At 56.7% G+C, this 57,671-nt stretch carries 50 protein-coding genes (2 of these 50 cut by a window edge); 32 read left to right on the forward strand and 18 right to left on the reverse strand.

Annotated elements, in window-relative coordinates; all coding sequences use genetic code 11:
- From arfB to N7220_RS17405, 3 genes are all read left to right on the forward strand, one after another.
- Nucleotides 1-229, forward strand: partial view of an alternative ribosome rescue aminoacyl-tRNA hydrolase ArfB gene (gene arfB, locus N7220_RS17395; protein WP_283148788.1) — the 3' portion only. The gene continues 197 nt to the left of window position 1, outside the view; only the last 229 of its 426 coding nucleotides appear in the window; its start codon lies beyond the left edge, outside the window; the stop codon is at nt 227-229.
- Nucleotides 230-439: 210 nt separating this feature from the next.
- Nucleotides 440-643, forward strand: coding sequence for a hypothetical protein (locus N7220_RS17400; protein ID WP_283148789.1), 204 nt, complete (start codon nt 440-442; stop codon nt 641-643).
- Nucleotides 644-802: 159 nt separating this feature from the next.
- Nucleotides 803-1,639: a DMT family transporter gene (locus tag N7220_RS17405; protein WP_283148790.1), complete on the forward strand. Its 837-nt coding sequence runs from the start codon at nt 803-805 to the stop codon at nt 1,637-1,639.
- A 99-nt stretch (nt 1,640-1,738) separates the two neighbouring features.
- Here the strand turns inward: N7220_RS17405 and N7220_RS17410 are convergent, their stop codons facing one another.
- Together N7220_RS17410 and pdxR are read right to left on the reverse strand one after the other, a co-directional pair.
- Nucleotides 1,739-3,817, reverse strand: coding sequence for a methyl-accepting chemotaxis protein (locus tag N7220_RS17410; RefSeq protein ID WP_283148791.1), 2,079 nt, complete (start codon nt 3,815-3,817; stop codon nt 1,739-1,741).
- A 205-nt stretch (nt 3,818-4,022) separates the two neighbouring features.
- On the reverse strand, nt 4,023-5,510 hold the full coding sequence (gene pdxR / locus N7220_RS17415; RefSeq protein ID WP_283148792.1) for a MocR-like pyridoxine biosynthesis transcription factor PdxR: 1,488 nt from the start codon (nt 5,508-5,510) through the stop codon (nt 4,023-4,025).
- Nucleotides 5,511-5,649: 139 nt separating this feature from the next.
- Here pdxR and N7220_RS17420 point away from each other — a divergent pair, with 139 nt between their 5' ends.
- The 17 genes from N7220_RS17420 to N7220_RS17500 all read left to right on the forward strand — a co-directional run bounded on the left by N7220_RS17420 (nt 5,650) and on the right by N7220_RS17500 (nt 30,644).
- The gene (locus N7220_RS17420) at nt 5,650-6,918 is read left to right on the forward strand and encodes a 4-aminobutyrate--2-oxoglutarate transaminase (RefSeq protein ID WP_283148793.1); all 1,269 of its coding nucleotides are present in this window, start codon (nt 5,650-5,652) and stop codon (nt 6,916-6,918) included.
- Nucleotides 6,919-7,558: 640 nt separating this feature from the next.
- On the forward strand, nt 7,559-9,010 hold the full coding sequence (gene gabD / locus N7220_RS17425) for an NADP-dependent succinate-semialdehyde dehydrogenase (protein WP_283148794.1): 1,452 nt from the start codon (nt 7,559-7,561) through the stop codon (nt 9,008-9,010).
- 856 nt (nt 9,011-9,866) lie between these two features.
- Entirely contained in the window at nt 9,867-10,961 is a 1,095-nt protein-coding gene (locus tag N7220_RS17430) for an AraC family transcriptional regulator (protein WP_283148795.1), read from the forward strand.
- 437 nt (nt 10,962-11,398) lie between these two features.
- The gene (locus N7220_RS17435; protein WP_283148796.1) at nt 11,399-12,193 is read left to right on the forward strand and encodes a gamma-glutamyl-gamma-aminobutyrate hydrolase family protein; all 795 of its coding nucleotides are present in this window, start codon (nt 11,399-11,401) and stop codon (nt 12,191-12,193) included.
- A 296-nt stretch (nt 12,194-12,489) separates the two neighbouring features.
- On the forward strand, nt 12,490-13,824 hold the full coding sequence (locus tag N7220_RS17440; protein ID WP_283148797.1) for a glutamine synthetase family protein: 1,335 nt from the start codon (nt 12,490-12,492) through the stop codon (nt 13,822-13,824).
- A gap of 141 nt (nt 13,825-13,965) precedes the next feature.
- Complete coding sequence (locus tag N7220_RS17445) at nt 13,966-15,345, forward strand: aspartate aminotransferase family protein (RefSeq protein WP_283151452.1); 1,380 nt, start codon at nt 13,966-13,968, stop codon at nt 15,343-15,345.
- A 324-nt stretch (nt 15,346-15,669) separates the two neighbouring features.
- A complete protein-coding gene (locus N7220_RS17450; RefSeq protein WP_283148798.1) occupies nt 15,670-16,770 on the forward strand; it encodes a polyamine ABC transporter substrate-binding protein in 1,101 nt (366 codons plus the stop codon).
- Nucleotides 16,771-17,074: 304 nt separating this feature from the next.
- Nucleotides 17,075-18,205 carry an ABC transporter ATP-binding protein gene (locus tag N7220_RS17455; RefSeq protein ID WP_283148799.1) on the forward strand — a complete coding sequence of 377 codons (1,131 nt, stop codon included), beginning with the start codon at nt 17,075-17,077 and terminating at the stop codon, nt 18,203-18,205.
- Nucleotides 18,206-18,215: 10 nt separating this feature from the next.
- Nucleotides 18,216-19,124: an ABC transporter permease subunit gene (locus N7220_RS17460; protein WP_283148800.1), complete on the forward strand. Its 909-nt coding sequence runs from the start codon at nt 18,216-18,218 to the stop codon at nt 19,122-19,124.
- A 1-nt stretch (nt 19,125) separates the two neighbouring features.
- Nucleotides 19,126-19,947 (forward strand): ABC transporter permease subunit, encoded by an 822-nt coding sequence (locus tag N7220_RS17465; protein ID WP_283148801.1) that lies wholly within the window; start codon nt 19,126-19,128, stop codon nt 19,945-19,947.
- Between the two features lie 173 nt (nt 19,948-20,120).
- Complete coding sequence (locus N7220_RS17470) at nt 20,121-21,644, forward strand: DUF3138 family protein (RefSeq protein ID WP_283148802.1); 1,524 nt, start codon at nt 20,121-20,123, stop codon at nt 21,642-21,644.
- 508 nt (nt 21,645-22,152) lie between these two features.
- Nucleotides 22,153-23,445, forward strand: a complete 1,293-nt coding sequence (locus N7220_RS17475) for an NAD(P)/FAD-dependent oxidoreductase (protein WP_283148803.1) — start codon at nt 22,153-22,155, stop codon at nt 23,443-23,445.
- Nucleotides 23,446-23,540: 95 nt separating this feature from the next.
- Nucleotides 23,541-25,037, forward strand: a complete 1,497-nt coding sequence (locus tag N7220_RS17480) for an aldehyde dehydrogenase (RefSeq protein ID WP_283148804.1) — start codon at nt 23,541-23,543, stop codon at nt 25,035-25,037.
- A gap of 1,045 nt (nt 25,038-26,082) precedes the next feature.
- Nucleotides 26,083-27,450 carry an aspartate aminotransferase family protein gene (locus N7220_RS17485; RefSeq protein WP_283148805.1) on the forward strand — a complete coding sequence of 456 codons (1,368 nt, stop codon included), beginning with the start codon at nt 26,083-26,085 and terminating at the stop codon, nt 27,448-27,450.
- A gap of 1 nt (nt 27,451) precedes the next feature.
- Nucleotides 27,452-28,201, forward strand: a complete 750-nt coding sequence (locus N7220_RS17490) for a type 1 glutamine amidotransferase (protein ID WP_283148806.1) — start codon at nt 27,452-27,454, stop codon at nt 28,199-28,201.
- A 147-nt stretch (nt 28,202-28,348) separates the two neighbouring features.
- Entirely contained in the window at nt 28,349-29,290 is a 942-nt protein-coding gene (gene speB, locus N7220_RS17495) for an agmatinase (RefSeq protein WP_283148807.1), read from the forward strand.
- Between the two features lie 67 nt (nt 29,291-29,357).
- The gene (locus tag N7220_RS17500; RefSeq protein ID WP_283148808.1) at nt 29,358-30,644 is read left to right on the forward strand and encodes an NAD(P)/FAD-dependent oxidoreductase; all 1,287 of its coding nucleotides are present in this window, start codon (nt 29,358-29,360) and stop codon (nt 30,642-30,644) included.
- A 43-nt stretch (nt 30,645-30,687) separates the two neighbouring features.
- Here the strand turns inward: N7220_RS17500 and N7220_RS17505 are convergent, their stop codons facing one another.
- The 5 genes from N7220_RS17505 to N7220_RS17525 form a co-directional block, all read right to left on the reverse strand.
- On the reverse strand, nt 30,688-31,677 hold the full coding sequence (locus N7220_RS17505; RefSeq protein ID WP_283148809.1) for an L-threonylcarbamoyladenylate synthase: 990 nt from the start codon (nt 31,675-31,677) through the stop codon (nt 30,688-30,690).
- 44 nt (nt 31,678-31,721) lie between these two features.
- Nucleotides 31,722-32,192 carry a DoxX family protein gene (locus N7220_RS17510; protein WP_283148810.1) on the reverse strand — a complete coding sequence of 157 codons (471 nt, stop codon included), beginning with the start codon at nt 32,190-32,192 and terminating at the stop codon, nt 31,722-31,724.
- 12 nt (nt 32,193-32,204) lie between these two features.
- Nucleotides 32,205-32,942: an HvfC/BufC N-terminal domain-containing protein gene (locus N7220_RS17515; RefSeq protein ID WP_283148811.1), complete on the reverse strand. Its 738-nt coding sequence runs from the start codon at nt 32,940-32,942 to the stop codon at nt 32,205-32,207.
- A complete protein-coding gene (bufB, locus tag N7220_RS17520) occupies nt 32,939-33,790 on the reverse strand; it encodes an MNIO family bufferin maturase (RefSeq protein WP_283148812.1) in 852 nt (283 codons plus the stop codon). The genes N7220_RS17515 and bufB overlap by 4 nt, the downstream gene beginning before the upstream one ends.
- A gap of 67 nt (nt 33,791-33,857) precedes the next feature.
- Nucleotides 33,858-34,124, reverse strand: a complete 267-nt coding sequence (locus N7220_RS17525; protein ID WP_283148813.1) for a BufA1 family periplasmic bufferin-type metallophore — start codon at nt 34,122-34,124, stop codon at nt 33,858-33,860.
- Nucleotides 34,125-34,331: 207 nt separating this feature from the next.
- On the opposite strand from N7220_RS17525, the gene N7220_RS17530 reads away from it, so the two are divergent.
- From N7220_RS17530 to N7220_RS17550, 5 genes are all read left to right on the forward strand, one after another.
- Nucleotides 34,332-34,901 carry a TetR/AcrR family transcriptional regulator gene (locus N7220_RS17530; RefSeq protein ID WP_283148814.1) on the forward strand — a complete coding sequence of 190 codons (570 nt, stop codon included), beginning with the start codon at nt 34,332-34,334 and terminating at the stop codon, nt 34,899-34,901.
- 18 nt (nt 34,902-34,919) lie between these two features.
- Complete coding sequence (locus tag N7220_RS17535) at nt 34,920-35,429, forward strand: DUF1993 domain-containing protein (protein WP_283148815.1); 510 nt, start codon at nt 34,920-34,922, stop codon at nt 35,427-35,429.
- A 177-nt stretch (nt 35,430-35,606) separates the two neighbouring features.
- Nucleotides 35,607-36,242: a glutathione S-transferase family protein gene (locus N7220_RS17540; protein ID WP_283148816.1), complete on the forward strand. Its 636-nt coding sequence runs from the start codon at nt 35,607-35,609 to the stop codon at nt 36,240-36,242.
- Nucleotides 36,243-36,282: 40 nt separating this feature from the next.
- On the forward strand, nt 36,283-37,245 hold the full coding sequence (locus tag N7220_RS17545) for a pyridoxamine 5'-phosphate oxidase family protein (protein WP_283148817.1): 963 nt from the start codon (nt 36,283-36,285) through the stop codon (nt 37,243-37,245).
- Nucleotides 37,246-37,314: 69 nt separating this feature from the next.
- Nucleotides 37,315-38,328 (forward strand): nucleoid-associated protein, encoded by a 1,014-nt coding sequence (locus tag N7220_RS17550; RefSeq protein ID WP_283148818.1) that lies wholly within the window; start codon nt 37,315-37,317, stop codon nt 38,326-38,328.
- Between the two features lie 72 nt (nt 38,329-38,400).
- On the opposite strand, the gene N7220_RS17555 is transcribed toward N7220_RS17550, so the two are convergent.
- Nucleotides 38,401-38,868 (reverse strand): Dps family protein, encoded by a 468-nt coding sequence (locus tag N7220_RS17555; RefSeq protein WP_283148819.1) that lies wholly within the window; start codon nt 38,866-38,868, stop codon nt 38,401-38,403.
- Nucleotides 38,869-39,108: 240 nt separating this feature from the next.
- Here N7220_RS17555 and N7220_RS17560 point away from each other — a divergent pair, with 240 nt between their 5' ends.
- Nucleotides 39,109-39,372 carry a hypothetical protein gene (locus N7220_RS17560; RefSeq protein WP_283148820.1) on the forward strand — a complete coding sequence of 88 codons (264 nt, stop codon included), beginning with the start codon at nt 39,109-39,111 and terminating at the stop codon, nt 39,370-39,372.
- A gap of 48 nt (nt 39,373-39,420) precedes the next feature.
- Here the strand turns inward: N7220_RS17560 and N7220_RS17565 are convergent, their stop codons facing one another.
- Nucleotides 39,421-40,044 carry a TetR/AcrR family transcriptional regulator gene (locus tag N7220_RS17565; protein WP_283148821.1) on the reverse strand — a complete coding sequence of 208 codons (624 nt, stop codon included), beginning with the start codon at nt 40,042-40,044 and terminating at the stop codon, nt 39,421-39,423.
- A 178-nt stretch (nt 40,045-40,222) separates the two neighbouring features.
- Here N7220_RS17565 and N7220_RS17570 point away from each other — a divergent pair, with 178 nt between their 5' ends.
- The gene (locus tag N7220_RS17570) at nt 40,223-41,779 is read left to right on the forward strand and encodes an MFS transporter (protein WP_283148822.1); all 1,557 of its coding nucleotides are present in this window, start codon (nt 40,223-40,225) and stop codon (nt 41,777-41,779) included.
- A 65-nt stretch (nt 41,780-41,844) separates the two neighbouring features.
- Here the strand turns inward: N7220_RS17570 and N7220_RS17575 are convergent, their stop codons facing one another.
- The gene (locus tag N7220_RS17575; RefSeq protein WP_283148823.1) at nt 41,845-42,492 is read right to left on the reverse strand and encodes a VTT domain-containing protein; all 648 of its coding nucleotides are present in this window, start codon (nt 42,490-42,492) and stop codon (nt 41,845-41,847) included.
- 117 nt (nt 42,493-42,609) lie between these two features.
- Here N7220_RS17575 and N7220_RS17580 point away from each other — a divergent pair, with 117 nt between their 5' ends.
- On the forward strand, nt 42,610-43,194 hold the full coding sequence (locus tag N7220_RS17580; protein ID WP_283148824.1) for an RBBP9/YdeN family alpha/beta hydrolase: 585 nt from the start codon (nt 42,610-42,612) through the stop codon (nt 43,192-43,194).
- Nucleotides 43,195-43,271: 77 nt separating this feature from the next.
- Here the strand turns inward: N7220_RS17580 and citG are convergent, their stop codons facing one another.
- From citG to N7220_RS17615, 7 genes are all read right to left on the reverse strand, one after another.
- Nucleotides 43,272-44,177: a triphosphoribosyl-dephospho-CoA synthase CitG gene (gene citG / locus N7220_RS17585; protein WP_308446560.1), complete on the reverse strand. Its 906-nt coding sequence runs from the start codon at nt 44,175-44,177 to the stop codon at nt 43,272-43,274.
- Nucleotides 44,128-44,682, reverse strand: coding sequence for a citrate lyase holo-[acyl-carrier protein] synthase (gene citX / locus N7220_RS17590; RefSeq protein WP_283148825.1), 555 nt, complete (start codon nt 44,680-44,682; stop codon nt 44,128-44,130). Before citX ends, citG begins: the two co-directional genes overlap by 50 nt.
- Nucleotides 44,679-46,205, reverse strand: a complete 1,527-nt coding sequence (citF, locus tag N7220_RS17595; RefSeq protein ID WP_283148826.1) for a citrate lyase subunit alpha — start codon at nt 46,203-46,205, stop codon at nt 44,679-44,681. Before citF ends, citX begins: the two co-directional genes overlap by 4 nt.
- Nucleotides 46,206-46,222: 17 nt before the next feature.
- The gene (citE, locus tag N7220_RS17600; RefSeq protein WP_283148827.1) at nt 46,223-47,095 is read right to left on the reverse strand and encodes a citrate (pro-3S)-lyase subunit beta; all 873 of its coding nucleotides are present in this window, start codon (nt 47,093-47,095) and stop codon (nt 46,223-46,225) included.
- Complete coding sequence (gene citD, locus N7220_RS17605) at nt 47,092-47,388, reverse strand: citrate lyase acyl carrier protein (RefSeq protein ID WP_283148828.1); 297 nt, start codon at nt 47,386-47,388, stop codon at nt 47,092-47,094. Before citD ends, citE begins: the two co-directional genes overlap by 4 nt.
- 84 nt (nt 47,389-47,472) lie before the next feature.
- Nucleotides 47,473-48,522 carry a [citrate (pro-3S)-lyase] ligase gene (gene citC, locus N7220_RS17610; protein WP_283148829.1) on the reverse strand — a complete coding sequence of 350 codons (1,050 nt, stop codon included), beginning with the start codon at nt 48,520-48,522 and terminating at the stop codon, nt 47,473-47,475.
- 166 nt (nt 48,523-48,688) lie between these two features.
- Nucleotides 48,689-49,675, reverse strand: a complete 987-nt coding sequence (locus N7220_RS17615) for an AEC family transporter (protein ID WP_283148830.1) — start codon at nt 49,673-49,675, stop codon at nt 48,689-48,691.
- 468 nt (nt 49,676-50,143) lie between these two features.
- Here N7220_RS17615 and N7220_RS17620 point away from each other — a divergent pair, with 468 nt between their 5' ends.
- The 3 genes from N7220_RS17620 to N7220_RS17630 all read left to right on the forward strand — a co-directional run bounded on the left by N7220_RS17620 (nt 50,144) and on the right by N7220_RS17630 (nt 54,298).
- Entirely contained in the window at nt 50,144-51,898 is a 1,755-nt protein-coding gene (locus N7220_RS17620) for an NAD-dependent malic enzyme (protein WP_283148831.1), read from the forward strand.
- Between the two features lie 107 nt (nt 51,899-52,005).
- Nucleotides 52,006-53,622 carry an ATP-binding protein gene (locus N7220_RS17625; RefSeq protein ID WP_283148832.1) on the forward strand — a complete coding sequence of 539 codons (1,617 nt, stop codon included), beginning with the start codon at nt 52,006-52,008 and terminating at the stop codon, nt 53,620-53,622.
- Entirely contained in the window at nt 53,609-54,298 is a 690-nt protein-coding gene (locus tag N7220_RS17630; protein WP_283148833.1) for a response regulator, read from the forward strand. Before N7220_RS17625 ends, N7220_RS17630 begins: the two co-directional genes overlap by 14 nt.
- 67 nt (nt 54,299-54,365) lie before the next feature.
- Here the strand turns inward: N7220_RS17630 and N7220_RS17635 are convergent, their stop codons facing one another.
- Nucleotides 54,366-55,616: a porin gene (locus N7220_RS17635; RefSeq protein WP_283148834.1), complete on the reverse strand. Its 1,251-nt coding sequence runs from the start codon at nt 55,614-55,616 to the stop codon at nt 54,366-54,368.
- 960 nt (nt 55,617-56,576) lie between these two features.
- On the opposite strand from N7220_RS17635, the gene N7220_RS17640 reads away from it, so the two are divergent.
- Nucleotides 56,577-57,671, forward strand: the 5' portion of a protein-coding gene (locus tag N7220_RS17640; RefSeq protein WP_283148835.1) for a porin. It continues 378 nt past the right edge of the window; the window shows 1,095 of its 1,473 coding nt (coding positions 1-1,095); it begins with the start codon at nt 56,577-56,579; its stop codon lies beyond the right edge, outside the window.

Consider the following 57,671-nt stretch of genomic DNA (forward strand, 5'->3'; position numbering starts at 1 on the left):
TCTGATTACCCAGGAAGGCGTGGTGATCATCAAGGCGCAGGAACATCGCAGCCAGGAAATGAATCGTGTGTCCGCCATTGCCCGGCTGCAAAGCCTGATTCATGACGCCGGTGTGGTGCAAAAAGCCCGTTTTGCCACCAAGCCCAGCCGCAGCGCCAAACGTAAACGTACCGATCAAAAAGTACAGCGCGGGCAAATCAAAGCCATGCGCGGCAAAGTGGATTTCTAGACCCTCACGTGCCTGAATGCCGCTATCTGGCCGTCAGACGGCTGCTGCTGGTGTCGTCATGACATCGGGGTAATATCGACGCAAAGTCAACCGTAGATCAAAACCAGACGTTTCATCCAAGACCTGTCGGATTTTTGTCAAAAAACTGACGGACATTATCAATTTGTCATTTATTCGTTGAGTCGCTTACCGACTAAGAGGAATTTGATCATGGGTATTCTGGATACGATTGGTGAAATCGCCGGTGCGGTGGCTGCAGTTGAAGCTACTGAAAAAGTGGACCCGGATGCGGGTTTGCTGACCAAAGGCATTGCTGCAGTTGCCGGCTTCAAAGGCGCCGGTGCGCTGGAAGAAATGCTGGAAAAAAAGAAAGACGAAGCGCAAGACCAGGACGATAGCAGCACACCCGCCTGAGATTCTCTCGCGCGGCACCAGCCAGCCCGGCCCCAAAGCCCGGCTGGCTTTTTTGTCGGCGTAATCCACCCATCTGCGCTTATCCACTTGTTCAGGCTGCGATGGCAACCGCATACTCACTATCCCGCCAGCCCTCAGCCCATGATTCATAGAAAAAAAATGGAAAACCTGTTTGTTGCCCTGGTCTTGTTCTCGGCCATTTTGCATGCCAGCTGGAACGCCCTACTGCATCTAAGCGCAGACCGGCTGTGGCAATGGGGCATGATGGCGGTGCCCTATGCAGTGATTTCCGGCATTGCCGTTACGGTGCTGCCACTGCCTGCGCAGGCGAGTTGGCCGTATATAGCGGCTTCCACCTTGCTCCAATTTGCCTACGCCTTTGCCTTGATCAAGGCCTACCGCTCAGGTGATTTCGGGCAGATTTATCCGATTGCCCGGGGCCTTTCACCGTTGCTGATCGCTGGCGGAGCGTTTCTTTTCGCGGGCGAATCGTTGCACCCGCTGGCGCTGGGCGGCATCGGCCTGGTGTCGGTCGGCATCATTTCGTTATCTTTCAAAAACGGCTTGCGCTTTTCTGCCCAGAGCGTGCCCGCTGCATTACTGACCGGCGTGTTCATTGCCGGTTACACCGTGGTCGATGGCATGGGCGTGCGCCTGGCTGGCAATGCGTTTAGCTATATCGCATGGGTGTACTTGCTGTGGAGCATTCCGTTACTGCTGACGGTATACCGCTTGCGCGGTGGCTGGAATGGCCTGTTCGGGCAGCGAGTCATGGCGGCCAAAGGCATGGCCGCGGGATTGGTATCACTAACGGCCTACGGCATTGTGATTAACGCGCTGCAATACCTGCCAATGGGCATGGTGTCAGCGCTGCGCGAACTCAGTTCGATTTTTGCCGTGGCGATGGGCTGGCTGTTCATGCAGGAAAAACTCACCATGCGACGCCTGCTGGCGTGCGCGCTGGTGAGTATCGGTGCGGTGTTGATCCGGATCTGAACCGGCAAATACGTCGTAGGGCGGGCGCAGGGTGAATTTGCGTTGCAATCCACCCTGGCGAACCACTTCTCTGCCTTCTCCCGATGCATCGGGCTCGCTTCACAACCGGAAATTGCCTACCAGCCGTTCCAGATTGGCCGCCAGCGTATTCAGTTGCTGCACGGCGGCCGCCATTTCGCCCACCACATGGCCGTTGCTTTGCGCCATGGTGCTGATGCGTTCCACATTGCGGGCGATATCCAGACTGGCCGACGACTGCTCGCGCGTGGCGGCAGCGATATCCACCATACGGGTAACCAGTTCGCCGGTATGGCTGCGGACCTGGCCCATGGTGCTGTTGGCTTCGTCCGTCACACTCACACTGCCCACTACCTGATCCCGCGTGTGGGCGACGTCGGTAATGGCGTCTTGGGTATCCTGGCGAATGGCGTGCACGATGCGTGTGATCTCATGCGTAGCCTCGCCAGTACGGGCGGCCAGTTTGCGGACTTCATCGGCCACCACCGCAAACCCACGACCCATTTCGCCAGCGCGGGCGGCCTCAATGGCTGCGTTCAGGGCCAGCAAATTGGTCTGCTCGGCGATGTCGGTAATCACTTTGACGATGGTGCTGACTTCTTGTGAGCGTGCGCCCAACTGACTCATACGCTCGGTCAGCGCATGCATGGTCTGCGTTACCCCGGCAATACTGGTCGCCACTTGCTGGACGGTTTGCGTGCTGTTTTCGGTGAGCTGGCCGGTTTCGCGCGCCAGGTCTTCCGCCTGATTGGCGGTGTCGGCAATGTGCTGAATGCTGACCGTGACTTGTTCCACTCCGGCGGCAGTTGCACTGGAGGCTTCGGACTGTTGCTGGGACGAACCTTTGACCGACTCGGCAGAACTGGCCAACTGGCTGGCTGATTGCGTTACCGCCTGGCTTTGCTGGCGCACTTCGACAAACATGCTGTGCAAACTGGCGATAAAGCGGTTGAACGCATCGGCGGTCTGGCCAATTTCATCGCGGTTGGTAATGGCAATGCGCGCGGTCAAATCGCCTTTACCCGAGGCCAGCCCTTCCATGGTGCCAGCCAGCCGGATCAATGGACGGGTGAGGGCGCTGACCACGGCGTAAATCACCAGCAAAATCACCACCAGCGACACCACGGCGATGGCAATTGCAATATTGCGCAAACGCACGGCAGGCGCGGTGATCGCCGCAGTTGGCACGCTCACGCCCAACGACCAATACTGGCCGGTGTCGCCAATTTTGATGGCGTGAAAGAAATGGGTGTATTCCTTGCCTTCCAGTTGAAAGTCTTCTCCGCTTTTGATCTTGCCCACAGCGTCGGCCAGTGGCGTGCCGCTTGCCACCGGTTTGCCTAACAGGCTGGCGTCTTTGGCCGCCACATACAGGCCGCCTTCAGATAACAGCGTGACGTAGCCGGTGTCATACGGATGCAGCGTGGATAACTGCTTTTGCAGATCATCCAGCGTCAAATCTGCCGCAGCAACGCCGAGGAACTTGCCGCTGTCGTCCTTGATGACCGATACCAGCGAGCTTTCCAGCACTTTGGCGTTGGCCACTTCATAAGGGAATGGCTCGGTAATGGTGTCGCGCTGGCGTTGTTTGGGGACGTAATAGAAATCACCCCAGCCTGGTTTTTCGTAATCCGGGACGTAGGTTTCCGGGTGATCGTGATATTTGGGGAAGTCCTTGATGCGCGAGGATTCCATCATGGTGTCGACCGTGGCTTTGCCATCTTTGCCACGGGTCATGTAGGGCGTGTAACGGCCGCTCGGGTCTTGCTTGGGCCAGTCCAGCCGGAAGGCATCATCATTGCCGTCAAACGCGTTGGGCTCCCACACCATCCACAAACCGGTTACGCCGGGTGCGTCGTCCAGCATGCGCAAAATGACGGTGTCGACCAGTTTGCGGTCGGTTTTGCCGATGGCCTTGATGCCACTCACCGCGCGCGCCAGATGGCGTGGCAACAAGAAGGTGCGGTCGAGCTGGTTTTGTACGGTTTGGGCGTAACTGACGGCTTGCTCTCGCGCCAGTTCAAAACCTGCTTCTTCGGCGCGGTCGTAACTCATTTTGACCAGCAACCCGACCATGACGGCAAAGCCGATAAAAATGGCTGCTCCGGCAACCAGGACGATGCGTGTGCGTAAGTGGCCCCACTGCGTTTTCTGGCTCATGTTGTATCCCTTTGGCTCGCGTGCAAGCGGATTCCTGCCCCTGGCGGGCGCTATCCGTGTTATTGGCCGTTTTTACGGTCAGACCCGCGTTCTTGCCGGCCTGCCGCTGCAGTTGTTCGCGGCTCTGGCTGATTTTGTGTTGATGCTGGTTATAACTATGCAATGAAGCTGGTTAACGAATGCATCGACCAGCGTGCTTATTACTTTAGCGATGAATTTGCAGATGTTCTTCTATTACCCGTGCCAGCGTGGCGAAGTGTCTGGCAATGTCATCGTCCTGAACACAGGCGTAGCCCAACAGCAAACCGCGCTCGGGCGCATTGGCCTGGTTGTAGTAACTGGAGAGCGGGCGAGTGGCGATACCGGCGGCGAGGGCATCTTGTGCAATCTGCCGATCATCCACGTGGCCGGGCAGGGTAGCGACCAGATGCAGGCCCGCTTCATCGCCACGCACGCTGACGGCATCGCCAAAGTGCCGCGAAATCTCTTGCATCAGTATTTCGCGGCGCGAGCCGTAGACATTGCGCATGCGGCGAATATGCGAGCTGAAATGGCCCTCGGCGATAAAGTCCGACAACACCGCTTGTTGCAGCAACTGGCCTTCGCGATACAACTCGGCCAGCGCCACGGCGAAAGGTTCGGCCAGCGCCGGCGGCACCACCAGATAACCAATGCGCAAACCGGGGTAAAGAATCTTGCCGAAGCTGCCAACGTAGATCACCCGGTCGGCATCATCCATGCCTTGTAGCGACATCAGCGGGCGGTTGGCGTAACGGAACTCGCTGTCGTAATCGTCTTCGATAATCCAGCAGTCACGCTGGCGGGCGAACTCCAGCAGCATGCGTCGCCGCGCCAGGCTCATCACCATACCTAACGGATACTGATGCGACGGTGTCACCAGCATCATGCGCGGCGGTGTGGCCAGGTCTTCAGGCGAAGGGTTGATGCCCTCGGCATCGACCGCGATGGGTTTCAATTGCAGACCAGAAGCCTGCATCACACTGCGCACGCCCCAGTAACACGGGTCTTCGGTCCACACCGCATCACCCGGATCGCACAGCAAACGTACGGCCAGATCAACCGACTGGTGAATACCGGTGGTGATGATGATTTGTTCGGGCTCGCAGCGCACCGAGCGGGCATTACGCAGGTAATCGGCCAGCGCCTCGCGCAATGGCGCGTGGCCACCGGGTGGCGCGTAACTGAGTAACTCTGGACGCGGGTTGCGCATATGCCGCGCTTGCAACCGGCTCCAGATTGCGGCCGGAAAGCGCGTCACATCCGCCACGCCCGGCACAAATGCACCCCATTGCCGCCGTGACACACCGGCTGATGCAATCAAGCGCTGGCCACGTTGCGACAGATGTTCGCCTGAGTCGCTACTCGCCGGGGCGGCTGCGGCACTGCCCAGCATTTGTTGATCGGGCGAGCTATCGGCCACAAATGTGCCACTACCGGTACCCGCCAGCAAATAACCCTCAACCGCCAGTTGTTCGTAAACCTGGATCACCGTGTTGCGGGCAATGCCCAGTTCGGTGGCCAGCATGCGTGACGACGGCAGTTTGCGCCCGGCCGGCAACTCGTGCGCCAGGATGGCTTCACGCAGCAATCGTTGTAACTGGCGATAGGAAGGCTCGACGCTGGCCTTGTCCAGGCGCTGGGCTAACCAGTCTGATAACAAGCTTGTTCGCAAAGTGGTTCCATTGTTTTGAAAAAAATGGCTCTTCTTGAGGGGGCCGAAGCTCACTATATTCGAGGCATTCCAAAGCGTCTACTCCGTTTTGCGCGGAGTAAGACTGCCAGACCAAACCACTTTTACAGGAAGCGATATCGTGTCCAATGCTGATTTGTTTGCCCGCAAGAACGCCGCCACACCACGCGGCGTGGGCGTGATGGCGCAGTTCTTTGTGGAACGCGCGCTGAACTCCGAGTTGTGGGATGTGGAAGGCAATCGCTTTATCGACTTTGCCGGTGGCATTGCCGTGCTTAACACTGGCCACTGTCACCCCAAAGTGACCGCCGCGGTGCGCGCACAACTGGATGCCTTTACCCACAGCTGTTATCAAGTGGTGCCATACGAATCCTACGTAAAACTGGCCGAACGCCTGAACGCGTTGACGCCCGGTGATTACGCCAAGAAAACCGCATTCTTTTCTACCGGTGCCGAAGCCGTGGAAAACGCCATCAAGATCGCCCGCGCCGCCACCGGCCGCCCTGGCGTGATCGCCTTCAACGGCGGTTTTCATGGCCGCACCATGATGGGCATGGCGCTGACCGGCAAAGTGGTTCCCTACAAGGTGGGCTTTGGCCCGTTCCCATCAGAAATTCACCATGCGCCGTTCCCGTGTGAGCTGCACGGCATTACCACCGCCATGTCGCTCAAAGCGCTGAACGACCTGTTCAAAGCCGATATTGATCCGAAGCGCGTGGCAGCGATCATTCTGGAACCAGTGCAAGGCGAGGGCGGTTTCTACGTGGCTCCGGCGGATTTCATGCAGGCATTGCGCAAGTTGTGCGATCAACACGGCATCTTGCTGATTGCCGACGAAATCCAGACCGGCTTTGCCCGCACCGGCAAGCTGTTTGCCATGAACCACTACGACGTGGTGCCAGATTTGATGACTATGGCCAAATCGCTGGCTGGTGGTTATCCGCTCTCCGCCGTAACCGGTCGCGCCGAAATCATGGACGCGCCGAACCCGGGCGGTTTGGGTGGCACCTATGCCGGTAACCCGCTGGCGATTGCCGCCGCGCACGCCGTGCTGGATGTGATTGGAAGCCAGAAATTGGCGGAACGTGCCAATCAACTCGGTGACAAACTCAAAGCCACCTTGAACGAACTGCGCGGTGTGGTACCCCAAATTGCCGATATTCGCGGCCCGGGCGCAATGGTTGCCGCCGAGTTTATCGACCCGAATACCGGTGAGCCGGATGCCGACTTTGCCAAACGCGTGCAGACGCTGGCGCTGGCGGACGGGCTGATCTTGTTGTCTTGCGGGGTGTACTCCAACGTATTGCGATTCTTGTTCCCGCTGACGATTGAAGATGCGGTGTTTGAGGAAGGGTTGGTGAAATTGGGGAAGGCCTTGCAGGCGGCTTGAAGAAGGATGTTGCTTGCTGTGGTTTTGTAGCCCGGAAGGAGCCGGAGGCGGGAATCCGGGGTAGCAATGTTTCAACGAAGTGCTGGGGTTTGAATGCCTGCTTTGGTTAGTGCCTTCGGCACGGGTTTTAAAGGCGTTTGATACCCGGTGGTGACCGGGAGCACGTTTCTTTCTTTTGCGTCGCCAAAAGAAAGTAACCAAAGAAAAGGCGACCCCGCTGCCGCAAGGGGGCCCAAGGTCAAAAGCCGAAGCAAACCGTCTGTTTGCCAGGAGGTCTGCGCAGGGCCTGCGTTCCCTCGGTAGCCCTGGTTTGCAGAGTTGTGGGCTGGTGACTACAGCAACGTAGCCCGGATGAAACGAAGTGGGAACCCGGGGCAGCAACATATCAACAGAACGCGGGCGCTGGATCTTGCCGATGTCGCCCCCGGATTGCTGCGCGAATCCGGGCTACAACAAACAAATCCAGGCCAGAGCAAAGCAACGTAGCCCGGATGAAACGAACTGGGAATCCGGGGTGGCAACATATGCACAGAACGCGGGCGCTGGATTTTGCCGATACCCCCCCCGGATTGCTGCGTGAATCCGGGTTGTAGCGGGCAAATCCAGACCATGGCAAAGAATGAACACGGAGAACACCGCAATGAACCTCAAAGACCCATCCCTGTTACGCCAACAGTGTTACATCGACGGCCAATGGCAAGACGCGGATAACAAAGAAACCATCCCGGTTAACAACCCGGCCACGGGCGAGATCATTGCCACCATTCCAAAAATGGGCGCAGCCGAAACCCGTCGGGCGATTGAGGCTGCCAATGCGGCGTGGCCTGCCTGGCGCAAAAAAACCGCCAAAGAGCGCTCGGTCATCCTGCGCCGCTGGAACGACTTGATGCTGGCCAAGGTCGACGATCTGGCCACTATCCTCACCGCAGAACAAGGCAAACCGCTGGCTGAGGCCAAGGGTGAAATCGCCTATGCCGCGAGTTATCTGGAATGGTTTGCCGAAGAAGCCCGGCGTATTGATGGCGAGATCATTCCGGCACCGGCCAATGACCGCCGCTTTCTGGTCATCAAACAACCGGTGGGCGTCACCGCTGCGATTACGCCGTGGAACTTCCCGTCCGCCATGATCACCCGCAAGGTTGGCCCGGCGCTGGCGGCAGGGTGTCCGATGGTGCTCAAGCCGGCTACCCAGACGCCGTTGTCCGCTTTGGCGTTGGCTGTGCTGGCAGAACGTGCTGGTGTGCCGGCGGGGATTTTTAGCGTGGTTACCGGTTCGGCCAATGCCATTGGTGGCGAACTGACCGCCAGCCCGATCGTGCGCAAGCTGTCGTTTACCGGTTCCACCGAGATTGGCCGCATGCTGATTGCCCAATCGGCCGATACCGTCAAAAAATTGTCGATGGAACTGGGCGGCAACGCGCCGTTTATTGTGTTTGACGACGCCGATCTGGATGCTGCGGTCGAGGGTGCCATTGCTTCCAAATATCGCAATGCGGGTCAGACTTGCGTTTGCGCCAACCGTTTGCTGGTGCAGGCCGGGGTTTACGACGCGTTTGCCGAAAAGCTCGCCGCCGCAGTGAGCAAACTCAAGGTCGGCAATGGCTTTGAAGCGGGTGTGACTCAAGGACCGCTGATTGATGGCAAAGCCGTGGCCAAGGTTGAAGAACACATCGCCGATGCGGTGAGCCTCGGCGCCAAAGTATTGCTGGGTGGCAAGCGCCACGCGCTCGGTCAGTCGTTCTTTGAGCCGACTATTTTGACCGGCGTAACCACCAGCATGAAGGTCGCCAAAGAAGAAACTTTTGGCCCGATGGCGCCATTGTTCAAGTTTGAAACCGAAGAAGAAGCCATATCCATGGCCAACGATACAGAGTTCGGTTTGGCCAGTTATTTCTATTCTCGCGACATTGGTCGCATTTTCCGCGTCGGTGAAGCACTGGAATACGGCATGGTGGGGATTAACGCCGGAATTATTTCATCTGAAGTGGCACCGTTTGGTGGCGTGAAACAGTCTGGTCTGGGCCGCGAAGGCTCGCATCATGGCATCGATGATTATCTGGAATTGAAGTACCTATGCCTGGCCGGCCTGTAAGCTAACTAGCCGATAGCAAAGACAAAAAGAGCGGCGCGTCCGCTCTTTTTGCGTATTTGCAAGACACCCATCGCGCGATCAAGCCGTCAGGCGTTTACAGGTTGTTTGCATGATTGTGGTGCAATTATTGAAACGGCATGCACCAGAAAGTGCTTAATTAATCAGGTATATAGCGGTTTCACCTGACATCCCGGGGCTAGCGTTCAGTGGCATGCTTCTTGCCATACATTGCTGTATGAGTTTGCTCGGTGAGGTCGCCTTTGGTCCGGTTTTGTCCGACAAAATCTGCCAGTGGCACAGAGTACTCACTTGCGCATGCCGGACTGGTTTTGTGGCGGCAGGTCGCATAAGGTTAGAACACAGAATCATTAAAAGCCGGATCGCCTTACGGTGATCAAGCAAGAGGGCTTCTACTGGCCGCCTCAGCGCACCGACTGCTCTGGTAGATCAACAGCCCCGCAATCTCAACCGCACAAGCACGACCTTGTTATTCAACGTGCCAGTAGAAAACGCAGCAAACCCGCCAAGGGGAACCTCTGAACAAGCCCTTTGGGAGTAGCGTTTAGGCCAAATTGGGATGATCTGTTGACCCGCAGTGGTGTCCCAAGGCCGGGGCCTTTGGATACCACTGCGGGGCGGCAGGCGCCCGATTTCGCCTAAACCCTTCGGGACGGTGCTTTGCGGGCGGCTCGCTGTGTTGCAGCCCTTGAACAGGCAATAAGCCTGTCCTGCGGGCTGACGTCGTGCGATCCATCCCGCAAAGCGTCGTCGCTGCCCCAAAGGTCTTGTTCAGAGGTTCCTCAGTGTTGTTGCACGGACGAGAGCAAAGTAAAGAGTAATTCACAGGAAATACAACATGAAACGCTCGGGCTCATGTGTACAGGCATCCGCCACGCTGGTGCCGTCGACGCTACAAACCATTTCAACCATTGCGCGGCTCACAGGGCGGCGCGATATTCCGCCAGACCGTGTTCTGGCCGGCTGCGGGGTCAGCGCTGCTGACCTGCAAGACACCACCATGATGGTGACCCACGCGCAGGAATTGATTGTTTCGGCCAACGCCCGTGCGCTCACCGGTGACGAATCGCTCGGCTTGCAAATTGGCAACGCCTTGCGGGTATCCAGTTTTGGTCTGCTGGGTTACGCCATGCTGGTCAGCCCAACGCTGGCCGATGCGCTGCAATGCATTTTTGATTTCCCGCTGCTGTTTGGCTCGTATTTCGACGTGACCTTGCGGGTAGATGGCTATGCCGCCGCGCTGGGCGTCGAGGGTTACCGTTATCGGCCAGATCTGGAAATCTGGAACACCGACATGTGCCTGGCCGCATTGTGGGCCGTGGTCTGTGATGTGATGGCCGACAAGATCAGTCCGGATTGCGTGGCTTTGAGTCATGGCAAACCGGAACATGCGTCGGCTTATCGCCAGGTGTTCGGCTGTTCGACCTATTTTGACCGGCAAGAAAGCGCGGTGTTTTTCCCCTCCGAATTGCTAAGCAGCCCGTTGCCGCTGGCTGATCCGTTCAGTTATGAGGTGATGCGTCAGCAATGTGCGCAATTGCAACGGACCTGGCAAAACAACGGCAACCTGGATGTGATCGCCAAGGCGCTGCGGCTGATGTCGGCTGACCCGCTCAAGTACAACCAGCTCAACAATGTGGCGAGCGAGTTGTTTATGTCGGAGCGCACTTTGCGCCGGCGGCTGGATGAGCGCGGTGTGAAATTCCAGACCTTGCTGGATCAAGTCTTGCGCGACAAAGCGCTGGAATATCTATCCCGTACTGCCATGCCGGTGGCCGATATTGCCGAGAAGCTGGGCTATAGCGAAACCGCCAGCTTTCGTCATGCTTTCCGCCGCTGGACTGGCCAATGCCCCAGTGAGTACCGCGCCACCCCGGTGGAAAAAACGGCCAGAGCACACCGTGCAAGTTGGCCCGAATTATCCCCCGGCTGACCGGTTTTTCTCTCTTACTCCCCTCATACACCCAGGCAGAATGGGTTCATCGAAATGTGAATACGCACAACGATTAACGGCAAACAAATTGACCGTTATCAATGCGAATCACTCTCGGTGGCCTGTTCTGGTTGTGGTCTGCGCCTGTAGTAAACGCTCAACCGCAAGGATCAACCGGACTGGATAAGGGCTCACTGGCGTCATGGCAATACGCGAGGCGCAGTGTCCCAGACATCACTAGAACATATGAAGATTGCAGGCGTTTGACAGTAACCGGCCAGCAGGTCGGCAAACTACAGATGTTCAGCAATACTCAAATTGATTGTGTTGATGGTGAAAGTGCAGGACTGGAACAAAGGTGGGCTTCGCCCGCCGCCAGCAAACGCGCAAGCAGCCGCAATGGCGTGGCTGCCCGCCGGAACAGACATGGTGATCCCATGAGTAAACCGAACCAGGCATCAAGTAACAAACCGGTTGTAGGCGTTATCGCCGACCTCAAAATGCTCGGCCACCACCCGTTTCACTGTGCTGGCAACAAGTATGTTGTTGCCGCTGTGGATGGTGCCGATACCTTCGCAATTTTGCTGCCCGCCATGGCTGGCCAGCAATCCATCGAACAAACGCTCGATCTGGTGGATGGTCTGATGTTCACCGGCAGCCCCTCCAATGTGGAGCCCCGTCATTACGGCGGCCCCTCCAGTGCCCAGGGCACTTTGCATGATCCCGCCCGTGATGCCACCAGCCTGCCGCTGATTCGCGCTGCCATTGCAGCGGGCGTGCCGGTGTTTGGCATCTGTCGCGGCTTTCAGGAAATCAACGTTGCGCTCGGCGGCACGCTGCATCAGAAGGTGCACGAGGTGCCCGGCATGTTGCTGCACCGCGAACGTGAAGAAGACCCGCTGGAAATCCAGTATGGCCCGGCGCATCAAATTGCAGTGGTGCCAGGCGGCAAGCTGGAAAGCTGGTACGGCAAGCCAGAGGCCACCGTTAATTCATTACACAACCAGGGCGTAGAAACACTGGCGCCCGGTGCACGGGTAGAAGCAGTTGCGCCCGATGGCCTGGTTGAAGCATTCAGCGTGAAAGATGCAAGCAGTTTTGCATTTGCAGTGCAGTGGCACCCTGAATGGCAATTTGCCGATAACCCGCTTTCAGTTGCTTTATTTGCGGCGTTTGGCGCGGCCTGCCGGGATCAACAAGCAAGAAAACAAGGGGGACAAACGCGGGGGTAGGCCGCGACTGACAACAGAGCCGGGAAGATCAGATTGTGGCAACCGCCACAGTCAAAAGAGTCGATTTCCGTGGTTTAGAGGCGTACACAAAACCGTTCTGACTGCGTTATCAGGCCTTGCCGTACTACTTGTACTGTCTGCGGCCAGATGCCTTGCCAGAACAATTTTGTGAGCGACTCTCAAGATCGTTAGCAGCGCTGTAGAAACGGCATGTTAACGGTTTCAGGCAATAGGCTGATCAACGAATCAGCGGTGCTTAACTACCGAAATGGGCCCTGCAAACGGGACTGAACCAGATGGACAAGATCGCAGAGTTTTTGAAAGAACATCGCATTACCGAAGTTGAATGTGTAGTGCCGGACATGACCGGCATTGCTCGCGGCAAGATCATTCCGCGTAGCAAGTTTGAATCCGGCGAAAACATGCGCCTGCCTGCTGCCGTGTTGTTCCAGACAGTGAACGGCGAATATCCGGATGATGAAACCATCTCCGGCGTGACCGACCCGGACATGATCTGCGTCCCTGATCCTGATGCCATCCGCCTGGTGCCCTGGGCCGTTGACCCAACCTGCCAGGTGATTCACGACTGCGTGCACTTTGATGGCTCGCCCGTCGAATACTCACCGCGTTACGTGCTCAAGCGCGTGCTCAATCTGTACAAAGAACGCGGCTGGAAGCCAGTCGTGGCGCCAGAGCTTGAATTCTATCTGGTTGACGTAAACAAGAACCCGGATATTCCGCTGCAGCCGCCCGTTGGCCGCTCTGGCCGCGCCGAAGTAGGTCACCAGGCTTACTCGATCGAAGCGGTGAACGAGTTCGATCCGCTGTTTGAAGATATCTACGATTACTGCGAAGCGCAGGATCTGGAAGTCGATACGCTGATCCACGAAGTGGGCGCGGCGCAGATGGAAATCAACTTCCTGCATGGTGATCCGCTCGATCTGGCTGACCGCGTGTTCCTGTTCAAGCGCACGGTGCGTGAAGTGGCATTGCGCCACAACATGTACGCCACTTTCATGGCCAAGCCGATGGAAAACGAACCCGGTTCGGCCATGCACATCCACCAAAGCATTGTGGATGCCAAAACCGGCGAAAACCTGTTCAGCACCGCCGATGGCAAAGAATCCGAGTTGTTCTATCACTACATCGCCGGTCTGCAGGCGTATGTGCCCGCACTGATGCCTATCTTTGCGCCGTTCGTGAACAGCTATCGTCGCCTGTCACGCTTTACCGCTGCGCCGATCAACATCCAGTGGGGTTACGACAACCGCACCGTGGGTCTGCGGGTGCCGATGTCTGGCCCGGTGGCCAAGCGCGTTGAGAACCGCATCGCCGGTGTCGACAGCAACCCCTATCTGGCTATCGCGGCCACGCTGGCTGCCGGTTATCTGGGCATGGTGCAAAAGCTCAATCCAACCGAGCCGGTCGCCACTGACGCCTACAACATGCCGTACGAACTGCCACGCAATCTGGAGTCTGCCATTGCGCTGATGCGCAGTAGCACGGCGATTCCGGAAGTGCTGGGCCAAGCATTCGTCCAGGCCTACACCAGCGTGAAAGAAACCGAATATGAAGCGTTTTTCCGCGTGATCAGCTCGTGGGAGCGTCGGCACTTGCTGCTGTACGTGTAGGGTTTGCACGCGAGGCGTGCGAACGCGTTCAGTGGCGGTGCGCATTCATGCGCACCCTACTGATGCCGGTGGATTATTTCGCGAATCCACCCTACGAAACCATCCGGAAAACGACGTGAAATACAGGATGCAAGAATCATGATGACTCAGACCCTGACTCAACGGACTACCCAGGAATGGCAACAACTGGATGCCGCCCACCACATTCATCCGTTTTCGGACATGGGCTCGCTCAACCGCGCCGGTAGCCGGGTGATTACTCACGCCAAGGGCGTGTATCTGTGGGATTCCGAAGGCAACAAAATCCTCGATGGCATGGCCGGGCTGTGGTGTGTGAATGTCGGTTATGGCCGCGAAGAACTGGCCGATGCCGCTCGCAACCAAATGCTGGAACTGCCGTACTACAACACCTTTTTCAAAACCACCCATCCACCAGTGATTGAACTGTCGCGCCAACTGGCTGAACTCACACCGGATGGTTTCAATCACTTTTTCTACTGTAATTCGGGTTCGGAAGGTAACGACACCGTACTGCGCCTGGTGCATCAGTACTGGGCCGCGCAAAGCAAGCCAGAACGCAAGATCGTGATCAGCCGTATCAATGGTTATCACGGTTCCACCATTGCCGGTGCTTCGCTTGGTGGCATGGGTTACATGCATGAACAGATGCCGTCCAAGGTCGGCAACATCGTGCACATCCACCAACCGTACTGGTACGGCGAAGCCGCCGAAGGCGTTACCGCACAGGCGTTTGGTCTGGCGCGCGCTGCCGAGCTGGAAGCCAGGATTCTTGAGGTCGGTGCTGAAAACGTCGCCGCCTTTATTGGCGAACCGTTCCAGGGCGCGGGCGGGGTGATCTTTCCGCCAGACAACTACTGGCCAGAAATCCAGCGCATCTGCGACAAGTACGACATCTTGCTGGTGGCGGACGAAGTCATTGGCGGCTTTGGTCGCACCGGCGAATGGTTTGCGCACCAGCACTTTGGTTTCAAGCCAGACATCATGACCCTGGCCAAGGGTTTGACCAGCGGTTACATCCCGATGGGCGCGGTGGCGATTCATGACCGCGTGGCTAATCCGATCATCGCGGCGGGCGATTTCAATCACGGCATGACTTATTCCGGTCACCCAGTAGCGGCGGCAGTGGCGCTGGCCAATATCGCCATTCTGCGTGATGGCGGCGTGGTGAATCAGGTCAAGACAGAAACCGGTCCGTATTTCCAGAAATCGCTGCGTGAAGCACTGACCAACAGCCCGATCGTAGGCGAAATCCACGGCGCGGGTCTGGTGGCCGGCATGCAGCTGTGTGAACAGAAATCATCACGTAAACGTTTTGAGAATGGTGGCGATGTGGGCTTGATCTGCCGTGATCATTGTTTTTCCAACAACCTGATCATGCGCGCCACTGGTGACCGGATGTTGCTGTCGCCACCGCTGGTGATTAGCCGCTCGGAAATTGACGAACTGGTCGAGAAAGCCGCGCGCTGTATTGATCTGACGGCCAAAGACCTTGGGTATTGAAACGCGTAGGGTTTGCAGGCAGCGCCTGCGAACGCGGTCAGTAAAAGTGCGCATGAATGCACACCCTACGAATCTACGAATCTACGAATCTACGGATTTACAGATTAAGCAGTGTTTTGAAGCGTAGCACCCGCAGGCGGCGCCAGATCGCTGCGGCAGTAACACCAAAGACCAATAAAAACCGACCGACACGGCCGGGCGACTCGACAGATTAGTAGTTTTGTTTCAGGCACTGCACGCAGTAATCAAGCTGTTTGTCGTAGCGACCCGGCCCGCTCTTAACGCCGGACTATTCGAGCGTCATTTTGATTGGAGAGAGATAAGATGAAGTGCAAGATTTTGAGCAGTCTGGCCCTGGCCAGTATCTGTGCAGCGGCGGCGGGTTCGGCGTTTGCGGCAGATACCGAGTTGAATGTGTACAACTGGTCCGATTACATCGCCAAAGATACGATTCCCAACTTCACCAAGGAAACCGGCATCAAGGTGAAATACGACGTCTACGACAGTGACGACACCTTGCAAGCCAAATTGCTGACCGGCAAAGCGGGTTACGACATCGTTGTGCCAACCAGCAACTTTGCTGCCAAGCAGATTCAGGCCGGCATTTACATGAAGCTGGATAAATCCAAGCTGCCGAATCTGAAAAACCTGGACCCAACCCTGATGGCGCAAGTGGCCGGTGCCGATCCTGGTAACCAGTACCTGATTCCCTGGGCCTACGGTACCGATGGTCTGGGTTACAACGTGACCAAAGTCAAAGCCATCCTCGGTAAAGATGTTGATCTGGCCAACTGGGACATCCTGATGAAGCCGGAGAACCTCTCCAAGCTCAAGGGTTGCGGTGTGTCGATGCTGGATCAGGCTAACGATGTGTTTGCCATGGCCCTGCACTATGTCGGCAAAGATCCTAACAGTACCAATCCTGCCGATTACCAACTGGCGTATGACGCCCTCAAGAAAATCCGCCCGTACATTGGTCAGTTCAACTCTTCGGGTTACATCAATGACCTGGCAGGCGGCGATATCTGTATCGCATTTGGCTGGTCGGGCGACGTAACCATTGCCAAGCAACGCGCCAAAGAAGCGGGCAAGGCCTATGAAATCCAGTATTTCATTCCGAAGGGTGGCGCTCCGGTGTGGTTTGACACCATGGCGATTCCGAAAGATGCCCCGCATCCAGAAGCTGCGCTGAAATGGATCAACTACATCGAAACCCCGCAAGTTCACGCCGAAATTACCAACCAGGTGTTCTATCCGAACGCCAACGCCGAAGCCCGCAAGTTCGTGAAGCCTGAAGTGGCCAATGATCCGGTGGTTTACCCACCGCCAGAAGTCGCCAAGACCCTGTTCTTGCTCAAGCCGCTGCCATCAGAAATTCTGCGGCTGGAAAACCGGTTGTGGGCGCAATACAAGTCGGGCCGCTGATTCCAGCCGTGTCTGATTAGTTAACCAACACAGTTAAACAACGCATTGCCAATGACGCAGGTTGGGCCGATTCAGGCTCCGCTCGGCCCCTCCTGCGTCTTGAAGTTGTCAACAAAAGCGCCCTGATTCCTGGCTTTTGCGTCGTAGGGTGCGCATTCATGCGCACCGTCAGCAATGTTCGCGTTCGCATGCCAAGGCCTGCAAACCCTACGTTCTGGTGCCTTGTATATGAGGCTGGACAAGTATTCAGAACGATTTTGTTAGCGACTCTCAACCATCCTCTTAGCAACAGGTAACCAGAATCATGAATGCCCACGAGAGTGCACAAAGCAAACCAGCCACGACGGACGAGAACTTTGTCCGCGTGATTGATGTGGTCAAAAAGTTTGATGAATCCACCGCCGTTGACGGCGTGAATCTGTCGGTCGCCAAGAATGAATTGTTTGCCTTGCTGGGTAGCTCAGGCTGTGGCAAGTCCACGCTGCTGCGCATGCTGGCGGGTTTTGAAACCGTGACCTCCGGCAAGATTTTGATTGATGGCGAAGACATGTCCAAGCTGCCGCCGTACAAGCGGCCGGTGAACATGATGTTCCAGTCTTACGCGCTGTTTCCGCACATGACGGTGGAAAGCAATATCGCGTTTGGCCTGAAGCAAGAAGGCGTAGGCAAAGGCGAGATCGCTGAACGCGTGGCCGACGTGCTGAACCTGGTGCAGATGACCAAGTATGCCAAGCGCAAGCCGTTCCAGTTGTCGGGCGGTCAGCAACAACGCGCTGCGCTGGCTCGCAGCCTGGTCAAGCGCCCGAAGGTGTTGCTGCTGGATGAACCAATGTCGGCGCTGGATAAGCAAATCCGCCAGCGCACGCAGATCGAGCTGGTCAACATTCTCTACAAGGTTGGCGTGACCTGCATCATGGTGACGCACGATCAGGAAGAGGCCATGACCATGGCCGACCGCCTGGCGGTGATGTCGGAAGGGCGCATCGTGCAGCTGGGCGCACCGAATGAAGTTTACGAATATCCCAACAGCAAGTTCGCCGCGTCTTTCATCGGTTCCACCAACCTGTTTGAGGGCGTGATCGTTGAAGACCAGCCGGACCACATCTACGTGGAAAGCGCCGACATGAAACAACGGCTGTTTATCAGCCACGGTGTGACTGGTCCGCTGGGCATGCCGGTGACAATTTCGGTCCGTCCGGAGCGTGTCTTGTTGTCTCGCGCCAAACCTGCACAAGAGGCGAATGCCTCGGTCGGCAAGGTGGTGAACATCGGTTATATGGGCAGCTACACGCTGTACCACATCAAACTCGAAAGCGGCAAAACGGTGATGGCCAACGTCTCCACGCTGGATTTCGACAATATGGAACCGCCTGCGTACGAAGAAGAAGTCTACGTGTCCTGGGGCCCAACGGCCGGTGTCGTGCTGACCAAATGAGAATGACATCATGACACTCAAAGCCAAACTCAAACGCTGGCTGCCTTCCGGGCAAAGGCTGGTGATCGCTGCGCCCTATATCTGGCTGGCGATGTTCTTCCTGGTGCCGTTTTTGCTGGTGGTGAAGATCAGCTTTGCCGATCAGGTGCTGGGTGTGCCGCCGTACACCGAACTGGCCGTCATCAAAGACAACATGGTGCAGATGGCGCTGCAACTGGGCCACTACAAGTTCTTGCTGACCGACAGCTTGTACTTCGCCACGTATCTGAGCTCACTGAAGATGGCGGCGATTTCCACCTTCTTCTGTCTGATCATCGGCTACCCCATTGCCTATTACATTGCGCGCTCCAATCCGGCCACGCGCAACGTGCTGATGATGGCGGTGATGCTGCCGTTCTGGACTTCTTTCCTGATCCGCGTTTATGCCTGGATCGGCATCTTGAAGAACAACGGTCTGCTGAACCAGTTTCTGATGTGGGCCCATCTGGTACGTGATCCGGTCGAGCTGTATCACACCAACACCGCGGTCTATATCGGCATGGTTTATTCCTACCTGCCATTCCTGGTCATGCCGCTGTACGCCCACCTGGTGAAGATGGACCTGCGCTTGCTGGAAGCCGCCTACGACCTGGGTGCCAAACCCTGGAAAGTGTTTGTGCAGATCACTTTGCCGCTGTCCAAAAACGGGATTATCGCCGGGTGTTTGCTGGTGTTCATTCCGGCGGTGGGTGAGTACGTGATTCCGGAACTACTGGGTGGTTCAGACACCTTGATGATCGGCCGCGTGATGTGGGACGAATTCTTTAATAACGCGGACTGGCCAATGGCTTCTGCAGTGACGTGCGCCATGGTGGTGTTGCTGCTGGTACCAATGGCGGTGTTCCAGCACTACCAAGCCAAAGAGCTGGAGGAGATCTGACATGATCAAACCCAATAAAAACCTGCAGGTTACGGTGCTGTCGCTGGGGTTCTTCTTTCTCTACGCACCAATTCTCAGCCTGATTATTTACTCGTTCAACGATTCGCAACTGGTGACGGTCTGGTCGAAATTCTCGTTCCGCTGGTACGGCGAACTCTTGCATGACGACGAGCTCATCAACGCTGCATGGCTGTCGCTGAAAATTGGTTTGATGACGGCGTTTGCTTCGGTGCTCATTGGTACCTGGGCGGGGTTTGTGCTGGCCCGTATGGGGCGGTTCCGCGGTTTTGCGCTGTACACCGCCATGATCAACGCGCCGCTGGTGATTCCGGAAGTGATCCAGGGTATCTCGCTGCTGCTGCTGTTTGTGGAAATGGCCAAGTACATTGGCTGGCCCGCAGAACGTGGCGTGCTGACGATCTGGATCGGTCACGTGATGCTGTGTATTTCGTACGTCGCCATCATCGTGCAATCGCGGATTCGTGAGCTGGATACCTCGCTGGAAGACGCAGCGATGGACCTTGGCGCGACACCGTTCAAAGTGTTCTTTGTGATTACGCTGCCGCTGATTTCGCAAGCGCTGATTTCGGGCTGGCTACTGTCTTTCACGCTGTCGATTGATGATCTGGTGCTGTCCGCGTTCTTGTCCGGTCCTGGTTCAACCACGCTGCCGCTGGTGGTGTTCAGCCGGGTACGTCTGGGTTTGAACCCTGAAATGAACGCGCTGGCGACGATCTTTATCACGCTGGTCACGATTGGCGTGCTGACGGCGAACCACTTCATGCAAAAGGCAGAGCGCAAACGCATGGCGCTGGCCGCGTAAACGGGCAACAAGCGGATGACTGACCATCAGTCGGGGTGGCCATCCGCAATAACAACGACAACGACCTGCAAACAAACAGTTTTGAAAGTGCATTGCGTATTAACAGCAGTAGATGTTCAAGCAAGAAACAATGTTGTTTCGGGGTGCAGATTCAATCACTTGGGATGAGGAAAATGCGCAAGAAAATCTTATGTACTTTGCTGGCCGGTCTGACCGTGTCCGGCGCGGCGCTGGCAGCGCCAAAACAAAGCGAGCTCGATGAGCTCAAGGCCGAGCTGCAGCAATTGCAGGCCGAAGTCAAACAGCTCAAAGCCCAGCAAACGACGACGCAGGCACAGGTTCAGCAACAACAGGCCGCTGTGCCTGCTGCTGCGGCTTCGACTACGCCGGCGATGACGCAGGACGATGTTGACGGCATGAAGCAATCCATCGCTTCGCTGCAACTGAAGACTGACAGCATCGATAAAACCGTGAACGAAGGCGGCATTGCCGGTCTGTCGGTCACTGGTTATCTCGATCCGGTTTACGTCTACAACTTCGGGCAAAAGTCGGGTGGCTTCCAGTTTGTAAACCACAACGGTACCTATAACTACGACGGCAGTACCTTCGGCGATGTCTATCTGGATATCAAGAAGACCTTCGGCGCCGGTGCGCTGGCGCCGAGTGCGGAAATCAGCATCATGCCTAACCGGGGTAACGGGGCGACATTGCTGGCGACCGATGATGGTTCAAACAGCTTCATGAACATCATCAACACCGCTGTCATCAACATGCCGATCGACATGAGCACCACGTTTGTCGCCGGTTTGATGTCCAGCTTTGGCGGTTATGAGTACCAGCTGTCGACGCTGATGCCGACACTGACTCACAACCTGCTGTATGACTTCTCTGATCCGGGTAGCTACGTGGGTGCGGGTATCAATTACTCCACCGGCAACTGGTCGTGGAAGTTCATGCTGGCCAACGAGCAATATCGCACCAAGGGCGCTACTACCCAGGTCGATACCAATGCGACTACCGGTCAGGCCAAGTTTGAAACCAACAACACACCGACGTTCACGACTCGCCTGGACTACACCTGGTCGAGCTCGATAGATCTTGGCTGGTCCGGCAACATTGGCCGTCAATCGCTGGCAACAGCGAGCACGTGTGCGTCTGGTTTCGGCTATCAATGCGGCTCGAACGATCCGTACAGCAATTACTACTTCACCGAAGCTGATCTGACCTATACCTGGGCAGATACCACAATCAATGCCGAAGTCGACCTTGGCAAGCAGCAGAACGCAGCCTTCAATGGCGGCAATGCGCAATGGTGGGGCGTTTCTGTGTTGGGTCTGCAGAAGTGGCATGCTGAGTCTGGCCAGTTTGGCACCGCAGCCCGGATTGACTACATGAACGACCAGAAGAACGGCGGCGGTGGTGGTGGTGTAGTGCTGAGTGATTCCGGTATTGATGGGCACAACGGCTTTGGTATCAGCCAGAACTGCCTGGCCAATTCGACCTCGGCTGGTGCTGATTGCAAAGGCGCAAACCGCGCCGACATCGCGCTGGACTTCATCTGGTACGTAACCGATCAGGCCACACTGAAGATCGAATACCGCCACGATTGGTCCTCTGAAGACACCTTCATCAAGAGCGATGGCACTTACGCCAAGAGCAACGATATGTTGGGTACGCAGTTCATCTATGCCTTCTAAGAGCCGGTTCACCATCTTTTCACGACAGCGTTCGGGGTAGTACCGGATGCGATGCAAGGCGCGAAGCACGCCGCAGTACAAGTACTGGCAGTGCTTCGCAACACAGCAGCGCGCCGGTAATGCCCCGAACCCGAAGGGCTGGGCCAATAAAGGGTCATCCACTGTGTTATGTGATTGGCTAATAACCAGTTATTAGCTGCATCCCATGTCTTGTGGCTAACCCTTTATTGGCACAGCGCTGACGAGTAAAGATGATGAACAGGCTCTAAGACATAGCCTGAAAGGGGGCGACACTGGCTAGTCTGGTGTCGCCACCCACCCGCAGAACAACAATCAAAAATACGGATTGCGTCCCAGACGGCGGAACAGGCCGGGGCTTTTTGCGCCCCTGGCGAGCCAGAATCAGGATGTAGTCAGAAGCTGTTTATGGGTACGCCAACCATTGCGAACGCATAAACAACTTCTCGGCACTTTGCCCAGACAACGAAAGCTAGCGGGATATCGCACCATGAGCATGAATATCGCCAACGCTGAACACATTGATTCGTACTACGCCGCCACGGCCAACGATCACACGCGTTATCCGCGCCTGACTGGCCGCCTGGATGCCGACGTCGTGGTCGTCGGTGGTGGGCTGACCGGCATCAGCGCCGCGCTCAATCTGGCTGAACGCGGGTTCTCGGTGGTGGTGCTGGAAGCAGGCCGCATCGGCTGGGCCGCCAGCGGGCGCAATGGCGGGCAGATGATTGCCGGTTTTGCCTGCGGCATGGACACCTTCGCCGCTGACTTGCCAGACGAAGATGTAAAACGCGTGTGGGATATGGGCATCGAGTCGATCAACATCATTCGCGAGCGCGTGGCCAAACACAATATCAAATGTGATCTGGCCGACGGTTACCTCACCGCTGCCAACAAACCCAAGCATGTGACTGAACTGAAAGCCTGGCGCGACGAAGCCGCCAGTCGTTTCGGCTTTCATGATTTTGAATACGTTGAACCGCAAGACATGCACCGGTTTATTGCGTCAGACCGCTACCTGGGCGGCCTGAATGACAAAATCAGCGGGCATTTGCATCCACTCAACTACAACCTGGGCTTGGCGCGGGCCGCCGTGACCGCCGGTGTGCGCATCTTTGAGAGCAGCTGCGCCACCAGCTTGCAACAAGGCCAGAGCAATATCGTCAAAACCGAACAGGGCGAAGTGCACGCCAAATTCGCGGTGCTGGCCTGCAATGCGTTTATCCACACGCTGTCGCCCGCGCTGGATCGCAAGATCATGCCGGTGGGCACTTATGTGATTACCACTGAGCCTATCGAACAAGAGCGTTTTGCCAAACTGATGCCCGCCAACGCGGCCATTTGCGACAGCCGCTTTGCCCTGGATTATTTCCGCCCGACCGCAGACCGGCGCATTTTGTGGGGTGGCAAGGTCAGCTATTCCAAACTGGCGCCGCCCAACCTGGCGCAAGCCATGCGTGCCGACATGCTCAAGACTTTTCCGCAACTGGAAGACATCAAGGTCAGCCATGCGTGGGGCGGTTTTGTGGATATCACCATGACCCGCGCACCGCATTTCGGGCGCTTGTCCAATACCGTTTATTTCGCCCAGGGTTTCTCGGGGCACGGCGTCAACGTGACCGGTCTGGCTGGCAAGTTAATGGCTGAAGCCATCGCCGGCCAAGCCGAACGTTTCGACATCTTCACCCGCTTGAAGCACCGCGATTTTCCGGGTGGTTCGCTATTGCGCATGCCGTCACTGGTGCTGGCAATGGCCTGGTTCAGATTGAAAGATCTTGTGTGACAGGGCTGGTGTGAGGTGGGTTTCATACAACCCAATCCGCAGCATCACTTTTCCCGATCGCACCTAACACTTCACGTTTCACAAGGAACTACATCATGACTCTGCAAAAAGACCTCGCGTACTGGCAACAGAAAGCGGCCAGTCTGACCATTGAAGGTCGCGCGTTTATTGATGGCGAACTGTCCGATGCCGCTAGCGGTAAAACATTCGACTGCGTCAGCCCCATCGACGGCAAAGTGCTGACTCAGGTGGCATATTGCGGTGAAGCGGACGTTGAGCGCGCCGTGTCTGCCGCCCGCCGCAGCTTTGAAGCGGGCGTCTGGTCCGGGCTCAATCCGCGCCAACGCAAAGAAATTTTGCTGCGCTGGTCCGCGCTGATTACCGAACACATGGAAGAAATCGCGCTGCTGGAAACGCTGGACGCTGGCAAGCCGATTGGCGATACCACCACCGTGGACGTACCTGGCGCGGCATATTGCGTGCAGTGGTTTGCCGAAGCCATCGACAAGGTCGGCGGCGAAATCGCTCCGGTCGACCATCACCTGGTTGGTATGGTGACGCGTGAAGCGATTGGCGTGGTCGCGGCGGTGGTGCCCTGGAACTTCCCGATCCTGATGGCCGCCTGGAAGTTTGGCCCGGCGCTGGCTGCAGGCAACAGCGTGATCCTCAAACCATCGGAAAAATCTCCGCTATCGGCCATTCGCGTGGCGCAACTGGCGTTTGAAGCAGGTATCCCCGCTGGCGTGTTCAACGTGCTGCCAGGTTTTGGCGACGCCGGTAAACAACTGGCGTTGCATATGGATGTGGATTGCCTGGCATTCACCGGTTCTACTTATGTCGGCAAGCAGTTGATGCAACACAGCGGCCAATCCAACCTCAAGCGGGTATGGCTGGAGTTGGGCGGCAAGTCCGCCAATATCATCATGCCCGACTGCCCGGACATGGACCGCGCCGCACGCTCGGCCGCTGGTGGCATCTTCTACAACATGGGCGAAATGTGTACCGCTGGCTCGCGCCTGTTGGTGCATCGCTCAATCAAAGACGACTTCATCAAACGCGTGACTGCCGAGGCTGCGGCCTACAAGCCGGGCAACCCGCTTGATCCCAAAACCAGCATGGGCGCGATTGTCGACAACATTCAGCTGGACCGGGTGATGTCATACATCGAAACCGGCAAAGGCGAAGCGCGCCTGGTAACGGGCGGCAACCGGGTACTCAAGGAAACTGGCGGTTATTACATCGAACCGACGGTGTTTGAAGTGGACAGCCAGGAAGCCCGCATCGCCGCTGAAGAAATCTTTGGGCCGGTGCTGTCGGTGATTACCTTCGACACCCTGGATGAGGCGATTGCTTTGGCGAATGCCAGCGAATACGGCCTTGCTGCGGCGTTGTGGACGTCTGATTTGACGACTGCCCACGAAGGCGCCCGCCGTCTGCGCGCGGGGACGGTGTGGGTGAATTGCTATGACGAAGGCGGGGATATGAATTTCCCGTTTGGCGGCTACAAGCAATCGGGGAATGGGCGCGATAAGTCGCTGCATGCGTTGGAGAAATATACGGAGTTGAAGTCGACGTTGGTGAGGTTGCGGTAAGGGATTGGCTGCTTTTGTAGGGTGGATTCGGAGCAGCCCCAAGGGGTAGCGACAATCCACCTGCGATATGGGCTTGAGTCGTAGGGCAGGGAGGGTGCAACGCGCTTTGGTTTTGGCTTTGAAGGTCGTGTTGTTAGTGCCTTCGGCACGGGGTTGAAAGGCTTCTGATACCCGGGGGTACCCGGGAGCACGACACCTTTCTTTGCGTCGCCAAAGAAAGGTGTCCCAAAGAAAGGCGACCCCGCTGCCGCAAGGGGGGCCGAAGTCAAAAGCCGTGCCCCTCGGGGGTACCCCCACAACGATGCTGAATGTTCGGGATGCAAGTTGCTGTGGGGAAACGAACCGTCTGTGTGCGAGTGCTCTTTGCGCGGCTCCGCCGTTCCCTCGGTCGGCCGGAGCCTAAGGTCTCCGGCTCTCCGTCGGCGTGGTTTGCAGGGCGATGTGCCTGTGATAGCAGCAACAGCAACCCATTGAACACCAATTGCATCGTCATTCCCGCGAAGGCGGGAATCCAGTGCAACCGTGATTGCAAGCAGCGGTAACAACAAACAGTTCCTTAGCCCGGATGAAACGAAGTGAGAATCCGGGGCTGCAATGTATCAATGAACAACGGCGGCTGGCTTCTCGCCGTCCTGGCATCCCAGTTTGCATGCTTGAGCCGGGTATTTATAACGTTTGATTTTGTCACAGTACTTAGTCAACAGAGGGTGTGTTTCTAAATCCCCTAACGCCACTGCCGAAGGAGTGTCGGGAGACCCGAGGCTCCCGACCGACTGATGGAACCCCGGAGGGGCATCAGCGTGGGGTTGCCTTCTTTTTGGTTATTTATCCCGGTTTACCGGGACACCTTCTTGGTGAAGCAAGTTGCACGATAAGGCTGTACGGCCACACTAACGTGTCCCCGGCCACCGCCGGGTATGTAAACAAACCGTGCCGAGGGCACTCAAACTCTTGGCAGAAAAACCAGCTTCAAAAGAAACGAAACCCACAGAGCAAACCCATAAATTTGCCACCCCATAACCAGCACCACCCCGGAGCAACAGAAATGAAATCCACCCCGGTCAAAACATGCTCGCCGGGCCGTATCGAAGAAGTCTGGCGCCGCGAGGTGGCGCGCTTCAACGAGCTGCATCCGGAATCGCTACGTCAGCATCGGCTGGCGGGGCAGCATTTTTTGTTTGGCGTGCCACTGCACTGGATGCAAGACTGGCCGAGCCCGTCGCCCTTGTTTTTGCGAGAGGCGCAAGGCTCGCGCATTACCTGTGTGGATGGTCTGGAATACGACGACTTCTGCTTGGGCGATACCGGGGCGATGTTCGGGCATACCCCGGCACCGTTGGCGAACATGCTGGCTGGCACCAGCAAAACCGGCCTGACTGCCATGCTGCCATCGGTATCGACCGCCAGCGTGGGCGAGCGGCTGGCGTGCATGTTTGGTTTGCCATTCTGGCAACTGGCCACCACCGCCAGCGATGCCAATCGCTTTGTGATCCGCTGGGCACGGGCTATGACCAGGCGCAGCAAGATACTGGTGTTTGATGGCTGTTATCACGGCACCGTGGACGATACGCTGGTTGATCTGGTTGATGGCAAAACTACGGCGCGCGCCAGTTTGCTGGGGCAGGTGTATGACCTCACCCAGCATTCGGTGAGCGTGCCGTTCAATGATATCGCGGCGGTAAAAGCGGCTTTGGCAACGGGCGAGATTGCCTGCGTGCTGACCGAACCGGCATTGACCAATTGCGGCATGGTGTTGCCGCAGCCGGGTTTTCTGGAAGCGCTGTCCGCCGCGTGCAAAGAGCACGGCACGCTGCTGGCACTGGACGAAACCCACACGCTATCGACCGCGTGGGGCGGTTACGCCAAAGCCTATGGTCTGAGCCCGGATTTTCTGATTGTCGGCAAAGCCATCGCTGGCGGCGTGCCGTGTGCGGTTTATGGTTTCACCAGCGCGGCCGCCCAACGTATGCGCGATGCCAAGCAAGCTGCGGCGCCGGGACATTCCGGTATCGGCACCACGCTGGCGGGCAGCCAACTGGCCATGCAGGCGCTGGCGGCGAGTCTGGAGCAGATCATCACCCCGGTGGCCTATGAACAGGCCATTGGTGTTGCCAACGGTTTGGCGCAAGGTCTGGAAGAACTGATTCACGGCCATGGTCTGCCGTGGAGTGTGACTCGACTGGGCGCGCGGCTGGAGTTGCAGTTCTGTGCCACCGCGCCAACAACGGCGGCGCAAGCGGCGGCGGCAGAGAATGATGCGCTCACGGCGGTGCTGCATCTGGGCTTGCTGAACCGGGGTACACTGCTGACCCCGTTTCACAACATGATGCTGGCCGGCCCGGCCACCGGCCACGGACAAGTGGCGCGGCTGCTGGCGAATCTGGCCGAAATGCTCACCGAACTTGGAGCCTGAAATGAGCGCTGCGCCCATCCATTCCAATCGACTGCCCGCACTGGTGATCCAGTTTGCAGGTGACGATCAGCCCGCGTATCTGGGTGCCTGGCTGGACCGCATCGGGCAGCCTTGGCAACTGGCGGATACGGACAACGGCTTTGTGTTGCCCGCCACACTGGATGGTTTTGGTGGAGTGGCTTTGCTGGGTGGCGTAATGGGCGCCAATGACGACCTGCCCGCGTTGCGCCAGGCCGAAGCGCTGGTGCGCGATGCGTATGCAAAGGGGATCCCGGTAATCGGCCACTGTCTGGGCGGCCAGCTTATGGCGCGCGCGCTGGGTGCAACGGTCAGTCAGGGTAAAACGCCCGAAATCGGCTGGACTCCGGTCGTGATTGACGAGATGCCGCTGGCGCAATACTGGTTTGGCGATGTGACCGAGGCGCACGTCATGCAGTGGCATTACGACACTTTTGCCATTCCGGAAGTTGCGACTCGGCTGGCCGCGAGCGCGGGCTGTGCCAATCAGGTGTTTGCGCTGGGTGAATTGCACTTGGCCATGCAGTTTCATATTGAGGTCGATCCCGCCAAGATTGCGGCCTGGCTGCAAGCCAGTGCGGCCGAAGTAATCGCTGAAGCAGGGCAACCCTTTGTGCAAAACTTGGGGCAGATTCACGCGTCCACACGGCATTGCATAGAAGCGAGCCAGCGCTTGGCCGACCATATTTATCAACGCTGGCACAGTCGATTTGCGGTTAGGGGAGAGGGGTAAGAAGGAGTTCTCCACCCCGATCTCACCCAAATTATCGTCATCCCCGACCTCGGCGGCCCCCTGGCGGGAATGACGAAGTGGAAATGCTACTGGGTAGTGTCCCGGTTTATCGGGACACACTTCACCCCTTTCGTTCCGGGAATAATGATGTCTGACTACGGTTTTGCTTATCTTTCTTCTTCCACTTTTCTGGGCGTACCGCCGCTGCGCGATGCGCCTGAGCGGCCGCTGGGCATTGCCGGTGTCGCCTACGACGGCGCAGTGACCAATCGCCCCGGCGCACGCTTTGGGCCAGAAGCCATACGCCGCGCCAGCCTGATGCTGTGCGATGGCATTCACCCGCACTTCAATGTGTCGCCGGTGGATTTGCTGGCCGATGCCGGCGATCTGCGTACGCCCAATACGTCCATTGAGACCATGCGCGCCGCGCTGGAGCCGCAGGTCGAGGCACTGATCGCCCAGCGGCGCATGTGCTGGATTGGCGGCGATCACTCGATCACGCTGCCGATCCTGCGCGCATATCGCAAACACTATGGCCGCCCGCTGGCGCTGCTGCACTTTGATGCGCATTGCGATACCTGGACTGATCACTTTGGTGAGCCTTCCGGCCACGGCACTTGGGTGTACGAAGCGATCACCGAAGGGCTGGTTGACCCCAAAGCCACTGTGCAGATTGGTATTCGTTCGGCTGGCGTGCGCGAAGCGCGTGAGTATGTGGACGACATGGGCGGCAAGGTCTGGACTGCCCGTATGTTGCGCGGTCTGGAAAAACCATCCGATCTGCAACCGGTGCTGACCGATATCCGCCAGCGCATCATGGCGCAGGGCAATCTGCCGCTGTATCTGAGCTGTGATATCGATTGTCTTGATCCGGCGTTTGCGCCGGGCACCGGCACGCCAGAACCGGGCGGCTTGAGTTCCAACCAGGTGTTGACCATCCTCGAAGAACTGGCCGATCTGCCGTGGGCGGGCATGGACTGTGTGGAAGTCGCCCCGGCGTATGACCACGCTGAACTCACCACCAACATGGCTTCCAATATTGTCTGGACCTGGTTGTGCGGGCAGGCCGCGCGGATCAATCAGGTTTGAGTTTTGAAGCCAGTCGCAGGGTGTGCTGGCAAAGCGCACGGGAATCGCAAAACAAGAGGACTGCCGCATGGATCAACGTGAAGCCGCAATGGTGCAAAACTCCTGGTACGAGGCCAGCGTCACACGCGAGCCCGACGATCCGGCGTTGCAAGGCAATATCGACGCCGATGTGTGCATTATCGGCGGCGGTTTCACCGGCCTTTCTACTGCCATTGCTTTGCGCCAGCGCGGTTTGTCTGTGGTAGTGCTGGAGGCTGAACGAGTTGGGTGGGGCGCCTCCGGGCGCAATGGCGGGCAGGTGCTGGTCGGCTTTGCCAAAGACGAACCGGTGATTAACCAGTTAGGTCCGGCTGACGCTCGCCGCGCCTGGGATATCTCGGTCGAAGGTGTGAAGTTGCTGCACCGGCGCGTTGAACAATACGACATCGACTGTGATCTGGTGCGCGGTTATTTGCACGTGGCCACCTCGCCGCGTAAAGCTCAGGCGCTGGACGCTTGGGTCGAGCAATTGCGAGGTGAATTTGGCTACGAGGCGATCGACAGTATTGCGCCTGCTGCGGTGCCCAAATGGATTGCCAGCCCGCGCTATGTCGGCGCGGCCAATGATCGGCTCTCCGGGCATATCCACCCGCTCAAGTATTGCCTCGGGCTGGCTAGAGTGGCGCGGACTGCGGGAGCGCGCATCTACGCTCACAGCAAGGTCATCAAGGTGGAGCGCGGCCCGCAGCCGGTTGTGCGCACCAGCCAGGGTCAGGTGCGTTGCAAGTTTGTGGTCGCCGCTGGCAATGCGTGGCTGGGCGATCTGCTGCCCAAAGTCACCGCTCGCATCATGCCCGTGCGCTCATTCATCATTGCGACCGTGCCGATTGCGCCAGAACTGGCCAACAGCCTGATCCACAATCGCTGCGCAGTGTGCGATACTAATTTCATGATCGATTATTTCCGGCTTTCGGCGGACAACCGCATGTTGTTTGGCGGGCGTATCAGCAATGGCAAAGCCGACCCGATGGCGCTGATCCCGCAAATGCGCGAACGGCTGGCGGCGGTATTCCCGCAACTGGCGCAAACCCGTGTCGAATATGCGTGGGGTGGCTTTGTGGATGTCAGCATGAATCGCGCGCCGGATTTTGGCCGGGCAGATGCCAACTTCTACTATCTGCAAGGCTTCTCCGGCCATGGCGTGGCATTGACCGGCATTGCCGGAGAGATGGTGGCGGATGCCATCGCTGGCCAGGCCGAGCGCTTTGATTTGTTTGCCCGGCTAAAGCACCACGCTTATCCGGGTGGCCCGGCAATGCACGGTGCCTTGTTGCGCCTGGGCGTGTTGTATCACCAGATGAAAGAACTGGTTTGAATTGCCAGTTTGGGTGCCGGGCGAGGGTTGGCTGCCGCTGACCTCAACCCAGCCGCACATGCGCTGCCCGATGCAGACGATCTTGCACCGCCAGCCAGGCGGCAGTGTGCGGTGGCAGTTCCAGATAGATGTGTTGATAGCCCTGGCGATCCAGTTGGCGTAAGGCATCGTAAATCTGCCGGGCATAGCCTTCCGGTTCAGCGGCCAGCGTCAGCACGTCAATGCCGCACACGCCATGATCACGCGGACCGCAAGTCACCAGCACGGCTCGCTCGCCGCGTTCAAAGGCCAGATAGGCTTCGTTATCTACCGCAGCAGCCGGGCCGGTAATCAGCGGGGTGCGGGGTGAGTAATGCGAATCCAGCAAGCCGGAGACCCGCACTTTGGCGCTATCGGATTTCTGGTGATGTTCCAGCGTCAGCCCCAACAGTGATTCGATCGCCTCACGCGGTACGCCGCCGGGGCGCAACAGTGTTGGGTGCTCGCTGACCAGCCCGACAATGGTTGATTCCACACCCACTTCGCACGGCCCACCATCCAGCACCAGCGGCAGGGCGTCGCCAAACTCATCGCGCACATGTTGGGCAGTAGTGGGGCTAACGTGACCAAAACGATTGGCCGAAGGTGCTGCCAGTCCGCCACCAAACTGCTTCAGCAACTCATGCGCCAGGGAATGCGACGGCGCGCGCAAACCAACGGTATCCTGGCCACCGGTGACGGCGTCGGGCACATGCGGCTGGCGTTGCAAAATCAGCGTGAGTGGGCCGGGCCAGAAGGCTTCAGCCAGTTTGAATGCGGCGTCCGGGATGTCTTGTGCCCAATCGCTCAGTTGCGCGGCACCGGCGATATGCACAATCACCGGGTGATCGGCTGGGCGGCCTTTCAATTCAAAAATGCTGCGCACGGCCTGCGGGTTGTCCGCATCTGCTGCCAGGCCGTAAACCGTCTCGGTAGGGATGCCAACCAGCCCGCCAGCCCGCAACTGGGCGATGGCGTTATCAATCAAGGTTTGCTGGGCGGCGGTAACGGACATGGCGAGGGGCGGCCTGGTTCAAAGAAGCCGCCCATTATACCGCCTCAGCGGCCGAGCCTGGTCTTGAGCCAGCCATCCACCGATAACAGGCCCATGCCGTGGGTGACCAGAAACAGCAGCAGCGTGCCCCACAGGATGTGATCTTTGACTCCGGCCGCGTCCAGCGAGGCATGATAAGAGATCAGCGCCACGGCATTGACCACAAACAGACCTGCCGCCGAAAAGCGCCCGGCCAGCCCGATAATCAACAGCGATGACAAGCCCAGTTCCGCCGTGGTCGACATCACCGCTGCCACTGCGGGTGGCAATACCGGCACTTTGTATTCATCGGCAAACAAGGCCAGCGTGATGTGCCAGTCATGCAGCTTGGTCAATCCCGACAAGATGAATACCCGCGCCACGTACAACCGCACGGCCAGGTCAAAAACCGGTGCCAGGGTTGCCGCAAGCCAGGTACCCAACGCGTACAGGCGTCCGAGCGGCGACTGAGCGCAGCTAGCGATAATGCTTTTCATGATGGAGTCCTTCTACGAGGGTAAGTACAGCGCGGTGACCAGACCGCAGCCGAACCACTGGGCCAGCGCGGGGCTGGGGTCAAAATCAGCGTGGTTTTGCCAGGCCCTTTCACAGGCCTGATCGATGGATGATCCTGTTAATAACGCTTGCAAAAAGCTTTGGGTAGCAACATCCACCAGCAGCAGGTCATCGCGCCAGACCAGCACGCTTTCGCCGCCTGCGCTCAAGTTGGCCGGGGCCGCGCCGTGATGCATGGCGTATATGGCATGAATCGGCCAGTCTGCTGACACCACCAGACTCACGGCAGGATGGAAATCAACCCGTATCTGCCCAAAGCCAGCCGGGTCCAGCGTTTGCAAGGGCGTTAAATCTGCCGGGAGGATATCGGCAGCGAAATGGGCGCTATGTATGGCCCAATCCAGCCGGGCGACGTCGGGTAAATAGGGCAATTCGGCAGCGGGCGCAAAGCTGCTGATAAAGCCCGGCAGCGCCGCGCCATCATCATGCAAATTGCCGGAGATGGAAGGCGTTGCGCGAATATAAGCTTCAGTCAGCGCAACAAAGTATGTTTCTCCAACCAGATCATGCACGGAGGGAAACGCCGATGCCAACGCGCTGCTGCGGTTGGCAATCACGTTGCCACGGTAATAGCCCAGATTGGCGCGGGTGGCGTCGGTTACCGGAACTTGCTCATCGTCGCGCGCTTGCAACGCGGCCGCGAACAGGGCGATGGCCTCGTCGTATTTCATGCCGTCACCTCAGCAGGTTGGCTGGCGCGAGCCAGATGCTGGCTGGCCGTGGCATATTCCAGCAGCAATTCGGTCAGTGGCGGGATATGCGTATCGCGTTCCAGCAATACCGGGCGCGGGCCGATTTGGGCCAGCGTTTGTGCCAGCAATTGCCAGACTTGGTCACTGACGCTGGCACCGTGGGTATCAATCACCACGCCATCAAACATTTCGTGCCCAGCGATATGGATTTCGCCAATCGCGTGCGTCGGTAGCCGGGCGATTTCAGCTAAAGGATCAATGCCGTGATTAAGCGCATTGACCACCATATTGTTGATATCCAGCAAAATGCCACAGCCGGTGCGCTGCACCAGTTCGGCCAGCAATTCGGCTTCGGTGATGGTTTCTTCGGCAAACACCACGTAGCTGGAGACGTTCTCCAGCAGAACCGCTCGTTTCAGCCGTTGTTGCAATTGATCGATATTGGCGCACAGATTATCCAGGACACCTGCCAGTCGTGGCACCGGCAACAAGTCGTTAAAACACTGGCCGTTGTAGCGGTTCCATGCCAGATGTTCTGACACAGCGGCGGGTTCAATTGCGGCAACCAGCGTAGCCAGTTGCTCCAGATGTCGGGCATCGAGCGGGCCAAGGCTACCCAGCCCCAACCCGACCCCATGCAAGCTGACCGGATAATCTCGGCGAATCTGCGCCAGCACTGCCAACGGCGCGCCCCCACCAAAATGGTTTTCGCTATGCACTTCCCACCAGGCAACAGCCTGAGGTTGGGCTAACACGGTCTGGATATGCGGTGAGCGCAATCCCAGTCCGGCTGCCAGCGGCAAAGTGGTGAGGGCGGGGTGATTCACAACGATCTCCGGTTGATGATTCTGGGCGCGGGTGGAGCAGTGCGGCGCATTGATCCACCCCGTGTAATTACATGGCCTTGGCTTTGGTCATGCCGCCCATTTTTTCGCAGGTGCCTGCCGGTACATACTTCCAGTCACCAGCATCTTTGTCTTTGCTGGCCTGCCCGGCACACGCATGGCCGTTACCGGCGCAATCGTTCTGGCCAGCCTTGGCCACGCCGTAACATTTTTCGTTGCCATCGGCTTTGTTGTCAGCAGCGTGGGCAGACAGGGCAATACCGCAGGTCATGACAGCAGCGAGGGCGGAAGCGATGAAGCGTTGTTTTTGATCCATGGTGTATCTCCTGAAGTTGGTTGAGGTGCTTTAAACAGGCCAGTAAGTGGGGCCTTGCAACTTTGGTCGGGGCCATTTTTGATTCATTACAGCATGATCGAAAATTTTTTTAATGACAGCGCAAACTGCTGGATAGCGGCCCTTGCTCAGGTGTGCCCGGCAGCGTACTCTCAATTGTTCCGATCGTTCGATACACAAGCCGCCGCCATGACCACCCAGATCACCTCGCGCGAAGAAGTTGTTGATACCTTGATGCAGGTATTTCGCGATCACGGTTACGACGGCACCAGTCTGTCTATCTTGTCTGAAGCCACTGGCCTGGGGCGTTCCAGTCTTTACCACTATTTTCCTAACGGTAAAGCCGATATGGGTGCGGCGGTGCTGGCGCGGGCCGGGGAGTTCGTGCGCGAGCATGTGGTGGGGCCGCTCAAAGCTGCGGGTGCGCCGCGTGAACGGGTAGAGCGCTTTGCCTTGGGGCTGGATCGTTTTTATATGGGTGGCAGCAACGCGTGTCTGACCAATGTATTTGCCATTGGCGAGGCCGCAGATTTGTTTGGCGACAAGCTGCAAGAACGCTTGCGCTTGCTGATTGCCACGTTGGCCAATGTGGCGCAAGAAGATGGTCAATCGCCTGCTGATGCCGCGCGCCACGCCGAAGATGTCGTCATCGCCTTTCAAGGAGCGCTGGTCGTGAGCCATGCGTTGCGCACCACCGATACTTTCCGCCGCATTCTCAGTGAATTGCCTGATCGCTTGCTGCGCCAGGCCGCTGATTAGTTCTTCAACAGGCAATTCATGAATCCCGATCTTTATTCGCTGAGCGTGCCCACTTTTCGGCGCTATCTAAACACATTGTCACAACTCGTCCAGGCGGCCGAACAGCATGCGTTGCAAGTGCCGCAGGCCGATCTGCTGGATGCCCGCCTGGCGCCAGACATGTTGCCGTTTGGCACGCAGGTGGAAATCGCCTGCAATTTTGTGGCTCGCACCTGCCTGCCGTTGGCTGGACACCCGCTGCCACCTTATCCGGTTATGGCGCCGGGCTATGAGGGTTTGCAGTTGCGCGTGGCCGCAGCGCAGGCATTGCTCGATACGCTGACGCCTGCCGAGTTTGATGCACAGCGAGTCATTTGCGACCAGGCCGGTACCGCACAAGTGCAACTGCCGGCCGCCGCATTTTTGCAGGAATATGCGCTGCCAAATTTCATGTTCCACCTGGTAACCGCATATCTGATCTTGCGTAGCAGGGGAGTGCCGTTGGGCAAGTCGCAGTTTGACGGCTTTCATGCCTATCCGGGTGCTTGAACGGTGTCTCTGCGTATCGATTGAACGGGCAGAACATTGCTCTGCCTGTGGCGCACACCGGCATCTGTTGAGCTAAATACCCATTTGTTTTTTCTTGATTGTACCGAACGTTCGGTATATAACTTGGCACATGGAATCACTTCCGATTCCAGTCCTATCCAGCAGGGAGCCCAGGTTATGTCTACGCAGCCACAACAACCCATTCGCTTTTATCGCCATCCTTTGTCTGGCCACTGCCACCGTGTGCAACTGCTGTTGTCCATGCTGCAATTGCCGTATGAAGTAATTGAGGTCGATCTGGCGCATGGCGAGCATAAAAGCCCGGCGTTCCTGAAGTTGAATCCGTTCGGTTTGCTGCCGGTAATCGATGATGGCGGCACGGTGGTGGCGGATTCTGCCGCCATTCTGGTTTATCTGAACCAACGCTATGGCTCGACCCGATATTTGCCTGAATCTCCGGCAGGGCAGGCTGCGGTACAACGTTGGCTGGCCATTGCTGCCGGACCGTTGACTGCCGGACCTGCCACAGCGCGCATCGCTAACGTGTTTGGCAAACCGCTGGATAAACAGCAGGCGATCCTGTCAGCGCACGAATTATTCAAGGTGATTGAAGGCTGGCTGACCGAGCGCGACTTCCTTGCCGCCGACCACGAAACGCTGGCCGATATCGCGCTGTACGCCTATGTGGCACATGCGCCGGAAGGGGATATATCGCTGGAGCCATATCCACATATCCGCGCCTGGCTAAATCGCATTGAGGCATTACCAGGCTTTGTGCCCATGCAACGCACAGCAGTTGGCCTGGCGGCCTGAAACGGCAGATGTCTAGAGATCGCAGACTAGGGGTATGAGCATGGCTGAGCTTGATCCAGGTTGGCAGCACGATGAATCACCTTTTCACAGCGTGTCGCGGCAGATTCAGGCGCGCTTGGGGATGGGCGACAAAATGGCGCAGATTGGCCAGCGCACCATTCGTGGTTTTTTGCCGCAGCAGCATCGAGACTTCTACCCTCAGTTGCCGTTCTTGCTGGTGGGGAGTGTGGATGGGGCAGGCCAGCCATGGGCTTCTATCGTGTGCGGGCAACCTGGCTTTCTGACTACGCCTACCTCAGAACAGTTATCGATCAGTGCCCGGCCATTGGCAGGTGATTTACTGATGGAAAACCTCCATCTGAATGCACCGTTGGGTGTGCTGGGGATTGAGTTGCCAACACGGCGGCGTAATCGCTTGAATGGCAAGGTGTCGGTACTGGACGAACATGGTTTTGCCATTGCCGTGGATCAGGCTTTTGGCAATTGTCCCAAGTACATTCAAAGCCGGGAACCGACATTCATCGCACCAGCAGACCTGCATCCTGGCTTGCCTGTTCTGGCCGATCAGCTGGATGCAAAGAGCCGCGCCATCATTACCAGTGCCGATACGCTATTCATTGCCACCAGTTGCCTCATCGCCCCGGAAAGTGAACGACGGTGGCAGGGCGTGGATATCTCGCATCGTGGCGGGAAACCAGGCTTTGTGGCGATCAATGACGATGGCTCGCTGACCTTGCCCGATTACCTGGGTAATTTTCATTTCCGCACGCTCGGCAATATCCAGCTGGAGCCGCGCGCGGGTTTATTGTTTGTGGATTTTGAAACCGGCGATATCTTGCAGGTGGCGGTACGCGGATCGATTATCTGGGATGGTCCGCGCCTGGATTCGTTTGCCGGAGCCCAACGACTGGTGGATTTGCAGGTGACGCAGACGCGGCTTTTGCCCGGCGCATTGCCGCTGCGATTTACCCCGCCGCAATATTCGCCCGTGCTACCGGTCTGAAACGGTTCAAAGGTGGGCCGTTTTTAGGTACAGTCCACGCTCTCGTTTCACGCTGCAGCAGGTAGCCCCATGTCCACGCCTCCCAATACCATTCGTAATCTGGTCGTCCATAAACTCGTCAAAGACGCGAATGGCCCGGCCAGCGTGGCCTTGCGCCAGTCCGAGCAAGCCATTACCCCCGCCGCGCAGCGGTTGGTGGACCATCTGTGTCAGCAATATGTGGCGCGGCTGGGCAAAGGTTTTGGCAAGTTTGAAGAAGATGAAGTGAGCTTTCCGGTGCCGCGCCTGGTGCGCCAGCATGTGCAGGAACAAGCCATCGACTTCATCACACTGACCGGCCAGATGATGCAGCACCTGCAACTGCGCGCCGAGCAAGAAGCGCTGGCCACGGGTGGCTACGTGTTGTTTGCGCGCGCGCAGGGTGAAGAGAATGACTTTCTGCTGGTGGCTTTGGTGACTGAAGTGGTCGGCACCGCCATCAACGACGGCATGGAAATTCTGGATTCCGTCCATCTGGATATGAACAATCTGCGCGTGGCGGGCAAGGTGGATCTGACTGCGTGGCAAAAAGGCGAAGATCGCTATCTGAGCTTTTTGAAAGGGCGGGGCGATGTGGCCGCGTACTTCAAACTGTTCCTCGGTTGTAACGACGTGGTGACCGCACTCAAAGAAACCCAGAAGCTGGTGCAAGGGCTGGAAAACTTTGTGGCCAAGACGCAACTGGGCCACGAAGCACGCGATGTGCTGTTTGAACGCGCACACGGCTACCTGGATGAACTGGGTGACGACAGCCGCCCGGTGAGTCTGGACGAAGTCGCCGCCCGCGTTTGGCCAGACGCCCCAGCGCAAATGCGCGAAGCGCTGGCGGATGAAAGCCTGGATCTGAATGGCGGCTTTGTGCCGGATCGTCGCGCCATCAAGCCGCTGATGCGTTTCAAAACTACTGCGCCGGGCTGGAAGCTGGAATTTGATCGCGGCGCCATCCGCACGGGCGACGTGATCTACAACAAGAGCAATGACACTATCGTGCTCTACAACGTGCCAGAACAACTGCGTCGCGATTTGCTGGGTGATAACGAATAATCACCGGTTTTGCCAGATGATAAAGAAAAAGCCCGCACGAATTGCGGGCTTTTTTCTTGGCTAACGGCTGGCTTATTGCAGCAACGAGCGCAACATCCAGGCGGTTTTCTCATGCAACTGCAGGCGCTGAGTCAACAGATCATCCGTAGCCTGATCGTTCACCGCGCCCACGGTATCAATCAAACCGCGCGCAGTGCGCACCACCGTTTCCTGGTCCTTGAGCAAAATGCGGATCATCTCTGTGGCTTCCGGTGTGCCTTCCGTTGGCGTAATGCTGGTCAGCTTGGCAAAGGCCGCGTAGGTGCCAGGAGCCGGAAAACCCAGCGCGCGAATACGTTCGGCGATCAAATCCACCGCCAACGCCAATTCGGTGTACTGGCCCTCGAACATCAAATGCAGCGTGTTGAACATCGGCCCGGTGACGTTCCAGTGAAAATTGTGCGTTTGCAGATACAGCGTGTAGGTGTCCGCCAGCAACCGGGACAAACCTTCAGCAATCGTCTTGCGGTCTTTCTCGGGAATACCCAGATGAATGTCCATTTTGATCTCCTGTTGATGCGGTTGAATGGCTGAACCGGGAGGAAGCCGGCTCGATATGTGTTTATTATTGGCTTGGTGCGCGCATTGGGGAAATGAAAAATTCCCGACCAAGCCAATAGAACTGGGCTATTGCAAGCCAGTTTGCACAGTCACGGGAACACTTACGAAAAAAATGCTTGCAGCATTGGGGGAAGCTGGTTAAGAATACGTAGAACGATTGTTCTATATGAGGACTGAGCCATGCAAACCCGTACCCGTTTTCGTATGACCGACTCTGCCACCATCCACAAACAAGTGCTGCGTGTGCCAGCCGCCATTATTGAACATCTGGTCCAACAAGCAAGGGAAGATGCGGCTTTCGGCATCCGCTGGCTGCATTATGCTGACTTGGCCGCCATGGATTCATCGCTTCACGCCGATGGTGAGCGCCTCTTGGGCATGTTTGTGCGCATGGACGACGATGGCATGGTGGTCGACATCGGTATGCGCAAACGCCTGCACTAAGCGCCGCGCATATTGCTCATTATTAGCGATATCGTCTGACGTCAGTGTTTATGCGTCCGCGTTGGCTGGCGTGGCAATCAGGCCGTCCCAGGCGCCCATAGCGGCTTCGGCGATAGCTTGTAACAATGCACGGCTGGCGCCGTCGCGGGCCTGAATCGACATGCCGTTGCGCACGCTGCCATAAAACGCGGCCATTTTTTCGACGTCGGCACAGGCCGGAATATCACCCTCGGCGACTGCCCGCGCCAGGCGTTGCTGCAAGATATCCAGCGAGTGTTTGCGCCGCTCGCTCATGTATTGCCAGACGCTGGCATTCTCCGGCGTACAGTTTGTCGCCGCCAGCAACACCATGCAGCCTGCCGGTTTGTCTGGATCAGAAAAACACGTGGCGCTGGTCTGTAGCATGTTGGATATCGCCGTGCGCACGTGTGGCGAGCTTTCCAGCGCGGCCTGGATTTCCGCCCCTTCCTGCAAGTCGTACTGATCCACCGCTTCTTTGAACAGTGCCTCTTTCGAGCCGAAGGTGGCGTACAGGCTGGGCGAGTTGATGCCCATGGCCTCGGTCAGGTGCGCCAGCGACGACCCTTCGTAGCCATTGCGCCAGAACACGTCCATTGCCTTGGTTAATGCCTGTTCACGATCAAAACAACGCGGTCGGCCTCTTTCTGCCATTTCCATTCATCCTGAATTTGTATCGATCAATACAAAAATTGATTGACAGGGGCATTTGTAATCTTCAATCATATTTGTGTCGATCACTACAAAAATATGACGCCGATGGTACCGGCTTTCAATCCTGCTGGTAAAACCACCAGACCATCGGCTTGATGCCCATTTCCAGGAGAACTACATGGATCAGACCGCACAACATCCCCACGGCAAATGGCTGGTACTTGCCGCCGTTTGCTTGGCGGGAATGATGATGCCGCTGGCGTTTACCGCCCCCGGCATCGCCATTCCCGCCATCAGTCACGACCTGGGTGGCAGCGCGCTGGCGCTGGCCTGGGTGGTGAATGGTTTTATTCTGGCCTTCGGCAGCGCGGTGATGGCTGCCGGAGCACTGGCAGACCGTTTTGGTCGCAAACGCATGTTCACCATTGGCGTGATCGCCTTTGGTTTGATCTCGTTGGCGCAGGTGTTTGTGCCTGATCTGCTCACGCTCAATATTTTGCGAGCGCTGCAGGGCATGGCGGCAGCGATGGCGATGGCGGGTGGTTCGGCCTCGCTGGCCCACGAGTTCGATGGCACGGCGCGCACGCATGCCTATTCGCTGCTGGGCACCAGCTTTGGTACCGGGTTGGCCATCGGGCCGTTGTGGTCCGGTTTTGTGATCGAGCATTTTGGCTGGCGTTCGATCTTTCTGACTTGCGTGGTGCTTAGCGTAATGGTGCTGATCTTTGGTGTGCCGCGCATGCGTGAATCGCGTGACCCGCAAGCCAAGGGCGTGGATATTTGGGGCACCATCACTTTCACCGCCACCTTGTTGTTGCTGACGCTAGGCATTTTGCAGGGGCCGCAAAGTGGCTGGGCTAGCTTGCCCACACTGGCGATGCTGGTTGGGTCTGCCATCGCTTTGGCAATCTTCATCCAGGTCGAACGTACTCATCCGCGCTCGATGCTTGATTTGCAGTTGTTCCGCAACTGGCGCTTTATTGGCGCGCAGGCATTGCCATCGGGCACCGCATTCAGCTTTGTGGTGCCACTGGTGATTCTGCCAATCCGCTTTATCGGTATCGAAGGCTACGACCCGGTCCATGCCGGGATGATGATGGTGCCGCTGTCTTTGCCCATGCTCATCGTGCCGCTGCTGGCGGCGTTGTCTACCCGGTGGATCGCTGCCAGTACCTTGTGCCTGATCGGCTTTGTGATCTCCTCCGTGGGGCTGTTGTGGCTGGGCACCGTGCCACCTGGCGCAGCGCAAACGGACTTCGTCTGGCCGATGTTGCTGATTGGCGTGGGCGCCAGCTTGCCTTGGGGTCTAATGGATGACCTGGCCATCAGCGTTGTCGCCAAAGAACGTGCAGGGATGGCGGCGGGTTTCTTTGCCACCGTGCGGCTGGCAAGTGAATCGCTGGCACTGGCGATCGTGGCTGCAGTGCTGGCGGGTTTGTTGCAGGTGATCATGCTGCGCGAACTCGGTAGCAATGTCCCGGCTGTAGCTTTGGGCAATGCACTGGCAGCGGGCGATCTGGCTCAAGCCCATGGCCTGCTGCCACAAACCAGCCATGCGACTTGGCTACATGTTTACGGCTCGGCCTTCCAGACTATGACGTTCTTGCTCGCCGGACTGACTTTGGCAACGGGTTTATTGGCGTTCTTTACACTGCGCCGGGCCCCGGCGCGGCAAGCGGAGCCGGTCCTGGTGCCGGTAACAATAGCCGCGCAATCGGGCAGTTGCCCGCAGTGAGCGGCACTTGAGGGGGAGCGGCAACAACTGCCCCGAACCTGGACGCTGCCGGGGACCCCATTTGCCTACCTGATCGCCCGGCGGCCTTTGATTAATCGCCACACACTGCTTACCACCAGCGCGCCGACTCCCAGTGCCACACCCAGCAGCACAATTGAACTCATGTGGTCGCGTATCAGCGGCACGTTGCCAAAGAAGTATCCGCCGACCACCAGTACGCCCACCCACAACGCCGCACCCAGCGTCACGAACCACAGAAAACGCGCGAACGTCATGGCAGATAAGCCACCGACGAAGGGAGCCAGCGTGCGGATCACGGCAATAAAAGGGGAGAGCAGAAAAGTCATGCCGCCGCGCTGCTCGTAAAACGCATGGGTTTTCTGCAACGCGTTGCGATCCAGCCAGCGGTGTTCTTTGGCCAGTACGCGCTGGCCGATGCCGCGTGCGATCCAATAATTGACGACACTGCCCCCCACAGTGGCCACAAACAATAGCGGGATTAGCATCCAAATATTGATCGCCCCGCGCGCGCAGAACGCGCCGCAGATAAACAGCAGCGGATCGCCGGGCAGAAAGAACAGCGGCAAAAAGGCGATCTCGCAGAACACGATGGCGAACAACATGACATAAACGGTGGTGCCGTACTGCGCAATCAGACCGCCCAGATGCTGATCAAAATGCAAACTCAGTTGCAGCAGTTGCGTCCAGTCCATGGGCTTTTCGGCTAATAAAAGATCATTGGATATTAGCCTGCATTTCAGTTGTGACGGGATATAAAGCCGGTACATAATGGTCAAGCGTATTACCCTAACTTGCCAAGGTCAGCCAGCATGCAGGAAAGCCAGATCCGGTTCATAGAGCAGCAATTGGCCGAAGCCGCAAAGCGCTTCGAGCTGGTGCTGGTGCCCGGATTGAAGGATAGCGGGACAGAGCATTGGCAAAGCTGCTGGCAACGCCAGTTTCCGGCATGGCACCGGGTGACCCAGCGTAACTGGAATGTCCCTGATATTGATGGCTGGGGTGATGCCATCAAGCGCACGCTGGCCGCCTGCCAGCGCCCCGCGATATTGATTGGCCATAGCCTGGGTGCGCTGGCTAGCTGCGCGTTGCTGGCAAGCGAGCCGGTGGCCGTGGCGGGTCTGATGCTGGTGGCGCCGGCGGAACCTGCCAAATTTGAACTGGATGACCGCGTGCCGGATACACGCTTGCCGGTGCCCAGCGTGGTCGTGGCCAGCCACGACGACCCGTTGATGCGCTTTGACCGGGCCGAATACTGGGCCAATGCCTGGGGCAGCCGGTTGATTGATCTGGGCGACGCCCAGCATATCAATGCCGAGGCTGGCTTTGGCCCGTGGCCTTATGGCCTGTCGATTCTGGCCGAATTCGTTAGCGCATTGCCCGCCGGTCGAGATTGAGTTTGAGGCTGGTTATTCGCAAATACGGCTGGTCGTTTCCCGGATTGGCCGCATTGCAGGTCGCTGGGGATGCGTGTTTAACGGGAGGAATTACGTGCTGGCAGGCCGGCCAAAAAGCAAGTTACAGCCAACAGGTCCGCGCTGCCTCCCGGACTGAGATTGCGTCGGATCATTTCGTCATCCAGATTCGCCAGTTTTTGCTCGCCATCCTCAGCGAGTGCGCCACCTTCCCGCAACAACGCCTGCGCTGCCGTCTTTACCCAATTCAAGCCTTCAGGGCCGCCACGCGCAAGCAGGTTGGTGTCGGAGTTAGTGGCCATCAACTGCAACAATGCTTGCAATAAAGCAGTATCGTTTGGAAACCCATTTTGGCGCAGGGAGAGATAAACCGGTAACGCGTATTGGCGCACAGTGGCATAGCCCGAGGCTGCTTCGCCACGGACCCCGGTGACACCGTAAAGCTGGAACAGGCGTTCACCGGCCGTTGACGTGGTCGGCCGATTTGCCAATTCCTGTTCCAGTCCGCTACAGATATCGGCAACTTCCTGGCAAACGCTCTCGGGATTGGGTTGCAGGCAGCGGCCGAGCAAGCGACCCACTGCAGTACACATCAACCCAAGCGAAAAAATGGCCCCTTTATGAGTGTTAACGCCATGTGTTGCTGCAAACATGGCTTGCTCACAGGCGATGCCTATTGGGCGAATTTGCGGTAATACCCCCGTGGCGTGAGCAAAAGGCTGCAAGTAACCCATTTCTACAAACCGGCCAAACCAGGGGCTGATTGTCCGGGCGCTGAGCACAAACAAGGGCAAATCCATGTCCTCATGCGCGCCATCGTTGCGCTGGTCTACCAGTCCTGGCTTGGGTGTCAACAGCACTTCGCTTAACAATGCATCGTGCGCCAGGCGGGCAATCAGTTCGCCTGCGGTTTGACTACTTGCTGTCTCGATGGCATGCAGTGGCATGGCTTCGTTCAAATGCATGGACTTGTTCCTCAATGGCTGTCAGCAGCTCTGATAAAGGGTGTGTACGGGCCCGGGCACAGGCGTGAGCTGGCTCACCGCAAACCAGGCAGCGCCGCACAGGCAGTTGTAATGCCCGCCGGGATAACGGGCCGGCGGGGCCGATGACATCCATATCCCAGAGCCGGCCCAGCGGATGCCGGCTTTCCAGATCAATCAATAGCCGTTTGAGCGGTTCTGCTTCGGTCTGAACAACGAAAAAAGCCTCTGGGCCGGTCACCGGCCAGATCGTCTCGCGCACCAGAACTGCCCATTGCGTTTGTTGCAAGCACTCATCGAGCGTGGCGAGCGCTTGCTGCATCACGTAGCGCTGCAGTGGCCCGTTCTTGTTGGCGCCTGGGCTGACTAGCGTGAGCGAGATAAGCGGCCAGCCAAAGCGGGCGCGCAACGCCGCTTGCCGTTGCACACGTGCATCGCGCGCCGCCAGCACCTGCGCCAGATCTACGGCGTTGCTGCTGGTAGTCATTCTTTAACCTGGCGCACCACGTCGATAACGCTGCCATCGCGGTACCGGATCACGCCCACAATACGATCCGTAAACTCGGTGGCTTGCGGTTTGCCGGTGAGGGCGATGGTTTTGGCGTAAAGCTCGGTAATGGAAAACACTGGCAAGCCTGCTGCGCGCAAGCGCTCGGCGACCTCTGGTCGCGCCGGATTGACCGCAATGCCATGATCGGTGACCAGCACATCAATGGATTCGCCCGGCGTAACCACGGTCGTTACATGCTGCACCACGGTAGGAATGCGGCTACGTACCAGCGGGGCGACCACAATGGTCAAATTGGCCGCAGTGGCCACGTCACAATGCCCGCCCGAAGCCCCGCGCATGACGCCATCCGAGCCGGTAATCACGTTCACGTTGAAATCCACGTCGATTTCCAGTGCACTCAGAATCACCACATCGACCAGATCGCAATAAGTGCCCTTGGACGACGGGTTGGCGTATTCGTTGGTTGAGACTTCAAGGTGGCGCGGTGATTCGGCCAGCGACTGCGCGGCCACGGTGTCGAATGACTGCGTGTCGATCAGCGTTTCGATCAGCCCCTTTTTGTGCAGCTCGACGATGCCGCCGGTAATGCCACCCAGCGCATAACTGGCCGTGATGCCCTGCCGGGTCATGCGATCTTCAAGGAAGCGGGTGGCGGCGGTGGACGATGCGCCGGAGCCGGTTTGCAGCGAGAAGCCCTGACGAAAATATCCTGAATGTTCGATCACGTCGGCGGCCAGCCGGGCAATTAGCAATTCGCGCGGGTTGTTGGTCATGCGTGCCGCGCCCACGCTGATGCGGGACGGGTCGCCCACTTCTTCAACCTGCACAATGTAGTCCACGCGGTCCTGCGAAATACTCACCGGCACGTTGGGGAACGGTACGATTTCGTCGGTCAACAACACCACCTGGCGCGCGAATTGGGCGTCCACTTTGGCGTAGCCGAGTGAACCGCAACGGGATTTGCCGTGCGAACCGTTGGCGTTGCCCAGTACGTCACTACACGGCACGCCCAGGAAGGCCACGTCGATTTTGATCTCGCCACTTTGCAGGAGATGGACCCGGCCGCCATGCGAATGAATCTGCACCGGGTTTTGCATCAATCCGTGCGAAATGGCATCTGCCAGTTTGCCGCGCATGCCGGAGGTGTAGATCTGCGTGATGACGCCGTTGCGGATATGTTCAATCAAGGGGGCGTTCACCGACAGCAGCGAGCTGGTTGCCAGCGTCAGATTGCGCAAGCCCATGCGGGCCAGTGTGTCGACCACCAGATTGATGACCTTGTCCCCCTCGCGAAATGCGTGGTGAAAGGAGATGGTCATGCCATCTTTCAGGCCGGAGCGGGTAATGGCGTCTTCCAGCGAAGCACACAGTTTGCGTTCGCGCTTTTGCTGCGGATCGGCCAGATACGGTGTGGTGGCATTGGCGCCCGCAAATGGGCGCAACGGGCGCAATAAACCTGCTTGAGCCGACCATTGTTCAAGTTGTTCACTCGGTTTCATGTTCTGTTTGCCTTGCGTTATTTGCGGGTGCCGGAGGCGGCGACCATTTGCAGCGTGCGACGGGCATGGTTGACGATCGGGGCGTCAATCATCTTGCCGTTCAGTGCAATCACGCCCAGCCCGTTGGCTTCTGCCGCCTCTGCCGCAGCAATCACGCGCCGGGCGTAGCTGGCGTCTTCTTCGGTGGGGGCGTAGGCGTTGTGCAGCAATTCAATCTGCCGCGGATTAATCAATGATTTGCCGTTGAAACCCAAACGGCGGATCAGGTCTACTTCCTTGAGAAAGCCTGCTTCGTCATTGATGTCGGAATACACCACGTCGAATGCGTCAATCCCGGCGGCGCGCGCGGCATGCAGCACGGCGCAACGGGCGTAGAACAGCTCGGTGCCGTCACCCCGTTCGGTCTGCATGTCGATCACATAGTCAAACCCGGCCAGGGCGATGCCGATCAGGCGAGGGGAGGACGTGGCAATGCTCAGTGCGTTGACCACGCCGCTGGCCGATTCGATCGCGGCCATGAGCTGCGTGCTGCCAATCTCGCGTCCACACTCGGCCTCGATGCGTGCCACCTGGGTTTCCAGTTCCCGGACATCGTTCGCGCTATCGGTCTTGGGTAGACGGACCACATCGACCCCGCCGCGCACCGCCGCTTCCAGATCCTTGAGGCCGAAAGGGGTGTTCAGCGGGTTGATGCGCACCACAGTTTCAATGTCCTCGTACATCGGGTTTTGCAGGGCATGAAACACCAGCAGCCGCGCGGCGTCTTTTTCGCGCAGGGAAACGGCGTCTTCCAGATCAAACATGATGGAATCCGGCCGGTAGATGTACGCGGTGGAAAGCATGGCGGCATTGGCGCCCGGTAAAAACAGCATGCTGCGACGCAATTTCATGACAGTTGCTCCCAATTCAGATTTTCACAGTCGCAGGCTCGTAGCACGGCCGCCTGCAGCCGGGCGCGGATGACGCAATCCAGCGCGCCTTTGTCCTCAATAATGAAACTGCCGGTTGTTACGCCCAGTTGCGCCAGGGTCTGATCGATCACCTGGCGGATTTGCGCGCCAAACTGCTTGATGACTTCGCTGTGCAGAACGATTTCCAGATCATCGTTGGCAGCTGGGGCAACCTTTACCAGCAGGTCGCTGGATTCCAGCGTTCCGGCAATGGCTTGCTTGATGATTTTCATGATGCGTTTCCATATCCTGAATAAATGGCAAATGGTGATAAAACGGGAGCGGTGTCAGGGGCACCATCACCCGTTTGTTATCCGTTAGCTGTAATGGTCCAGTTGGCACAATTGACCGGTGTATTCCTGCTGCAGGAAATGCAGCGTTGCGTCCGGGACCAGCGTTCTGATGCGCTCAAAATTGCCGGCTTCCAGCAACTGGCGTACTGCAGAAGCAGAAATCGGCGAGCCTGCCTTGAGTACGCGGGGGACTTCGACTACCTCCACCGGGGCGCTAGCCGTAGGGGCATGCTGCAGCCAGTACTTCATGTCTTCGTTGTATTTGCGGGTGACCTGGCAGAAGGGCTCGGTGCCGACAAAGCGGTGGGTGATGTTCAGTGCGGGGGCGATATAGTCCCGGAACAACAGCAGATCGATGGCGGTATGGCAGCGATCGATAATGCCTTGGTCCTTGAGGAAATAGCCGGGAAAGGTTGCACGGGAGATCATGTAATCCGAGCCATGATGCACGGTGAGATTGCTGATGCCGCGCAACCCTTCTGCCACCAGGTTGAAGCGGTCGGCATAACGAAACAGCGAGGCGTCTTCGCGTACGACAAACACATGTAACCAGTCGCAGGCTTGTGCGGCTTGCTGAGCCAGCGCCTTGTGCCCTAGCGTGAACGGGTTGGCATTCATCACAATGCAGCCAGTTTTGGCTCCCGGCTGGCGTTGTTGCTGCAAGCCCTGGCAATAACGCTGAATGGCGACCGGGCTGTTTTCCATTAGCACGATGGTGTCGGGTACTTCAACTAGCGGATAAAACCCGCAGGCGCTAAAAAACGGAACGTTGCAGGGGCGGGCGTAGAGGAATAGATGAAACTGGTTGCGCTCGGCCGCCAGCTGCACGATTTCGCTAACCAGTTGCAGGCTGAGTGATTCGCCACGCCAGTCCGGGCTGATGGCCACGCATTTGATGACATTGGTGGATAGCCCGGCACAGGCAACCAGCCGCTGCGCCTGGCGGGCAACGACAAAGATGTCGATATCGCTATCTATTTCCAGCTGGCAACTGGCCAGAAAACTCCGGATCTCGGCGGCTTCTAAGCTATTGCCAGCAGGAAATACTGTATAAAAATCAAATTCGCCAGACATGGCTTGTTACCATAGAAGCGATTGAATCAGGGCAACAACCGGTTGGTTGTTATTTGCCCTGATTTTCACCGCATATATTTTATGGACATTGTTTTATCGCATCGTTGCTTGGGTAATTTTGCGATTTTTGCGATAGCAATTAATTGCCTGACAGATGGAGCTTTTTTTAAATGACGCCGGGTATATAGCTACGCATCAGAATCAGTAAAATCGGCAATGTAATAATTGACAATGCGGTTGATGCCATATACAGACTGGACGCTTCTTCTTCCTGCACGCTCCATTGATACGCCAGAATGGTCGCCGTCGTAGCGGTAGGCATGGCAAGTAAAAAGATCATCTCTTCAGCATGCTGGCCGGTCAGGCCAAACATCATGACCAGCGCCCAGACAATGGCCGGGTTAAGCAGGCACTTGAGCGCAAGGTTGACCGACAAACCTTTGTTGAATGCCAGCTTGGTGCCGTGAATAGCTACACCAACGGCAAACAGGGAAACAAAATTGCAGGACTTGGCGGTGATTTCCAGGCTGGAAATGACAAACTTGGGCAGGTAAGCGCTGATGCCCGTGGTGCTGCAGACCAGGCCAAGGATCACAGCCATCACCATGGGCTTCTTCAATGACTTGATCACGGCGTGGGTGAAAATTTGCCAGCCACTCACGCTTTTATCGGTCTCGCCCGCCAATGCACTGCCCAGTTCCAGCAGGAACAAAGTGGCAGGGATCACGGTAACCGCAACGATGACGTTGCCAACGGCTACAGAAATGGCTGAACTGGCACCAATCAACAAGGCCAGGAACGGAATGCCCATGCCGCCCATATTCGGGAAGCTGCTGAGCATGGCCTGCATGGCGCTTTGACGGATATCCTTACGCAGCACTACTTTGTTGATCAGGTACGCCACTACCCACATCGAGCACATGGCCAGGCAAAAAGCCAGCATCCAGGTCAGGTCGAAAACCTCGGAGGGTTTGGCTTTGTAGGTGTTTTCGAACAAGAGTGCCGGAAACACGAAATCCGATACCAGGGTTGAACAAACTTTCTTGGCTGATTTGTCAACGATGCCTTTTTGTACCGCCAGCCAGCCCAGATAAATGAGCAGGAAAACGGGCGCCATCGAATTGAAAATCTGTAGTGCGATCTTGTAGTTCATTATGGACTCCTCCACGCATGGACAATGTATGGGATATGGGTTTTGCAAGTCTTTGCGTGACTTGAATATCAGGATTTTGCCGGGCAATGTGCCTGATATTTATCAAATTTCCACAGTGGTTTTTATGAATTTAATTGCGTCATTAAACTTTATTTGATTTGTGTTGGACTTATTCGTGGTTTTTATGAATTAAAAGATTTTAAAGATTGAATGGCTTTGAATTTTTGCCAACAAGGAAAAGAATGCAGCCCCAAAACCGGCAATAAATACAAAGCCAATCCAGCATGTCCGGCATGGATATTGGCAGGGCCGCAGATATGGTCAGGAGAACCAGCGAAGCATGGGCGGCATGTACATCAGGCTGCAGCCCCACGATGTGTCAGCACCAGTGGTGATCCGCAACATTGGCGGAGACCGGCGGCAGCAAGACCCACCCATCTCATCTCGAATTGTCAGCTGGAGAGCTATATGGCCCAGAACAAAACCCAATCCGGCAAACCTGCATTAGTCCGGGCATGCGCCCCCCATGGCGGGACCGGTGTAAACGTGTTGACTGACCCGTTACTGAATAAGGGCACGGCCTTCACCCTGGAAGAGCGTGACACCTTCCAGTTGCATGGCTTGCTGCCGCCTTCGGTACAAACACTGGAGGAACAGGTCATGCGGCGGCATGACGCGCTACGCGCCTTGTCCACTGACCTGGACCGTTATGTCATGCTGCGCGAACTGCAAGACAGTAATGAAACGTTGTTTTATGCCTTGCTGACCCAGCATATTGAAGAACTGCTGCCGCTGATTTATACGCCCACGGTGGGCGCCGGTTGCCGCCAGTTCAGCCACTTGTATCGCCGCCCGCGTGGGCTGTTTCTGAGCTATCCGCACAAGCATCTGATCCGGGGCATTCTGGCTCATCCACGCTTTGACAAAGTTGAAGTCATTGTCGTGACCGATGGCGAACGCATTCTGGGGCTGGGTGACCAGGGCGCGGGCGGCATGGGGATTCCCATTGGCAAACTGGCGCTCTACTCGGGCTGCGGCGGGCTGCATCCGGCCACAACGCTGCCGATTACGCTCGACGTGGGCACCGACAATAAAGATTGCCTGAGCGACCCGCTGTATGTGGGCTGGCGGCATCAGCGCATACGGGGGCAGGAGTATGACGACTTCATCGAAGCATTTGTCGAGGCAGTGACAGAACGCTGGCCGCATGTCCTGCTGCAGTGGGAAGACTTTGCCAAGCACAATGCCAGCCGTTTGCTGGAACGCTATCGCGACCGGCTGTGTACCTTCAATGACGATGTACAAGGCACCGCCGCTGTCGCGACAGGGACGTTGCTATCGGCCATCAACGTCACCGGTACGCCGTTGACCCAGCAGCGTGTCGCCGTACTGGGGGCGGGTTCGGCCGGGTGTGGCATCTCCGCGCTGATCCATCGGGCGATGGTCGAAGCAGGACTATCCGCTGAAGAAGCGTCCAGCCGGTTCTATCTGGTCGACCGCCATGGCTTGATGGTCGAGGGCAAGGTCGATACGACTACGCTGGAACCGTTCCAGCGTCGTTTCGTGCAACCTGGCGCTGCCATTGCAGGCTGGCAGCTGAACAGTGACGGCACCGCCGGGCTGATGGAAGTGATGAAAAATGCCAGGCCGACGGTATTGATCGGTGTGTCAGGGCAGGCGGGGGCGTTTTCCGAGGCCATCGTGCGGGAAATGGCCCAACATTGCGCCAGACCGGTGATTTTTCCGCTGTCCAATCCCACCAGTAGTTGCGAAGCCACTCCGGCTGACCTGCTGCGCTGGACCGACGGCCGCGCCATTCTCGGCACGGGCAGCCCGTTCCCTGCTGTGGAACGCAACGGCCAGATGTTCAAGATTGACCAGACCAATAACTCGTATATTTTCCCTGGTCTTGGTCTCGCGGCGATTGCGCTCAAGATACCGAGTTTGCCCGATAGCCTGTTTATGGCTGCCGCCAAAGCGCTGGCCTCAATTTCGCCCGCACGCAGCAACCCCTCCGCCAACCTGTTGCCGCCAGTCAGTATGCTGCGCCACGTCTCTTATACAATAGCGTTGGCGGTGGGTTTGCAGGCGTACCACGAGGGTTTGTTGCAAGACCGGGTGGCTATTGATGAAATCGAGCCATTGATCCGGGCCAAAATCTGGGCCCCGCGTTATCCGGCGTTAATCCCGGCCGGAACCTTGCCGGAACGCAGCGCAGCTTGACTGGCGCTCGCTCCGCCTGGGGCCAGAGGGCAACCTCCGGCCAATTTGCGGATCAATAGCGACATCTGGGCGGGTAGATCTTGAAACCGGTTTTTGGTAGATATCTTGTGATTGCCCGTTCAGTCTCGTTCCAGACACGCGCTTTTCTGCTGCTGTTTACGGTTTCTTTCGTTGTCTCGCTGGTGATCGGGCAGTACGTCTATAGCCGGATGCAGGCCAGTCTGTATGAACAGATCGGCATCCGGGCGCGGGTGCAGGCGCAGCAGATCGCCGGCCTGCCTGGCGTTGCGTCTGCGGTTGCCCGACGCGATACCGGCGCCCTGCATGATTTGATCATGCCGCTCAAGGCGGAGTCTGACGCCAGTTACATCGTGATCGGCGATGAACATGCGCTGCATCTGATGCATACCGAGCCAGACGTCGCGTTGGGTAGCCCCATGCAAGGCGGCGATAATGACGAAGTGCTGCATCAAGGCAAAAGCACCATCTCGCTCAAACTGGGTATGCACGGGATGTCATGGCGCGGCAAGGCGCCCATTCGTGATGCGCACGGCAAAATTATCGGCGTGGTTTCGGTGGGGTATTTCCAGTCGCACATCGAAAACTGGAACCGTTCGCAATTCATGCCCTTGCTGGCCCTGCTCGGCGGGATATTATTGGCGCTGTTTTGCTGTGCATGGGTCTTTGCGCAAAGTATCAAACGGCAGATGTTTGGGCTGGAGCCGCTGGAGATCGCGCAGATGGTGCGCCAGCGTGAAGCAGTGTTTGAATCCATTTATGAAGGCGTGCTCTCCATTGACGCGCAGCGCCGCATCACGGCTGTTAACCGGGCCGCACGTGAAATGCTGGAGCTGCCGCAGTCGTCCGAGGAACTGGTCAATATTTCGCTTGATGAACTGGTGCTGAACTGCCCGTTTCTGCAGGTCGGTCCAAACGATGCAGATCAGAAAGACGAGATTTGTCTGTTCAACAGCCTGCAGGTGATCGCAAGCCGCGTTGCCATTCGTGTCGACAAACAGGTGCGCGGATGGGTGATCAGCTTTCGGCGCAAGGACGATATCAGCACGCTCAGCCTGCAATTAAGTGAGGTAAAGCGGTACGCTGATAATTTGCGGGTAGTCCGCCATGAGCATGTGAACTGGGTGTCCACCCTGGCCGGGCTGCTGCACATCAAAGCCTATGACGAGGCTCTGAAACTGGCGCAGGCGCACTCTGAGGTACAGCAGCAGGTGCTCGACTATATTTCCCGAACCTTTGGCAATTACCGCGTTTGTGGCTTGCTGATTGGCAAATATTATCGCGCACGCGAACTGGGGTTATCGCTCGGGTTCGAATCGGGTTGTGCGCTCGAAACCTTGCCCGATGCACTGGACGATGTGGAGTGGATGTCCATCATCGGCAATTTGCTGGATAACGCCTTCGATGCGACGATTGCAGCGGATCACCCCGAAAAAAAAATCGTGCTGTATATCTCCGATATGGGTGAAGAATTGATTATCGAGGTGGCCGACTTCGGTTGCGGCATTGCGCCAGCGTTGCGTGACCATGTGTTTGAACGTGGAGTAAGCAGTCATGCCGGGTCGGAGCATGGCATTGGCTTGTACCTGGTTAATAGCTATGTGAAGCAGGCGGCGGGCATGATTACCATTGAAGACAACATTCCATATGGCACGATTTTCTCCGTCTTCGTGCCCAAGAAAAGGCCTGGCCATGCAGAACATTGATGCATTGATCGTCGAAGACGAAGAGCGGTTGGCCGATATCCATGCCGATTTTGTACGCAAGAATTCGCGCTTTCGGGCTGTGAACCAGGCCCACAACCTGGCCGATGCACGCAAGCTGGTGCATGTGCTCAAACCGCACCTGTTGTTGCTGGATAACTATCTGCCCGATGGCAGGGGGATAGAACTGCTGGAAGACCTGGTCGCCGGGGATTTTTCGACCCGGATCATCTTCATCACGGCGGCCAGCGATATGGAAAGCTGCAGCAAGGCTATCCGCTATGGCGCTTTTGATTACCTGATCAAACCGGTGTCTTATGACCGGCTGCAAATGTCACTGGAACGCTTTGTGCGGTTTTTTGATTCGCAAAAAACCAATGCGCCGATCAGCCAGAACCATGTCGACGAGCTCTACAATCTGCAATCGAAGGATTTTCGCGGAGACAAACATACCAAGGGTATCGAAGCATTAACGCTGGAGCGGATCAAACAGGTTTTTGTATCCCCGGATGACGTATACACCACGGAAAGTATAGCCCAGGCCTTGGGTATCAGCAAAACCACCGCGCGGCGTTATCTTGAGTTTTGTGTTGAGAGCCGTTTGTTGCGGGCAGAAATATCGTATGGTCATGTAGGTCGGCCAGAGCGGATATATCGAAAGCGCGATGGCAGTACATGAAAAAAACCGGGTAATTACCCGGTTTTTTTCATTCCTCAAAGGGCCAGTGTGGCGTTTTGATTCAGTTTTAGAAATCAGTACGGACACCGGTTAAAGCAGTGTAAGACGTTTGGTCGTTTTTGGCGGTAATCGATTTGGAGTTATTCTGGAAGGTATAGTTGTCAGCACTGATTTTGGATATGTCGCCGCCATTTTTCAGGCCAACAATCGAGGTATACCAACGGGTTCGTTTGCTCAGTGAATACACTGCACTCAATGAGCCTTGTTGCCCGGTCAGGCCGGAAATACCCAGCACGCTATTGGAGCGGCTGTACAGACCACGAACCTGAAGTTTCGGATTGAACCAGTAGTCGCCGCTGAACACGTAGTTATTCCAGCTGCTGTCACCCGTTGGGGTATTGTTGGAGATATGTTCCCAACCCGCACCCAAACCCAGACCGAACCCGAACTTGTAACTTGCAGCTAACTGATACCCTGCAACGTTGGCACCACCGGTGGTGTTGCTGCCGTTATTGTCCGCGGTGGAAATACCGCTGACCTGCTGGAAGGTCCGGTTTTTGGCGTATTGGTAGGCCAGCGAAGCGTTGAAGCCGCCATTGTTATATAGCCCTGACACATCGTAGATTGGAGCATGGCCTTTGGAATCCGGTGTGCCGTCCAGACCCGTATCAGCGCGAACCTGGAAGCCACTCCATACTGCGGAATCCCAGGACAAGCTGTCATTCAGGCGCGTTGATAATTGACTGAACGTACCGTGGCTGCCTTTGAAGTCGATTGAATCGAGCAAATCGTCGAACATTGGTGTCAATTTGGAAATGGTCAGCGCATTTTTGTAGGCACTGTCGTAGTTACCAGCGCGAAAGGTGCCGAATTCCGGGCTACTGAATCCGATGAAGCTATTGCGATTACCCCAAACCCCGCCACCCATTTGTTTTGGGTTGCTGCCGTTGGTTGAGGCAGGAGCGGGATTGGCAGCGGCCCCGATGCCATTTTCGATTTGCCAGACGGTGCTCCAGCCATTATCCCATTTATCTGTGCCGCGAAAGCCAATGCGCGAGGATGAATCGACCAGACGCGCTTCGCCACTTACAGTTCCAGTCGGCAGGGAATGACCAATATCCCCAAAGTGATCATATTCAACATCTTCACGCAGGGAACCATAAATGGTGACGTCTGCCATTACACATGGCGCAAGAAACGCAACTGCCAATGTGGCAGCCATTACAGCTTTGTCTTTTTTCATCTCGACTCTCTGATTTGTTTGTAAAAACAGATGCTCCAGTATCTGCAGTGCGTGAATCAATGCGTAACGCTGCATGCCACTTGGTCGCGCGCGCGTAAGATTGAATCACGCTTGATGGGCTGGCTTTATTGAAATGTGCATATCAATAGGGCCAGTTCTTTCTTTTAAATTTATATGTAGTTGGGGAATGCTGGATGTTGTTCTTTTTGAAAAACAGCTTATGTACCTGTTTTGTATTGTGAGTTTTAACTGTTGCGGCTTTTAGAGGCGTGATTTAGATCAAAAGACTTATGTGGTTTTTAAGAACTAAATGTTGTTTTTGGTTTTATTGGTAATCCACAGGCAGGGTGGGTTGACTGAGGCGTTATTGCATGAATTTGCCAGTCATTGCACGTAACCACCCGCTTGGCACACCACAGCCCTGAGTAAACCAGTACCTGCACGCGATAAAGCAACCAATCGGATGGCGTATAACGCCGCCGTCAGGTACCTGCGCTATTTGTGATCCTGGTTCGATAAAGACATGCGACGGCTTGTACGGTGCCTCCCGGAAATTAATAGTGATGGATTCAACCGGTCAGTGATAACGGGATTGACGTGACGGCGAGCGTTGCGTGAATCGGCGCGGGGCCGGGGGTATGTCGTCTTCAGATCGGTTTATCAAGCAAAGCCGTTTGCTGTTGATTTTCTTTTAAGTTAATTAATTAAATTAACGCCATAAAAACCTCAATCGGCAATTGACTTCCATCAAATTAAAAATGATTTACTTCGATACATTTACATTTGCAAATGAATTAAATATTTATGAATTGTGAATGGCATTGACTTATTAAAGCCATGTCCAATTGAAGGAAAGATAACTCCGTTTCAAGTAATGGCTGTCATTAGAGATTTATCAAATTCCTGCGTCCGGATAGCAGGTGAGGTTGAAGTTTTTATCGCGAAAAAAACTGGGAGACCCGTGATCAGCTGTAACTGCATTCTTGGTCAGATTATTGATCCGGCGTGGTGAAACATAATTTGGGGAGTTGAGAGATGCTGTTCAAGAGAAAATTGTTCTATATAACGATGCTTGGCTGTTTTTATGCTTCGGCACCAGCTTTTGCCGATCAGATTTCCGATTTGAAAGCTGAAATTGCCGCGCAAAAGAAACAGTCGGCTGATCAGCAGGCCAAACTGGACGCGCTGGAAAAGAAACTGGATGCCACCATTCAGTCACAGCAGCAAGCTGCTCCGGCTGTTTCCCAGAGAAGCCAGGACAAGCCTTCGTTAGCCCTGACAACCGACCAGGAAGGGGTAAAGATCAAGTCCGATGATTCCGCACTGATGCTTTACAACAATGGCACCTCCAGTCTGCGTATTTATGGATTGGTTGAAGGTACGCTGAGCTATGCCAATCACCAGACTGAATCAGGTGGCAACGCAACGGGGTATCAAACGGCGTGGTTCAGTGGTAACCGGCTGGGCTTTGATGCCAGTCACGCTTTGGGTTTTGGCGAAAGTCTGGGCATGCCGGATTTGAAAGTCATCTCCAAACTTGAAACCGAATTCGAACTCCCAACCGGTAATATGGATACGGAGAACGTGCTGTTTAATCGCGACGCGTGGATGGGGGTGTATAGCGATAGTCTGGGTAAGATCACATTGGGTCGGCAAAATACTTTGACCCGCGACTTTACCCAGAACTGGGGCGATCCATATGGCTCAGCCAGCACGACGCTGAAAGAAGGCGGCTATAGTAACGTCAATAATTTCAAACAATTGATTTTCTATTCCGGCGGACCAGACGGTACGCGTTCGAATAGCGCCATTGAATGGAAAAAGCGCTTTGGTGATCATATTGTTGCGGGCCTGGGTTATACCTTTGGTTCGGGCGGTTCCGGCGGCAGCGGGGATGTTGGAAACGGTGGTTCAACACCGGGCGATTTTACCAAGGGTACTGGTCAGGCCGCCTCCATTGCATATAACAAATTGCAACTGGGCGATGCCGTTGTCAACGCCAACGTCTCCTATGATCGGGCCAATATCAACGAATTGATTCATCAATCCGAACTGGTCGGGGGCAATATTGCCTATGGTCGTTTCCGCGTAAACGCTGGTTACCTTCACTACACCGCGCAGCAAGGTGAT

Origin of the sequence: Silvimonas soli (assembly GCF_030035605.1) — a bacterium.
GTDB lineage: Bacteria > Pseudomonadota > Gammaproteobacteria > Burkholderiales > Chitinibacteraceae > Silvimonas > Silvimonas soli.

Excerpts from the sequence above, each read along its gene's own strand:
- N7220_RS17400 (WP_283148789.1), top strand. The coding sequence starts at position 440 with ATGGGTATTCTGGATACGATTGGTGAAATCGCCGGTGCGGTGGCTGCA.
- N7220_RS17405 (WP_283148790.1), top strand. The coding sequence starts at position 803 with ATGGAAAACCTGTTTGTTGCCCTGGTCTTGTTCTCGGCCATTTTGCAT.
- N7220_RS17410 (WP_283148791.1), bottom strand. The coding sequence starts at position 3,817 with ATGAGCCAGAAAACGCAGTGGGGCCACTTACGCACACGCATCGTCCTG.
- gabD (WP_283148794.1), top strand. The coding sequence starts at position 7,559 with ATGAACCTCAAAGACCCATCCCTGTTACGCCAACAGTGTTACATCGAC.
- N7220_RS17430 (WP_283148795.1), top strand. The coding sequence starts at position 9,867 with ATGAAACGCTCGGGCTCATGTGTACAGGCATCCGCCACGCTGGTGCCG.
- N7220_RS17435 (WP_283148796.1), top strand. The coding sequence starts at position 11,399 with ATGAGTAAACCGAACCAGGCATCAAGTAACAAACCGGTTGTAGGCGTT.
- N7220_RS17440 (WP_283148797.1), top strand. The coding sequence starts at position 12,490 with ATGGACAAGATCGCAGAGTTTTTGAAAGAACATCGCATTACCGAAGTT.
- N7220_RS17445 (WP_283151452.1), top strand. The coding sequence starts at position 13,966 with ATGACTCAGACCCTGACTCAACGGACTACCCAGGAATGGCAACAACTG.
- N7220_RS17450 (WP_283148798.1), top strand. The coding sequence starts at position 15,670 with ATGAAGTGCAAGATTTTGAGCAGTCTGGCCCTGGCCAGTATCTGTGCA.
- N7220_RS17455 (WP_283148799.1), top strand. The coding sequence starts at position 17,075 with ATGAATGCCCACGAGAGTGCACAAAGCAAACCAGCCACGACGGACGAG.
- N7220_RS17460 (WP_283148800.1), top strand. The coding sequence starts at position 18,216 with ATGACACTCAAAGCCAAACTCAAACGCTGGCTGCCTTCCGGGCAAAGG.
- N7220_RS17465 (WP_283148801.1), top strand. The coding sequence starts at position 19,126 with ATGATCAAACCCAATAAAAACCTGCAGGTTACGGTGCTGTCGCTGGGG.
- N7220_RS17470 (WP_283148802.1), top strand. The coding sequence starts at position 20,121 with ATGCGCAAGAAAATCTTATGTACTTTGCTGGCCGGTCTGACCGTGTCC.
- N7220_RS17475 (WP_283148803.1), top strand. The coding sequence starts at position 22,153 with ATGAGCATGAATATCGCCAACGCTGAACACATTGATTCGTACTACGCC.
- N7220_RS17480 (WP_283148804.1), top strand. The coding sequence starts at position 23,541 with ATGACTCTGCAAAAAGACCTCGCGTACTGGCAACAGAAAGCGGCCAGT.
- N7220_RS17485 (WP_283148805.1), top strand. The coding sequence starts at position 26,083 with ATGAAATCCACCCCGGTCAAAACATGCTCGCCGGGCCGTATCGAAGAA.
- N7220_RS17490 (WP_283148806.1), top strand. The coding sequence starts at position 27,452 with ATGAGCGCTGCGCCCATCCATTCCAATCGACTGCCCGCACTGGTGATC.
- speB (WP_283148807.1), top strand. The coding sequence starts at position 28,349 with ATGTCTGACTACGGTTTTGCTTATCTTTCTTCTTCCACTTTTCTGGGC.
- N7220_RS17500 (WP_283148808.1), top strand. The coding sequence starts at position 29,358 with ATGGATCAACGTGAAGCCGCAATGGTGCAAAACTCCTGGTACGAGGCC.
- N7220_RS17505 (WP_283148809.1), bottom strand. The coding sequence starts at position 31,677 with ATGTCCGTTACCGCCGCCCAGCAAACCTTGATTGATAACGCCATCGCC.
- N7220_RS17510 (WP_283148810.1), bottom strand. The coding sequence starts at position 32,192 with ATGAAAAGCATTATCGCTAGCTGCGCTCAGTCGCCGCTCGGACGCCTG.
- N7220_RS17515 (WP_283148811.1), bottom strand. The coding sequence starts at position 32,942 with ATGAAATACGACGAGGCCATCGCCCTGTTCGCGGCCGCGTTGCAAGCG.
- N7220_RS17525 (WP_283148813.1), bottom strand. The coding sequence starts at position 34,124 with ATGGATCAAAAACAACGCTTCATCGCTTCCGCCCTCGCTGCTGTCATG.
- N7220_RS17530 (WP_283148814.1), top strand. The coding sequence starts at position 34,332 with ATGACCACCCAGATCACCTCGCGCGAAGAAGTTGTTGATACCTTGATG.
- N7220_RS17535 (WP_283148815.1), top strand. The coding sequence starts at position 34,920 with ATGAATCCCGATCTTTATTCGCTGAGCGTGCCCACTTTTCGGCGCTAT.
- N7220_RS17540 (WP_283148816.1), top strand. The coding sequence starts at position 35,607 with ATGTCTACGCAGCCACAACAACCCATTCGCTTTTATCGCCATCCTTTG.
- N7220_RS17545 (WP_283148817.1), top strand. The coding sequence starts at position 36,283 with ATGGCTGAGCTTGATCCAGGTTGGCAGCACGATGAATCACCTTTTCAC.
- N7220_RS17550 (WP_283148818.1), top strand. The coding sequence starts at position 37,315 with ATGTCCACGCCTCCCAATACCATTCGTAATCTGGTCGTCCATAAACTC.
- N7220_RS17555 (WP_283148819.1), bottom strand. The coding sequence starts at position 38,868 with ATGGACATTCATCTGGGTATTCCCGAGAAAGACCGCAAGACGATTGCT.
- N7220_RS17560 (WP_283148820.1), top strand. The coding sequence starts at position 39,109 with ATGCAAACCCGTACCCGTTTTCGTATGACCGACTCTGCCACCATCCAC.
- N7220_RS17565 (WP_283148821.1), bottom strand. The coding sequence starts at position 40,044 with ATGGCAGAAAGAGGCCGACCGCGTTGTTTTGATCGTGAACAGGCATTA.
- N7220_RS17570 (WP_283148822.1), top strand. The coding sequence starts at position 40,223 with ATGGATCAGACCGCACAACATCCCCACGGCAAATGGCTGGTACTTGCC.
- N7220_RS17575 (WP_283148823.1), bottom strand. The coding sequence starts at position 42,492 with ATGGACTGGACGCAACTGCTGCAACTGAGTTTGCATTTTGATCAGCAT.
- N7220_RS17580 (WP_283148824.1), top strand. The coding sequence starts at position 42,610 with ATGCAGGAAAGCCAGATCCGGTTCATAGAGCAGCAATTGGCCGAAGCC.
- citG (WP_308446560.1), bottom strand. The coding sequence starts at position 44,177 with ATGCATTTGAACGAAGCCATGCCACTGCATGCCATCGAGACAGCAAGT.
- citX (WP_283148825.1), bottom strand. The coding sequence starts at position 44,682 with ATGACTACCAGCAGCAACGCCGTAGATCTGGCGCAGGTGCTGGCGGCG.
- citF (WP_283148826.1), bottom strand. The coding sequence starts at position 46,205 with ATGAAACCGAGTGAACAACTTGAACAATGGTCGGCTCAAGCAGGTTTA.
- citE (WP_283148827.1), bottom strand. The coding sequence starts at position 47,095 with ATGAAATTGCGTCGCAGCATGCTGTTTTTACCGGGCGCCAATGCCGCC.
- citD (WP_283148828.1), bottom strand. The coding sequence starts at position 47,388 with ATGAAAATCATCAAGCAAGCCATTGCCGGAACGCTGGAATCCAGCGAC.
- citC (WP_283148829.1), bottom strand. The coding sequence starts at position 48,522 with ATGTCTGGCGAATTTGATTTTTATACAGTATTTCCTGCTGGCAATAGC.
- N7220_RS17615 (WP_283148830.1), bottom strand. The coding sequence starts at position 49,675 with ATGAACTACAAGATCGCACTACAGATTTTCAATTCGATGGCGCCCGTT.
- N7220_RS17620 (WP_283148831.1), top strand. The coding sequence starts at position 50,144 with ATGGCCCAGAACAAAACCCAATCCGGCAAACCTGCATTAGTCCGGGCA.
- N7220_RS17630 (WP_283148833.1), top strand. The coding sequence starts at position 53,609 with ATGCAGAACATTGATGCATTGATCGTCGAAGACGAAGAGCGGTTGGCC.
- N7220_RS17635 (WP_283148834.1), bottom strand. The coding sequence starts at position 55,616 with ATGCAGCGTTACGCATTGATTCACGCACTGCAGATACTGGAGCATCTG.